Here is a 45,390-nt window from a genome sequence, read left to right on the forward strand (position 1 = left end):
CAGGGGTCCCGTCCGCGCCACCGTCCGCGGGGCCTTCAGCACCACCATCAGCGCCGCCGTCAGCACCGCCGTCCGCGCCGCCGTCATGGACGCCGGGGGTTCCGGCCGCGCCACCGTCCGCGGGGCCTTCCTCCTGGCTTGGATCCTGCTCTGGATTGGACATGCTTCCTCCCGAGAATCGAATGGCGTACCCAGGCCCCGATAATCGGTACCTGTTTCCAAACCGGGCGATCTTCGTCGACACCGCCCGTGATCACCATATCGAGATGAGTCAGCTCTGGGAACAGTTCCCGCGCACTCAGCTACGCACCATCCGATGTTCCGGCAGCGAGTACCACGAGGGGTCGCACAACTGCCGTTTACCGTCCGGCAGGAAGCCGTTGCGGCGGTAGAAAGCCTGCGCCCGGGGATTGTCATCGAGAACCCACAAATAAGCGGGACGGTCGCCAATCAACGCATCCACCAACGCCTGGCCCACACCACGGCCATGGATACTTTCCAAGGTGTAGAGCATGAAAAGCTCCGTACCGCAGGGGCTGTCCTCGTCCCTCCCCGGTCCGGCCGCACCAATTCCCACGAGGTCGCCGTCCGGACCATGCGCCAGCATGCGCGAATGGCCGGCTGCTATAGAGGCCCGGTACCTATCGATGCGATCCGGCAGCGCAGCTTCCTGCTTTTCGAAGAACTCCGCAGGCAGCAGCCGCCCGTAGCTCTCTCGCCAGGACTGGACATGCATGACGGCCATGGCCTCGGCGTCGTTCACCGTTGCCGGACGAAGCGTGAAGTCCATCCGCTACTGCACCCGTGCCATCGCGAAACCGTCCCATCCCTTGCTGCCCACCGTCTGGATGGCAGTGGCATCGAGGCGTGGGTCCTGCCCCATCATTTCCAGCATTGCCACAATGCCGGGTGCGTTGACCTCGTCCCGCGAGGGTTCCAGGATGGCGCCGTCCCAGATGACGTTGTCCACCACGATCACCGTTCCCGGATGGCCAAGCCTGATGGCCCAATCGAGGTAATTCGAATCGTTCTCCTTGTCCGCGTCGATGAAGACGAAATCGAACGATTCCTGAGCTGCCAGCGTAGGAAGGACGTCCAAGGCAGCACCCACCCGGATATCCACCTTGTGGCCGACACCCGCCGCGTCCACGTTGGCGCGCGCAACGTCCGCGTGTTTCTGGAGGAATTCGCACGTGACCAAGCGTCCGTCGTCGGGCAGTCCTTGAGCCATCCAGATGCTGCTGAACCCTGCCAGGGTGCCAATCTCCAGGACGCGCCTGGCACCGGACATCTGCACGAGCATCCGCAGGAGCTTGCCTGCGTTGGGCGCCACTTCGATGGGAGGCATTCCTGCCTCAAGGGCGGAACTCAAGGCGCGCTTGTGGGCAGGATCAGGACGCACGACGACGTCAGTCAGGTAATGCTCGACGTCGACCCAACCGGGCTCGGTCACGTGTTCAACCATGGGCCCCAGTCTTGCACTGGAGGGACACCGAGGGAAGGAACTACTCCGTGCCGGAAATGGCGTCTTCCAGGCGCTCCACCTTGCCGGTCAACTCGCCGCTGTAACCGGGCCGGATGTCAGCCTTGATCACCAAGGAGACCCGGCTGCCGTAACGGCCAACGGCCTCGGTGGCACGTTTGACGACGTCGAAAACCTCATCCCATTCGCCTTCGATGGTGGTGAACATGGAGTCCGTGTGGTTGGGCAGTCCGGACTCGCGGACGATCTTGACGGCGGCGGCAACGGCGTCGTGCACAGAGGCATCGGGGGTGGGTCCACCGTGGGTGGCGGATGCGGGCTGGCCGGAAGGGGCGACTGAGAATGCAAGCAACATGAAATCCAGTGTTTCATGTGCTGGTTTGTCATATAACAACGTACTCCCGCGTAACAACGGGCCAGCACGCCTGCGTTGCTACTCTGACAAGCATGGAACAGCCCTCTGAACGCAAGCCCCTCAGGGCAGACGCCGCACGCAACGTGGACAAGATCATTACCGCCGCCCGGCAGTGCTTCCGTGAACACGGTCCCGACGTACCATTGCAGACCATTGCCGCCACCGCTGGAGTTGGCCCCGCAACGCTGTTCCGCAACTTCTCGGACAAGGAGCAACTGGTCCTCGCGGCTCTCTCCCGCCAACTGCGTAAACACGTGGACCCGGTGGCAGCAGCCGCCCTGGACGGCATGGACGCCGCCGAAGGCCTGATCAACGTCATCGATGCCGTGATGCAGGTAGCCAGCGAAGACGCGAACCTCCTAGACGCCGTCGCCGGCCGACGCGGACTCCTCATGGGCATCACCGGTGGCCTCATCGGTTCCATGGCTACGCTCCTGGAACGCGGACAGGGCCAGGGCTCGCTGCGCCGCGACATCACCATTGAGGACATGGTCCGGTTGGTGGCCATGCTGATCGGCGCCGTGGACACCATGGAACCAGGATCCGAGGCATGGAAGCGTCCCGTGGCCCTGATCGAAGACGCTATCCGGACCGAGCGCCCGTCACGGCCGCTGCCGGATCAGTCCGGCATCCCGGGCGTGACGTTCACCGAGGCTGTCTAAGCACGCGCTCCCAGTGGGTCGGCGACCGATGGTGAGTCCTGCCCATCGCGGTGCAGCCGCAGCCCACGTAGTGTCGACCGTATGAATATTCCCTTGAGCTCATACTCTTCCAGCGGCGCCGAGTCCGCTGCTACGGCCGGCCTGGTCCTGCTCTTCATGCTGATCTATTTCGCCGTGATCTTTGCGATTGTTGGTGTGCTGTACATGGGAATCTTCACCAAGGCAGGCCGTCCCGCCTGGGGCGCCTTCGTACCGGTCTACAACGGCATCAAACTCCTGGAGATCGCAGGCCGCCCCTGGTACTGGTTCCTGCTGTTCTTCATTCCGTTTGCGGGGATCTACTTCAGCATCGTCTCGCTGAACGACCTCGCCAAATCATTTGGCAAGGATGCGGGCTACACGGTTGGCTTGGTCCTGCTGCCTGTCGTCTTCGTGCCGATGCTGTCCTACGGCTCCGCGCAGTACCTCGGACCCGCTGCGGGGCGGCAATTCGTGGCCTACCCGCCGTCGTACCCGCAAGGTTACGCCCAGCCGCCGGTCCAGCAGCCCAACGGTCAGCAGTACCGCTAGCCCCAACCCAGCAGCCGCAGCAATGCTGCGGCTGCTGCGCCCGAAATCACTACCACCAGGAACGGCGCCCGAAGCCACAGCGCGACGGCGGCTGCCACCAGCGCGCCGATGCGGGCGTCGAGAACCAAGCCCTGCCCCGACGCAACCGCGTTTACCACCGTCAAGGACGCCAGCAACCCGATGGTCATGGTGCCGGCGACGTGCATGATCCGGGGACTCTCCAACAGCTTGGCGGGGACAAAATAGCCCACAAGCTTGGTGGCGTAGGCCAATGCGCACGCGATGAGGATCCACAGCCAGAGATTCATTTCCTGCCTCCGTCGTGATGCTTGTGCTTCTCGGCATAGGGGTCCAGGTCCGGCTCCAGCCCTTCGTCCATGCGTGCGTGGCTGAACCAACCGATGACACCTGCCACCACTGCCGCCACCAGGATAGGGACTCCTGACGGGACGAACGGTACGGCCAGGATGGTGGCCAACGCGCAGGCCGCTGCAATGGCCCAGGGTTCGCGTCCCTTCAGGCGGGGCCACAATAAGGCCAGGAACGCTGCAACGGCGGCTCCGTCCAAACCCCACTGTTTTGGATCTCCCATGGCGTCACCAGCCAGTGCGCCGATCGCCGTGAAAATATTCCACAAAATGAATATGCCAATGCCGGCCGTCCAGAACCCGCGGCGCTGTTCGTCGGGGTCGGACTGGCCGGACGCCGTCGCCGTCGACTCGTCGATAGTGACATGGGCCGAGACGTAACGCTTCCAGCCGCCGGGACGCAACATGGCATTGATCTGCATGCCGTAAATGCCGTTGCGCAAACCCAGCAGTGCACTGGCTGTCATGGCCGCCACGCCGGATCCGCCGCCCGCGACGACGCCGATGAAGGCGAACTGCGATCCACCGCTGAACAGCAACAGGCTCAGGACCATGGTCTGCCAGAAATCGAATCCCGACGCCACGGAGAGCGCACCGAAAGACACCCCGTAGAGGCCGGTGGCAATGCTCAGGGACAGGGCAACTTTGAACGCCGGTGAGTCCCGCAGCTTCATGGGAACAGCACTGCTGCTCATTTCCGCAGGCTCCACGACCAGAGGATCAGGGGGATCTGCAGCGGCAGGCGAAGAGTGTGGATGCGTCGCTCGGTTGCGGTGCCTTTGGGCCCATAGGCCCGGCGAATCGCATCAATATGCCCCGCAAGGAATGCAGCGAACATCGCCGTGGTCGCGTCCGCGGCTACCTTGCGCGTGGCAGGAATCAGAAGCCCGACGGCGGCAGTCACCTCAAGCAGGCCCGACGATGCGACCCATTCCTCACGGGACATAACTGCCAGGGGACCGTTTGGGCGACTCCCCGGCTCATCCTTGCGGCACAGGTAGTCCGGCACAACGGGGTAGTAGAACTTGGGCGTACGGAAGTGCTTCGCGGCGCTGGCCAAGAGCAACGCGCTCAAAGCTACTGCGGAGGTGGTGCGGGTTGCTTGGGCTGACCAGCGAAATGACATGAGACAACTCAATCACAAGCGGGGTGGCCCCCAAAGTTCGTCCAATCCGAGTGAAGCTAGTTGGACACCATCAGCTGGGCAAGGACCTGCGCCGGCTTGTTGGTGGTGATCTCGTGGATCCCCAGGCCTTGGCACAGGGCAACATCCTTCTCCGAGTCCACGGTCCACACCCGGAAAATCCGGCCGGCCTCCAACCAACGCTGGACGTTCCTGGCGTGTTCACGGACGTAGTCGATGCCAGGACCGGCGATGCCTACCTGGCCCTCGTCCAGGACCCTCTCGGCATCCTGCTGTGTCGCCCTCATGACGTTGGCTACTGCCCCACCCGTCAGGAAGCCCAAACCAAGTTCCTGGCGGATCTCCTGGACCGTGAAATCGTCCACCAGCTGGCAGAGATGTTGCCCGGGAACGGACTGAAGCAGGCGCTGGACGGAGTCTGAGTCGAAGCTCATGAAAGAGATCTGGATGTTCTCCAGCCGTGATTCCTCCGGCGTCCAGCCCTCCGCTTCGAGCAACGCCAACACCCTGTCCTCAAGTTTTAGGCCGTAGGGGCTGGGGTGCTTGAGCTCAATGGCCAGGCCGATCCCGCGTCCGGCTCCACGCAGGATGTCCAGCAGTTCCGGCAGCGTCAGGAACTGGTCTGCCACTCCCCCGTAGGCTTCCGGGATGCGTGCTCCCTTCCATGAGGAGAAGTCCAAAGCCCGGAGCTCCTCCAAGGTGTGCTCCGCGACTGGTCCGGTGCCGGTGGACGTCCTGTCAAGGTTGGCATCGTGCAGCAGGACCACATGTTGGTCCCGGGTCAGGTGGACGTCGCACTCCACGCCGTCGGCACCGTCCGCGAGTGCCTTCAAGTAGGCCGCACGGGTGTGCTCGGCGAAGGCTGCGCTGGCGCCACGGTGGGCATAGACCTTGGGCCGGCTTGGGGCGAAGTCGTCGCTAGTCATGCAGACACGGTAGCCCACCTCGCTGTCCTAACGGGGGCTACGCTGGGCTAATGCAGGTGAACTCTGAACAAATCCCAACCGAAGACGTCACCAAGCCCACTAAGCCGGCAACAGCGGCAGGTTCCGCCCCAGCACGCGGCCGTTCCGCCGTCGTCGAACTTTCCCCTGGCGACTTGGAGAAGGCGGCCGCGCTGCAACGCATGAAGCGGTTGGCACTGGCACTCCTGATCACCATGGCCGTGATCTTCACGGTCGCTTTCGCGTTCCAGAAGCAGTACCCCTGGCTTGAATATGTTCGGGCTGCGGCCGAAGGCGGCATGGTGGGCGCGCTGGCCGACTGGTTTGCCGTCACCGCCCTGTTCAAGTACCCCATGGGCCTGAAGATCCCGCATACCGCCATCATCCCGCGGCGCAAGGACCAGATCGGCGAATCCCTCAGCGACTTCGTGGAAAGCAACTTCCTGTCCCAGGAGGTGGTGCAGGAGAAGTTGGCCAGCATCGACATCGCCCGCAAGGCCGGCACCTGGCTGTCAGCTCCGGGCGGCGCTGAACGCGTTGCCAAGGAGGGCGGCGCGGTGATCCGCGGTGCGTTCACGGTCCTTAATGACGACGACGTACAGGCCGTCATCGAGGGCATGGTCCGCAAGCACCTGCTCACCCCGCCGTGGGGACCGCCGGTTGGTCGCATGGCTGAACGGATCTTCGCCGATGGTCACCACCACAAACTCGTGGACCTGCTGGTTGACCGTGCTGCGGACTGGGTGGACGCCAACCATGCCACGGTGAACCGGCTTGTCTCGGACCGGTCGCCTCTGTGGGTGCCCACCTTCGTGGATGGCCTGGTGGGAGACCGGGTCTACGTGGAGCTCTCAAAGTTCGTGCGTGCGGTGCAAGCCGATCAGAACCACCAAGTTCGGCAGTCGATCGACGCCTACCTCACGGACCTGGCTCAGGACCTACAGCATGATCCGGCGATGATCGAGCGTGCCGAGGCCATCAAGTCGCAGATCCTGGGCGACCCCGAGGTCCGCGAACTCGCCTCCCGCACCTGGGGAACGGTGAAAACTGCCCTGCTCAACGCCGTCGACGATCCCGACAGCGACTTGAGTCTCCGCTTCAAGAGCGCCGTCCGAGATTTCGGGGCGCGACTGGTCAACGACGCGGAACTCGCCGGCAAGGTCAACGCCTGGATAGGCGATGCTGCCGGATACCTGGTGAATACGTATCGATCGGACATCGCCGGCGTTATCTCGGACACCGTGGCACGTTGGGACGCCGAGGAGACGTCGCAGAAGATCGAGCTGCAGGTGGGCAAGGACCTCCAGTACATCCGGATCAACGGAACCGTGGTGGGTGCGCTGGCCGGTCTGGCCATCTTCACGGTGGCGCACCTGCTGTTTGGGTAGGGCGGGGCTGCACGTCAATGGCGGATGCGGCGTCCTGCCCGGGCAGCGAAGTCGTCCAGAGCCGTGATGATGTCGCCCGCAATCCACACGCTGACACCGCGTACCTTTCCGGCAGGCGTGAGGATGCCGACACCCGCCAGTCGTTGCACCACACGGTACGCCGTTGCCGTTGAGACCCCCGTGTACTCAGCCGCCATCTCCGCTGTGATGGCCGGTTCCCGAGGCAGGAGCTCCACGAGTCTCAGCACCGACTCCCGGGCTGCCCCAACCTTGGACCGATAGTCCAACTGGGCGGCCGTGATGTCCTCCACGAGGATTCGGCCGTAGTCCACAGCCAGCATCGCGGACTCAGCGAACAACTCCACAATGGGCAGGATGTCACCTCCACGATAGGCGCCCAAGGCATCGAAATACCGGCGCGTGTCCGTCAGGAGTCCTGAGGAAACGGGGATGGTGACGTTCGCCGTGACTCCCTTGGCTCGGAGCATCGCACTGACAATCGCCCGGCCTGTCCGTCCGTTGCCGTCGGCAAAGGGATGGATGGTCTCGAACTGTGCGTGCGCCACTGCTGCCTGTGCCAGGGCCGGAATGTCATCCCGTTGCATGAACTCCACCAGATCTGCCATGGCGCCCGTGACGCGATCGTGATGGGGTGGCACAAACTCTGCGGAGTGCGGCGAGTTCCCGCGGATCCAGACCTGGGAGTTCCGGTATTCGCCGGCAATGACTTGGTCCGAAGTGGACAGAAGTGTGTGGTGCAGCGTTCCAACGTTGTCCACGCTCAGGTCCTCGGACAGATTGATGGCAGCCTGCATCGCCTCTACGTTGGACGCAATGAGGGAGGCGTTGGTGCTGCTGCGGTCACCCAGTTGGGCCAACACGATTTTCCGGGCCCCGGCAGTGAGGTTCTCGATCTGCGAGCTCGATGCCGATTCACTGCGCAGCAGCAAGGCAGCAAAGGGAGTTGAGTCCTGCCCTAATTCGGCGTCAAATCGGACCATTTCCACGGTGGCTGTCTCAACCAACGATTGCGCCCGGGAATCGATCACGGGGTCAAGGGTGGCGATGCGGGCCGGTATGGCAGCCTCGTAAGGCCCTCGGGCCAGCAGCCGTTGCCGCCTGGACACGCCTGCGCCAGGCTCTGCTGACCAGGGGCGCTCCTCATAGCCAATCGGCGGCCACCCGGTTTGCGTACTCATGGCGCTCCTCGCGAGAAAGGTAATACCCCTATCTTCTTACAAACGAACGTTCATGAGAAGATGCGGAGGAATCATTCTCATAGAGAGCATTTGGTGAGAAAATCGCCTCACGCTCTTCTCAGCCCAGCAGATGCACCATCTGCCCCGGCCTCGCTTGGCCAATCAGGTCCACGTCTTCGTCGCGCACCACCGCGATGACCGGCGACACCGCAGTTTCCGGATGTCCGGCCAAGGCGATGACGGGAAGGCCCGACGGCGGCAACAAGACCGACCCCGTTGCCAAAGGTTGTGGCTGGGGTGCTGGAGTCGACGTCACCTCGAGGGGCCTGCCCACCAACCGTGCGCCAACACGGTCCGACTCGGGCGAGAGAATCCATGGTTCCGTGGTCAACCGAAGCCAAGTGCCGGCGTCGTCATTCCGAGCCTGTGGACCTCGGGTTACGCGGGCTACCACGGGCCGTACCGGGTCGACGGCGCGCCGTGCTGGTGCATGCTCGGACGGATCCCCGTGACTTTGTGGCTTTCCGAAGGTGAGGTTGGAACCGGAGCGCAAGGGCTCGTCCGGAGCAAGAATCCCACCGTGGACTGCCACGTAGTACCGAACTCCGAACAACGCCGGACCAAACTCCAGCACCGCCCCAGGAGCCACCCGGACGGCCTTGTTCATCGCCAACTCCGAGCCGTTAATGGTGACGAGGCCTTCGGCGCCGGTGACGGCAACAGCCGTTCCCTTCACGAAGCGCAGCTTCAAGCCACCCACCAAAACCTCCAGGCCAGCCGCGGACTCCGGGTTGCCCAGCAAGGCATTGGCCAAGTGCATGGACGCGCGATCCAGGACTTGGTCAGGACTCAGCACAAGGCTCAAGGACCCCGAATCCACCACAACAGCACCCATCAGGAACTCCTCTACAAGGAACTACGCGAACGCCTCGATCTGCACGCCGGCCCGCTCAAGACCTTGGCGAACAGCAGCAGCCATCTCCACGGCCCCGGGCGTATCGCCATGGATGCACAAGGAATCGGCCTGAACCGGAACCACTGATCCATCCACGGCCACTACTTCCTTCAGCGTTGCCAAGCGCACGGCCTGGGCCACAACCGCGGCGGGGTCGTGCAGGACGGCGCCCTCCTGGGTGCGGGGAACCAGCGTGCCGTCCGGCCGGTAGGCCCGGTCCACGAACGCTTCGCGGAACACCGGGTGTCCGGATTCCTCGGCCAATGTCAGCCATGACGAACCCGGGAGACCAAGCACGGGCAGCCCGGGATCGTAAGCGTGGACGGCAGCCACCACGGCCTCGGCTTGCTCGGCGTCGTGGACGATCCTGTTGTAGAGCGCACCGTGCGGCTTCACGTAATCCACGGAAGCTCCCACGGCGTGGGCCATGCCGTCGAGTGCGCCCAATTGATACAGCACGTCCCCGAAAAGTTCGTCGAACGTCATGTCCAACGAGCGCCGGCCAAAGCCGGCCAGGTCCCGGTACCCCACGTGGGCACCGACCCGGACGTCCAGTTCGAATGCCGCGCGGCAGCTGTCCAGCATGGTGAGCGGATCTCCGGCGTGGAAGCCGCAGGCCACGTTGGCACTGCTCACGATGCGGAACATCGAGGCGTCGTCGCCCATGGTCCACGAGCCGAAGGACTCTCCCAGGTCAGCGTTCAGGTCCACTGTTACCGCCTTCCAGCGTCGTGTTTTCGGGTGCCACCTCGGCAGTGACAACGTTCTTTGGGGCGCTCGGGAGCAGTTCGCCCGGCAGGGTATCAGGCAGCGGACCGAAGGCTTCCTTGGCGGTGGACACCACGGCGCGGCCCATCATCAGGTTGCCGGCACCACCCACCACGGCGCCCACGCCAAAGGGCAGCGCGCGGCCCAGGAATGCGGTTCCTTGCCGTTTCACGAGGTTCTTGAGGAATGCGCGCTGGATGGAGTCCCGAATAACGCCGAAACCACTTCCGGGGATCTTTTTGGTGAGGGTGCGGCCCCATGCGTTGGTGACGCCCTTGCCTCGCCCGAGCGATTGCCCACTCAGGGCACCCAACATGGACGTGCCTTCTTCGCCCAGCATGATGGCCATGACCATGGTTTGGGCACGCACAGGATCGGTGAGCCGGATGCCGTGGAGTTCCGCCAAGGACGACGCATACAACGCGGTGGTCTCCAGGAAGCCGACGGTCGCAAGGGCGGAAAGTCCCAGCGACGCCGCGGTTCCAATACCCGGCACGACGGCGGTTGCACCTACGGCCGCGCCCCCACCGGAGATGGCCAGCAGATAGTGGCGCTCCAGTTTGGCGGCAAGCTGCGCCGGGGTGTCATGGGGGTGCTTGCGTTGCAGCCTGCGAAGGTTGGCCAGGACCAAAGGGCGCTGGACTTCCACGGCCTTCAGCAGCACATTGTGCACGCCGGGCTTGGTGTTGCCTTGGTCATCGAACACAGCATTGTGGGCTGTTTCCTGGGCGATCTTCACCGCCGGGTTGGGGCGCTTGGGCATCTTCACCTCTCCTTGGCAGTTAGTCGTTGAAACGGGGAACTGCTGGGTTCAGCCTATGTCACGCCCCCGTAGTGCGAGGCCCGTTGTTCTCCGTATGTGGACAGGATTCCGCGCAGAGCGGACCTCACAACAGACCCCACCCGGCGTAGACTGGGGTCATTCACGGAAGCAGTCCAGCAAGGACAGGAAGTATCCGTAATGAAGGCGACAGACAAGACCGAACATGCCATCCGGCACCACACCGATGCTCCGGCGGAGGGTGAGACGGAAGGCTGGGTTTCGCACGATACCGGCATTCACAGCCAGGACCCGGCGGAAGGTCCGGACATCGACGACGACGACGCACCGCCGTCGGGCGCCTCATAACTTAGGTTCCTCCCGCCCTTCGTTTCCGCCACACGGGCGGCCTCGGCGGCCCCCACGGCCCAAGCGCGCACAGGCTCGCCCTCCACAGCACCCGCAGCCAGGCTTAGGCTAGTGAAATGGCCGCTTTGAGGGCGCTGCGTCCCTTTGCGCACCGGGAATTCCGGGTGTTGATTTCCGCACTGTCCATCTCGATCTTCGGGTCCGGAATGTGGGCTGTGGCGATGGTCTATGAGGTGATCCACCTTGGCGGCGGTCCGCTCGAATTATCGCTGGTGGCCACTGCGGCCAGCATCGGTTTGGTGGGATTCGTGCTGGCCGGCGGCATCGCGGCCGACAGGCTCCCGCAGCGACTCCTGATCATCGCAGTGGAGGGTGCCAACCTTGCGGTCATCGCCTCCGTCACCGCGCTGGCCATGTTCAATGTGCTGGAACTGTGGCACTTGGCGATCGGTGCTTTCGTGCTGGGCGTCGGCCAAGCTTTCTTCTTTCCGGCGTACTCCGCGATCCTGCCCAGGATCCTCCCTGCCGACGATCTCTTGGCGGCGAACGGCCTGGAAGGAACAGTCCGGCCGGTTTTGCAGCAGGCGGCCGGCCCCGCCCTGGCGGGGATCCTGGTGGCGGCATTGTCCCCGGCATATGCTGTCGCTGGAGTCGCCGTCTGCCATTTGCTGGCCTTCGGGATCGTGAACTTCCTGAGCCGCCAAACGCTGGCCCCGGACTCTGTCGATTCGGACTCTGCCGGCTCGGACTCTGTCGGCTCGGACGCGGAACCAGCCACATCATCCCTGTTCAAGGACCTCCGCGAAGGCTTCAGCTACACCATCCGTACGCCGTGGCTCCTGTGGACCCTGATCTGGGCCTGCCTGTCCGTGCTGTTCCTCATCGGACCCATCGAAGTCCTGCTTCCCTTCGTTGTCCAGGACCAGCTGGGGGGCGACTCGAGGATGTTCGGTTTCCTGCTGGCCATCATGGGCGTAGGCAGTGCCATAGCCGCGCTGGCGACGGCGTCCTTTCGCCTCCCCCGCCGCTACCTGACTGTGATGGTGGTGACATGGGGTTTGGGGAGCCTGCCGGTTGCCGCCATTGGTTTCATGGACAGCTTCTGGATGCTCGGCGTTGCCATGCTCATCTTCGGAGTCACTGAGGGGGTGGGCACAGTCATCTGGGGCACGTTGCTGCAACGACGAGTGCCCAGGCATCTGTTGGGCAGGATTTCCAGCCTGGACTTCTTTGTTTCCCTGGCATTGATGCCGGTGTCCATGGCCCTGGCCGGGCCCCTTGCCGAGGTGGTTCCCATCTGGCTCATCTTCTTCATCGGTGGTTTGGCCTGCCCCATCATGGCCTTCGTGGCTCTCTTCGCTGCTCGCATGATGACTGACGAGATCCAGAACCCGCTGAGTTCTGGCGCCACGGAATCTGCAGACGCAGAGCCGGGCACTGTGTAGCGTACAGGTCATCAGCCATCAGCAGGAAGGACACACCCATGGCCGCGGGAACCAAGGACGATCCCTGGCAGCTCACCACTCCCCCAGGAACGTCGGACTACACCATGTACAAGGACCAGGCCGCGGATCTGCCCACCCTTGTGTGCCAGGTGGGCTCCACCAAATTGCTCTACCAACTCCGTGCCATTGAGGATCTGCACGCCTGGCTCTTGGAGCAGGGCGACTGGGTCCCGCTCGGCGCCGCGGATGAAGGCAAGGACGCTGCCGACGGCACCGTGGAAGCGTGGGGCCGCAGCGAGGACAACCCGGTGGGCGGTTGGTACGGGCTCCGCAAGGGCTACCGTGGCCGGTTCGGCATGTATATGCCGCCGCTGCTGGAGGCCCTGGGCTTGGCCGAGCTCACGCACGAAAAGCGGAACAACAGCATGCGGGGAATTCCGCAGTAGCCCGGCGTCAGGCGGACGCCGGCCCTGTGGTGCGGCGAGCGACAAGGTGCGGTGTCCGCACCAGGTGCGCGGCCGACGTCGAGCCTTCCAACCGGTCGACGGCGCGGTCCACTGCGGCGCGCGCAAGAAGCGGTGCGTCCTGGCTGATGGACGACAACTGGACATAACTGAGGCGGGCGAACTGGCTGTCGTCGTAGCCCAGGACGGACACGTCCTCCGGCACGCGAAGGCCCGCGGCCCGGAAGCTCTCCCAGACGCCCAGCGCGCAGCGGTCGTTGAAAGCCACGACGGCGGTGGGCAGCTCGGCTTGCAGCTCGTGCCCGGCGCGCAAACCGTCTTCTTCCGTGGGACCACCGGAGATCACCCGCGCGTCCAAGCCGTGGCGGACCATCTCCTCACGGAAAGCTGCCCTGCGTTGCGGGCCGGAGACGGTTTCTCCGCCGTCCACGTGGGCGATCCGCCGGTGGCCCAGCGATGTGAGGTGCTCGATCGCGATGCGGATACCGGCGTGATCGTCGCTGCTCACGGAGTCCAGGGTGTCTCCCACGTCGTCGCGGAGGAGGCTTACAACGGGCAACCGTGCGGCGTAGGCCGCCAACTCCTGCTCTCCGAGGGTTGGGGAGATCATGATCAGGGCCTCGCAGCCGAGGTCCAGCAGCGACTCAACGGCCCGCTCTTCCGGCCGGCCCTTGGCCACTGCGCTGAGCGCGATATCGTAGCCGCGCAATGTGGCCCCGGCGTAGGCGGCGTCGACTATTTCGGCGTGAAAAGCATGGGCTGTGGAGAAGCTGACGCCCAGAAGCCGAGTTCGGCTGCTTCGGAGGAGTCGGGCCCGGCTGTCCGGTCTGTAGCCCAGCGTCCGGGCGGCTTCCCGCACCTTGAGCCTCGTGGCATCGGATGCGCCCGGAGCATCCCGCATGACGATGGAAACGAGGGCACGGGAGACACCAGCGGCTTCCGCCACGTCCATCAGCGTGGGCCGTTTCCCGGTCATGGCTCTCCTCTGCTCGGGAGCCAGTCTATAGAACGATCTACCTGTCCGAGGGGTCCGGGATCTCATGCGGCCGGTACTTGGGCAGCCGGGTCGCCGGGAGGATAGCGACGGCGCTCACGCCCGCCAGGATCAGGAGGCCGGTCTTCAGCGCCCTCAACCGGGCGTCAGTGTTAATGGCGACGGCGGTCTCCACCTGGGCTTCTGTGGCGTCAGTGTCGTTGAGGACTGCGCGGAGGTTGTCATTGCTCACGAAGTTGACGTTGTCCAGGTTCACCTGCTGCCTGAGCGACTCCGGGAGGTCCACGTTGTTCATCACAGCCTGGCCCACGTTGAGGCTGAGGATGGTCACCAGCAACGCGCCGGCAAGTGCCGTGCCCACGGCCGAGGCGAGGTTCTGGGTGGTTCCGCGGATCGATCCAACATCGCCGGCCAACTCCTTGGGGGCGGCGGTGACCAGGACGTTGAAAACCAAAGTAACCAAGGCGCCCTGCCCAACACCGAACACGAAGAGACCCAGGATGGTTGGCAGGGTCTCCCAGTTGTTGTTCACCACCAGGGCGAGCCACGCCAGGGCGGCCGTCGTGAGGATGAACGAGAAAACTGCGATGGTCCGCGGGCTGTAGCGCTTGTAGAACCGGACCACCAAGGTGGCCGTGATGAACACCGTCAGGTTGAACGGCATCATGGCCAATGACGTGTCGAATGGGGTGCGGCCTTGGACGATCTGAATGTACAGCGGAACAGTGAAGTTCAGCGCGGCCTCCAGGGACACCACAATGAACATGGCGTAGACGGCGGCCCGTTCACGGGAGGAGCCCAACACCGCCAGGCTCACCAACGGCACCTTGCCGTCCTTGGTCCTTTTCCGTGTCCACATGAAGAACGCCTGGCCCAGGACCACGCCGATCAGGATCAGCAGCGGCGCGGGCGATACTCCGAGCACATCGAACGGCGCACCTTCGGTGGCAGCGAGCGGGCCCCAGGCGTTGAGGTTGTTGAAACCGATCGTGAGCGAGACGATGCCGCCACCGATGAGGGCGGCAGCAACGACGTCGATCTTTACCTCCGGGTTCCCGCGATCAGAGCGGAGCTTGAAGCTGAAGCCAAACACCGCCACGGCCAGCGCCAAGACGATTCCGAAGACCGGCCGCCAACCCACCAAAGTCCCCAGGGTTCCACCGATGAGGAAGGCGCTCACTCCGGACAGCGCCCGGGCCGAACCGAGCGACCCGATGGCAGTGGCCTGCTGGCTGCCGTGATAGTTCTCCGCGATCAACGCCACCAACGAGGGGACGATGATGGCAGCAGAGGCACCCGCAAATGCTTGGGCCGCAATGGCCCAGCCCACCGTCGGCGCGAAAATCATCATCAACGCCGATGCTGCGAAGAGTGCCACGACTACCCGGAAGATGACCACCCAGCCGATGCGTTGCCCGAGCTTGGCACCGACCATGACCAGCGCGGCCACCACCAAGCCGTAGGTGACGATGACCGTGCTGACGGTAGTGGGCGGAACACCGAAATCCTGGACCATTCCACCCAGGGAGACCGGCAGGGCTGCGACGTTGAAGGACATGAGCACCTGGGCGAGAAACAATCCAACCATCGGGATCCAGGAGGCCCGCTGCTCCACGGCTGAAATGGGCGCTGTACTAGTGGACATTCGTGGACCTTTCGCTGGGTGCGTAGGCTTGGGAAGCGAAGATGTTCAGGCCCAGGACCCGGGATAGATAGGCGGTGGCCTGCTGCCCGCGGACGCTGTTTCCTGCAGGGTCGAGGCGTGGCGAGAATGCTCCGATCCCGGCCTTGCCGGGCGAGACGGTGAGGAGTCCGCCTGAGACGCCGGATTTCCCGGGCAACCCGATCTCGAACAACCATTCTCCGGACCGTTCATACAGTCCATTGGCGGCCAGGATCGCCAGGGTGTCCCGGCAGACCTCGGCTGAAACAACGCTCTGACCGGTGACGGGGTTGACACCGCCGTCGGCCAGGGTGGCGCCCATGATGGCAAGGTCACGCGCACTGACACGCAACGAACATTGCTTGGTGTAGACGTCCACTGCCTCCAGCGGGTCCCGGTTGATCCTGCCGTAACTTTCCAGGAGGCGGGCTATGGCGCGGTTGCGGGTGTTGGTGGCTGCCTCGGACCGATAGACCTCTTGGTCCAGTTCCAATTCACGGCCGGCAAAGGCGGACAAGCCTTTGCGGATGGCATTCCATTGCTCATCCGGCGTAGCACCGGGCATGAGCGCCGTGGTGGCCAAGGCGCCCGCGTTCACCATGGGATTCATGGGGTGGCCGTCGTTGAGCTCTATGGCAATTACAGAGTTGAATGCCAACCCGGTGTTGTTCACGCCCACAAGGTCAGCCACGGCGGCATGTCCGAATTCTTCGCAGACCAGCGCGTAGACGAAAGCTTTGGAGATGGACTGGATGGAAAACTCCACGTCCGCGTCCCCGGCAAGGTGTACTCCGCCGTCCACCTCCACCACGCAGACTCCGAACAGCTCCGGGTCGGCTTGGGCCAGGACCGGAATGTAGTCGGCCACGGCACCGTCCTGGCATGCGCGGTTCCTCGTGTGGGAGGCGACCACCAGCGAGTCCACCTGTTCCCAGCCCGGCAGTGACCCTGTTGAAACGGACTGTTCCACGCCCTCGACGTTCGAATCCAACACTAAACCCCCAATAATGCCGTTTCCGCGCGGTTATTTGCCGGAATTGAGTGTGCCGATCTGGCTTCCATCCTGACCAAACACCGCCAACTTGCCGTCCTCCTGGATCTTGGCGGTGGCTGCGTTGGAAAGCCATGTGTCCACGCCTTCACACGCCATGCGTGAGGACGCGAAACCACCAAAGGTTATGGTTTTGGCATCCTCCTTCCACGAGCCGATCAGCCTGTTGCAACCGTCAGTTCCAGTGGCGTTGCCGTCAGCCTTGAGATCGAGGGAGGGCTGCTTGGTGTCGCTGGTGTCACCCCACACGCCGACGAAAGGACTGCTTGACCCCGCACAGCCCGCCAAGAGGGCAACGGCCACGAAAGCAGCAGCAACAACGCGGAAAGTACGTGGCTGAGTCGGCACCATGCGGTCAGTCTAGGTTCGCCTCGGCGCAAATCACCAGAGTTTTGGACCGGTTGTTCACCGAATCGTGCGGCCGGTCGCGACTCAGACGACCGACCGCACTAGCCCGGTCTACGCAGCGACGGCGCCCCGGGTGGGCCCCAGAACCCACCACACCCGCCGCTGCTAACTCCGTCGATGGACCGCAGCGCAGCCGAAAAGGGCAACGGCGCAGGAAGCAGTTCAACGACATGGGCACTGGATATGTACTCTGACCCGCGGAAACGTGACGCAGTGTTGTGAAGAATTTTTTGATGCAGCCATCCTTCATATGGCAACGAAGGATATGGCAACGAAGGCTCAGGGCCTGAACCCAAGCAATAAACAACGACACCTTCTGCTTCTTCCGCGCACTCATAGGTCGAGCCGAAATCAACTGTTGAGCCACAGGAGCACCATGTGACGTCCCTTGCCAGTTTTGCCACCCCAGCGCTTCTTTCGCTGACGGAGGCCCCCGATATCCATCTCCTATTGATGGCCGGCCTGGTCCTGTTCGCAGGCCTTGTTGCGGCGGGAACCATCTTCCTACTCCTTTTGCTCGGGCCGATTCTCACGGTGGCACTGGGCTGCAGAGCCCCCGGTTCCCGTCGACGCCGCCGCGATTAGAACGATCTAGACGTGGACCACCCGATCATGCGAGCATTGTGCTACTAGAACGATCTAGAAGCGTGAATCGAGGAGCCCCATGACATACCTTCACCACCCGGTCACCGAGGACCGGCCTGTCCGCATCGCGGTGATCGGCGCGGGCTGGATCGGCAAATTCCATGCCGAATCCATCGCGCTCCGTATCCCCACTGCACGAGTGGAAGCCATCGCCGATCCTGTACTGCCAGCCCTCGAAGCACTCGCTGACAAGCTCGGAGTCACCAAGATCAGCACGGACATTGCGGATGTCCTGGCTGACCCAGACGTCGATGCCGTGCTCATCGCAACTCCCCTGCGGTTCCACTCCGAGCTGATCACCTCGGCGGCGAAGGCCGGCAAGGACATCTTCTGCGAGAAGCCCGGCGGACGAACCGTGGAGGAACTGGACGCTGCCATCGCCGCAGCGGAAGAGGCCGGCGTCGTGCTTCGCTTCGGTTTCAACCGCCGCTACTCCGCCGACTTCGCCGCCGCACGGAAGCTGATCAATGACGGCGCCATCGGCGTACCGCAACTGCTCCGCTCCCTCACCCGCGACCCCGGAACGGAAGACGGCATCAACAACCCCGAGCGCATCGCCCCGGGCACCATTTTCCTGGAAACACTGATCCACGATTTCGATACCCTCAACTGGCTCAACCCGGGCGCGGTCCCCGTCAAGGTCCATGCCGTGGCGGACGCGCTGGTGGCCCCGGAGGCCAAAGCGGGCGGACTCCTGGATACGGCGGTTGTCACTGTCACCTACAGCAACGGTGCCATCGCGGTGGCCGAAGCCAACTTCAACGCCCTCTACGGCTACGACGTCCGCGGCGAGGTCTTCGGCTCAGCAGGCATGGTCACCGCCGGCGGCCCGCAGGCTACCAACGCCACGAGCTACACCGCGGCCGGTATCGGCTCGGACACCACCCGACTGAACATCGACCTCTTCCGCGACGCCTATACGGCTGAACTCGCCCACTTTGCGGACGACGTTGCCGCTCGCCGCGGTACGCAAAGGGAACGCACGACGACGAGCAACTCACCTTCCGCTGTGGCAGCGCCGGGTGGGGTAGACGCGCGCAACGCGTTGGCAGTGGCCCTGGCTGCGTTCAAATCCTCGGAAAGTGGCCTGCCGGTTGAGGTGTCCGAGGTAGCTGACTTGCAGGCGGCAGGAGCATGAGCTTCCGCCTGGCCGTTTGCGCCGAAATGGTCTATGGGGAGCTGCCCTTGATCGACCGCGTGCGTCGGATCCACGAGCAAGGCTTCGAGGTTGAACTCTGGGACACCCGGGGCCGGGACATCTCGGCACTCGCAGCAACCGGCGCCACCTTCTCCTCCATGAGCGGGTACTTCGGCGGCAGCGTGATCGATCCCGCCACTGCCCACGAGGTGCTGGCCTCGGCGGAGAAGCTGATCCCCACGGCGCTGGAGCTGGGGGTCGAGCGGATGGTGGTCCATCCTGCGGAACTCGGCGAGGGCGGGCGGGCTGTGCAGCCCACCCATCGCTCCACGGGTGAGATGTGGCTGACCGGCCTGCGGACCCTGGAGGGCCTGGCCGGCTTGGGCGAAAAACACGGCATTACGTTCGCGCTGGAAAACCTGAACACCATCCTCGACCACCCCGGTATTCCCCTGGCTCGCGCCAAGGACACCCTCGCCCTGGTCCAGGCCGTCAACCATCCCCATGTGAAGATGATGCTGGACCTCTATCACGCACAAATCGGCGAAGGGAACCTGATCGAGCTTGTCCGGGCAGCCCAACCGTTCACGGGCGAGATCCAAGTGGCCGACGTCCCCGGACGCTTCGAGCCGGGCACCGGTGAGATCAACTATCCGGGCATCGCCAGGGCACTCCGGGACGCCGGGTACACCGGCGTAATCGGCCTGGAAGCGGGCGCGGTGGGCGGCCAGAGCATCGAAGCGGGAGACAACGCCTTGGCGGCCTTCCGCGCCGCGTTCTCTCCCAACTGAGTCGCAGTAGTGCGCGTTCTGACCATTCATAACGCGCACTACTGCCACGTACTTGGGTCAGTACTTGATGGGCTCCATGCGCCCGGAGCGAAGGGAGAGCACCGCGGCTTCCGCGATGGCTTGGGCTTTCAGGCCATCCTCCAGCGAAGGAGCAGGGGGCGTACCGCCCTCCAAAGAACCGCCATCCACGCAGGCAACGAAAGACGCGAGTGCTGCCGCGTACGTTGGCTGCACTCGTTCGAACCAGCCCGGGTGCAGACCGTCATCCACCACGGATTCCCCGCTGTAGCGCGAGACAGCACCATTGCGATGCCGCCGGGCTTCCACCATCCCCTCGGATCCCATGACCTCGATACGTTCGTCATACCCATACCCGGTGCGGCGCACGGAATCGATCTGGACCAAAGCACCTCCAGGCAGCCGCAGGGTGACCGCGGAGGTGTCAACGTCGTCGTACTTCACGATGTTGGGCTCCGCCAGGGCCGAGCCTGCGGCGAAGACCTCCACCGGATCCAATCCTGAAAGCCAGCGCGCGAGGTCGAAGAAGTGCACGGCCTGGTCACGCATCTGGCCGCCGGACGTCGCAACGTAGGACAGCGGCGGCATGGACGGACCCCGCGAGGTGAGCTGGATCAGCTCCACCTTGCCGATCCCGCCGGAATCCACCACGCGCTTGAGTTCGGCATAGTCGCGATCGAAGCGCCGGTTGAAGTCCACCATCACGGGAACCCCACTCTCCTGTGCAAACGCGGCAACCTCGCGGGCACGGTCCAAGTCCAGGTCGATCGGTTTCTCGCAGAGGACAGCGATCCCGGCCGCGGCCGCCCGACGCAGGTGCGCGGCATGGGTATCCGTTGACGAGGCGATAAAGAGGGCGTCAATCGCCGAGGCATCAAACACCTCTTCCAGGGTGCTGGCCACAGCTGCGCCATGAGCGGCGGCGATCGTCTGCGCGCGCTGTGAGTCGACGTCGTAAACGAGGCGGAATTCGATGCCTGGGTTGGCCGCGAGGTTGGTGGCGTGGACGGAACCGATGAAGCCGGCTCCAATGAGGGCGAAACGGAGCATGGTCAGACTGCTGCTTTCTCGACGCGGGACGGGGCAAAGGAGGCCGGGACTTTCCAGGCGGAGTCGTCATAGTGCGACGCAGCGACGGCTTCGACGAATTGGACGCCGATCAGGCCGTCGATTCCCGTAGGGAAGGACAACTCCCGCTCCGGCATCGCGGTGCCGTCGCGGCGTGCGCGGAGTACTTCGGCGAGGTCGGAGTAGAAGTTGGCGAAGGCCTCGAGGAAGCCCTCCGGATGACCGAGGCCGACGCGCGTCAGGCGGGAGGCGTCGTGGTGCAGTGTGCTGAGCCCTTGCGAAAGAACGGTAGTGGCACCGGCCAGGTCCTGGACTTTGAGGTGGTGCGGATCCTCGTGCCGCCATTCAAGGCTGCCCTTTTCGCCGTAGACGCGGATGCGGAGCCCGTGGTTGTGGCCGGTGGCGGCCATACTGGCCCAGACGCGGGCGGGCACCGAGCCGGTGAGTTCCAGTTCCACCGTGGCGTGGTCGAAGACGCGCCTCCCAGGCACCAGGGTCTGCAGACGGCCGGAAAGGCGCTCGGCTTCCAGGCCCGTGATGGCGCGGAGCAGGTGCAAGGCATGCGTTCCCAGGTCACCCACCACACTGGGGAACCCGGCGATATCTGGATTCGTGCGCCACTTCGCCTGCTTGTGGCCCAGCTCTTCCAGGGGCGTCGCCGCCCAGCCGGAGGCATGCTCGACGTCGACAAACCGGACGGCGCCCAGCTCACCATTGCGGACCATTCGGGCAGCTTGGCGAACCATCGCGTAGGACGGATAGCAGTGCGGCACCGCCAGGACAACATCATTGGCAGTGGCGATGCGCACCAGTTCAGCTGCGGTTTCCGAATCCTGCGTCAGCGGCTTCTCGCACACCACGGAGATCCCGGCTTCCAGGAAGGTACGCGCGATCTCGAAGTGGCTGTCATTGGGCGTTGCCACCGTCACCACGTCCACGCCATCTTCACGAGCGGCCTCGGCGGAGGCCATCTCACGGTAATCCGTGTAGCTGCGTTCTTGCGGCACGCCGAGTCCGGCCGCGATGTCGCGGGACGCAAGCGCGTCGCGGCCGAAGACTCCGGCCTGGAGTTCGTACTGGTCATCCAGCCGCATGGCGTAGCGGTGCGACTTGCCAACATCGGCGCCAGCCCCGCCGCCCACCATCCCGGCGATCAGCCGCCGGCTATTCGGTGCACTCATGAAGATCCTCTTTGACTCTCTTTGGAATTTACTTGGACCGGTCCATAATGGCTAGGAGAGGGGCAGCGCGTCAACCCCTCTAAGCTTGGATGGAATCGCCCGGACCGAAAGGAGACGCCGCCATGACCGACGCGCCCGCGTCCGGCCCCAAACCGACCATCCGTGATGTCGCCAGCGCCGCCGGCGTCTCAAAATCCTTGGTCTCCCTCGTCTTACAGGGCTCCGCCAACGTCAGCGATAGCCGTCGTCGTGCCGTCCTGGAGGCAATGGAGCACTTGGGCTACCGGCCCAACCGCCTGGCGCAGCGGCTTTCCGGCACCCGCAGCGGAACCATCGGCGTGGTACTCAATGACATCCGGAATCCGTGGTTCGTGGAGCTGCTCGAAGGGCTGACGGCGTCCCTCCACGCAGCAGGCGTCTCCCCGGTCCTCGCTGACGCGTACACAGACCAGCGCGTGGGCCGCAGTTCCGTGGAAACCCTGCTGGAGCAGAGGATCGATGGCTTGGTAGTGGTCGGCACCACCAACGAGTCCGCAGCCATCGAAAACGCCGCCCGAAGCCTCCCCGTGGTCCTGGCCGGAACCCGCGAACCTGCCCTTCCCGGCGTCGACATCGTAGTCAATGACGACGACGCCGGTGCGCGCCAGGCGACAGAACATTTGCTGCAGTTGGGGCACCGCCGGGTGGCCCACCTGCAGGGCCCGGGTGAGGTGGGGAAATTGCGGCGGTTGTCCTTTGAACGGACAATGCGCGACGCCGGGCTGGAACCCACGGTGGTAGCCGGCGGAGTGAGCGAGGAAAGCGCCTACAGCGCGGCCAGCCGGCTCCTTGCCGCCCCGGCCAGGCCCACGGCCATCTTCGCGTACAACGACATCGCCTGCATCGGCGCGCTGTCGGCGGCCGATGACCTCGGCCTCTCAGTGCCCCAAGACCTGTCCTTGGTGGGCTACGACAACACCTATCTGGCCAAGATCCGACACCTGTCCCTGACCTCCGTGGACAACGGAAACCTGGCCGTCGGCGTCGAGGCGGGCAAATTCATTCTGGAACGGCTCACCACTCCCAGCCTGCCTGCGCGGCTCCACCAGGTTCCGTCGCAGCTTCAGGTCCGGGGGTCAACGGGGCACGTCCCCTCTCCCTAGCCCTGCTTCCCGCCGCGTCCCCTGACCAGCAGCACGCCGACGTTCGCGGCAACGATCAGTCCGATCCCCGCCCACTGCCCCACGGCCAGTTCCTCATGCAGGGCCACGGCACCGATGATGGCGGCGAATACCGGGTTGATGCTCATGAGCACGCCGAACAGGTTCGCCGGGACCCGTCGCAGCGCAATCAAGTCCGCCACGTACGGCAACACCGAGGCGAGGATGCCCGCACCCACCGCGCACAGGACCGCGAAGCCATCCACTGGCTGGCTGATGAAGACCACGACGGCGACCGGCAGGAACAGCGCCGCCGACACCCCTGCTGCGGCTGCGGTCCCTTGGATCCCCTGGATGCGTCGTCCCACCGTTCGGTTCAGGAGAATGTAGGCGGCCCAACTGCAAGCGGCGATCAACCCCAAGCCAATGCCCACGAAGTCCATGGATGCTTCCGGCTGCGTAATCGCGACGACGCCGACAGCCGCGGCCACGGCACAGAGGGCACTGCTCTTCCGGCGGGAGCTGATCAGCGCCACAGCCAGAGGGCCGAGGAACTCCAGGGGCACGGCGAGCCCGAGTCCGATCCTTTGGATCGACGCGTAGAGGCCCAGGTTCATGGTGCCGAATGAGACCGCCAACAGCAGCACCGGCCACCACTGCGCCCAGCTGAGATCCCTGAGCCTGGGCCGGACCATGGGCAGCAGGACCACGGCGGCAACCAACTGACGGACCGCCACTACGCCAACCGGTCCCAGCACAGGGAAGGCCAGGGATCCTGTGGCTGCACCGAGCTGGTTGGAGAGGGCACTCGCCACGAGGGTGGCGGCCCCGCCTGCCTTACCCTGCGGTTGCGTGGAACCGCTCACTGGAATGGACTCGATCATGCTGAAATTCTGCGCGCGTCCAACTCTTACGCTAAATGCATGGACGCTGCTATTTATACGCTCTGCGCATGAATAAGATGACCGCATGGACGTTGAACTGAGGCAGCTGCGATGCTTGGCCGCCGTGGTGGACGAGGGCACCTTTACCGACGCCGCCATCGAGCTCCGAATGTCCCAGGCGGCAGTGTCCCGAAACATCGCCGCACTGGAGCGAACACTGGGAGTTCGACTGGTGGAGCGCACCACTCGCAGCGTTGCGCTGACTCCTTCCGGCGAGCGCGCCCTGACCAAGGCCCGCAGGATCCTGGCACTCCTGACCGATCTGGAACGGGACGCCAAGGCCGGCACCGGCAAGGTCAGGATCGGCTACGCGTGGTCCGCATTGGGTGAGCACACCACCGAGTTCCAGCGTCAGTGGGCAGCAGCCTTCCCCAGCGTGGAACTGCAGCTGATCCGCTCCAACTCCCCTACCGCGGGCCTCACCGACGGGACCACCGACTTCGCCATCCTTCGCCGCCTCCCGCAAGCTGCCGCCGTCGAACATGTCCGCGTAGGCGAGGAAAAGCGGTACTGCGCCATGGCTTCGGACGATCTTTTGGCATCGAGGAGGTCGGTGACGCTCGCCCAGATCGCGGCGAAGCCGGTGGCCATGGACCTCCGGACGGGCAGCACCACGCTGGAGCTTTGGCCCGAGGATGGCCGGCCGCCGCAGGTTGTCCCCATCCAGGACGTGGACGATTGGCTGACGGTGATCGGCAGCGGTGCAGCGCGGGGCATTACGGCCGGGTCCACGGCTCACCAGTATCGACGGCGGGGCGTCACCTACCGCCCGGTCCGGGACGCGCCCCCGGTGCCGGTATTTGCCGCGTGGGCGAAGAAGGATCCGCCACAGGAACGTGAGCGGATTGTGGAGCTGCTGATGGGGTTGTACCGCTAGCGGCTGCCCACTACCTTGGGCACATGGAATCGGCGCTGGCCTCGTGGGGCGAGTTCAACGTGGCGATCGCCGGGGCGGGTGCGGCGCTGGGAGGGCTCCTGATCGTGGCCCTCTCCGTCAACATCAAGCAGATCGCGGAGTCGCGCGGCCTTGCGGCGCGCGCGGGGGCCGCCATTTCGGCGCTCATCCTGGGTGTGGTCCTGGCCTGCGCAGCGCTCATCCCGAGCCAGGAGCTGTGGGCCTTTGGTATCGAAGTCCTGGTGGGGACGCTGGCAGGCGGGGTGATCGCCTTCCTTGCCGCCCGCGCCATTGTTCAGGATGACACCCCGGGCCATCCCCACCGCTGGGACGCCCAACACATCGTGTCATTCGTGATCCCGCTGGTGATCTACGCCATGGGTGGCGTGCTGCTGGTCCTGTCCGTGCCGGTCGGACTGGTGGTGGTAGCACTGGGGACCATCGTCGCGTTGATCGGTGCAGTGGTGTTCTCCTGGGTGGCCCTCGTGGAGATCCTGCGCTGACCTTCGCCGGAACGGATCCCGGCGCACAAAAGCCGCCCACCGCCGTCGTGCGTTCAGATGAAGCACGACGACGGCAGGCGGCATATGCGCGGAACGGCGCCTTAGAGGTTTTCCACCAGCGAGACGTCGCGTACGGCGCCCTTGTCCGCGGACAGAGCCATGGCGGCGTAGGCGCGCAGGGCCGGGGACACCTGGCGGTCGCGGTTCTTGGGCTTGTACCCACCGTTGACCTCGAGCTTTTCGCGGCGTTCGGCGAGGATCTCATCGGAAACATTCAACTGGAGGGAGCGCTGGGTGATATCGATGCTGATGATGTCACCGTTTTCCACCAAGGCGATGGCTCCGCCGGAGGCAGCCTCCGGGGAAATGTGCCCGATCGACAGGCCGGAGGTACCGCCGGAGAAGCGGCCGTCCGTGATGAGGGCGCACTTCTTGCCCAAGCCGCGGCCCTTGAGGAAGCTCGTTGGGTACAGCATTTCCTGCATGCCCGGGCCACCCCTGGGGCCTTCGTAGCGGATGACCACCACGTCGCCTTCCTTGATGGTCTTGTTCAGGATCATTTCCACGGCTTCGTCCTGCGACTCGCACACTACGGCGGGCCCCTCGAAGGTCCAGATGGACTCGTCGACTCCGGCGGTCTTCACCACAGCGCCGTCCACTGCCACGTTGCCGCGCAGCACAGCGAGGCCACCGTCCTTGGAAAACGCGTGCTCCACGGAACGGATGCAGCCGCCCTCTGCGTCGGTGTCCAGGGAGGTCCACTGGTTCGACTGCGAGAACGCGGTGGAGGAACGGACGCCGCCGGGGGCCGCGTGCCACAGCGCCTGCGCTTCCTCGGTTGCTTTGCCACCGCGGATGTCCCAGTCGTCCAGCCAGCCGTCCAGGTCCGTGGAGTGCACGGAGTGGACGTTCTTGTGCAGGAGGCCGCCGCGGTTCAACTCACCCAGCAGGGCGGGGATGCCACCGGCGCGGTGTACATCCTCCATGTAGTAGGTCTTGTTTCCGGCGACGTTCGGGGCCACCTTGGCCAGGCAGGGCACCTGGCGGGACTTGGTGTCCATCTCGGCCAGTCCGTACTCCACGCCGGCTTCCTGGGCTGCAGCCAGCAGGTGGAGGATGGTGTTGGTGGAGCCACCCATGGAGATGTCCAGGGCCATGGCGTTGTCAAAGGCCTCAGCGGTGGCAATGGAGCGCGGCAGCACGGAGTCGTCGTCGCCGTCGTAATAGCGCTTCACCAGCTCGACGACGGTGGCGCCGGCCTTTTCATACAGCGCCTTGCGGGCGGTGTGGGTGGCGAGCACGGAGCCGTTGCCCGGCAGGGCCAGGCCGATGGCTTCGGCGAGGCAGTTCATGGAGTTGGCGGTGAACATGCCCGAGCAGGAACCGCAGGTGGGGCAGGCGTTCTCTTCGATGAGGTTGATGTCCTCGTCGGAGATGGATTCGTCCACGGCGTCGGCAATGGCGTTCACCAGGTCCAGGGAGCGCACGGACCCGTCGGTCAGGGTCACGCGGCCGGCCTCCATGGGGCCGCCGGACACGAAGACAACCGGAATGTTCAGGCGCAGCGCGGCCATGAGCATGCCGGGAGTGATCTTGTCGCAGTTGGAGATGCAGACCAAGGCGTCGGCGCAGTGTGCGTTGACCATGTACTCGACGGAGTCGGCGATCAGGTCGCGGGACGGCAGGGAGTAGAGCATGCCGGAGTGGCCCATGGCGATGCCGTCGTCCACGGCGATGGTGTTGAATTCGCGGGGAACAGCACCGGCGGCGAGGATCGCGTCGGAGACGATCCGGCCCACGGGGGCAAGGTGGGTGTGGCCGGGGACGAATTCCGTGAAGGAGTTGGCGACGGCGATGATCGGCTTGCCGATGTCCGTGTTGGCGACGCCGGAGGCGCGCAGCAGTGCGCGGGCGCCGGCCATGTTGCGGCCATGGGTGACTGTTCGTGAGCGTAGTGCAGGCATGATTACCATCCTGCTGTGTCTGTGCATGGCGTGGAAGACGGCGCTGCTACTAGTAGTGAAAGTACCAGAGTAATAGTGTTGTCAGAGTGAAAGATGAAAGACGCAAGGAGTTGGGTCTCTACCTCAGGACCCGCCGCACCCAAGCCCTGCGATCGGACTACGGGCTGCCGCCTGTAGGCCGTAGCCGCGAGCGCGGCCTCCGCCGGGAAGAGATCGCTTTCCTCTCCGGAGTCAGCGTTACCTGGTACACCTGGCTCGAGCAGGGCAGGGATATCAGCCCCTCACGGCAGGTCCTGGAATCCATTGCCCGCGCTCTGCATCTCTCCGACACCGGGCTGAGCTATGTGCTGTCCCTGGGCGGTTACTCGTCCGCCCCGCCCAAGGGCCCCGTGGCCGCCGATGCTCCCGCCCACGTCCAGCGCCTGCTCGAGGCACTCGACCCCAACCCCTCCTACGCATTGTCCCCCGACTGGGGCATTGCCGGTTGGAATCGCGCCTATGAGGCGCTGTACCCCAACATCGGCACCTTCGACGCCTCGGACCGGAACCTCCTCTGGCTCGTGTTCACCGATCCCTACATCCGCGATCTGCTCCCCGACTGGGACGTCACCAGCAAACGGTTCCTTGCCGAATTCAGGGCGGAGACGGGGCAGCGACTGGGAGATCCGGACGTCGAATACCAAGTGGAGCGGCTCAAGGAAGCCAGCCCGGAATTCCAGGAAAGCTGGGAGCGCTACGACATCCTGGGCTTCGAGTCCCGCGAGCGCCAGTTCCACCACCCCGCCGTTGGCGTGCTGCACCTCGAGCACCATCAGGTGTCGCCGTCGGACCGGCCGGACCTTCACATCGTGGTCTACACTCCGGCGCCCGGCAGTGATGCGGGTGCACAGATGCAGCGGTTGCTGGGGATCTGACGTCAACGGGTCCCGGTCTTAGCTGGGCTCCTTCGTGTTGACGACGAAGTTCGCAGGCACCGATGCGATGCCATTTGCCTGGACCACCACGTAGTGCTGCCCTGGGTAGTACGTGCGGGTTGTGATGGGGCGGAAGGAATGTGACTTGGTGACAGTGACCGTCTCACCGGGTGCGATCCGGCGGGATGTGAGCTTGAAAGTCTTGGCGTTTACCGTTCCGTTGGCGCGCTGGAAACCGATGGAATAGTCAATCGCTGCCGTTGCGGGCTCGGAGCCCTCATTCGATACCTCCGCTGTGAATTCCACGGTTCCGTCCCATGGGATGGCCGCGTGGAGGATCCGGGGCTCCATGACCACGAGCCGGCCACCCGAGTAGCCAAGGAGCGCGAGTGCCTCTGGGTTGCCTTGTTTGACCAGGGTCCTGAGGCCGTGACGGACAACCTTGGCCGTGGAGGCATCCGGCTTCCCTGACCAACGGCGCGCCGTGGCCACCACCAGCAGTGGATCAATCCGGCTTAGATCGTTGAGATGGTTTGCCGCGGACCGGCGAACGTAGTCGGAATCGTCCTGGAACGTGGCATCGAGGATCCCCTGAGTCGCCGCTGGATTGGCCACCAGCCAAGGAACTCTCTTTGCCCATGGCAGGTAGGCCCGGGAGCCCTCCGTTGCGAGTCGGCGGACGTTGTGGTCGTGGTGGGTCGTCCACGTTTGCATGGTCGCGATGGCTCGTTCCGGCCGGGCAGCTATGAGGTCACGGATGGCGAACTCTCCAGTGAGCCGGACAGTCAGGCGGGAAAGCACGGCGAGTGCGGCGTCGAAGTCGTCGGGTGCCCCGGATTGGAGGGCCCTGCGGGTCACCACTTCGGAAGCCGGCCAGACCATCCACCCTGTAAACCGAGGGTCGTCGAGGGCATCGAGAAAGATCCGCTCAACCGAGGAGTAGCCTGCCGGAAGGTCTTGGAGCAGCGCGTCCCTGACGACATCTACGCGCTGCCGGAGGCGTTGCCCGTCAAGGGACTGGCGTGAGAGCTCCATTGTTGGCAGGTCCACGCCGGGCCCGGTGCCCATGAGGATGGACCGCAGTTCGCTCACCACACTGGAATTGATCAGCTCATCCATCGCGCCCATATTTTCTCCTTCGCCGGTGCTGTCATCGTAGGCGATGGGACGGACACCCAAGATGCGCACAAGAGCGTCAGGCATGGCGCAGTGCGATGAGTAAGCGCACTATGGGGGGATGAACGCCTCCAGCGCCGATGGTTGGGCGCAGGGAGGTTCCGGTAGCTTCGGGCCTGGCCTGCACCCCTGGAGCCGCTATGTGGCGATGGGCGACTCGTTCACCGAGGGCGTGGGTGATCCCGAGCCGCGCAGCCCCGGCGGCCTGCGTGGCTGGGCGGACCGGGTGGCAGAAGAACTGAGCGTCGGACACCCGGATTTCGCCTATGCGAATCTCGCCATCAGCGGCCGGTTGCTCCGGCAGATCCTCGATGAACAAGTGGCTCCGGCACTGGCCCTGCAGCCCGATCTGATCACCCTCAACGCCGGTGGCAATGATCTGCTCTTCCACAGGACCGATCCGGACAAACTTGCCTTGGAGTTGGACGCCGGAGTGGGAACCTTGGCCACCACAGGGGCAACCATCCTGCTGTTTACCGGTCCGGACTGGGGCGCCACGCCGGTGCTCGGCCGCACCCGGGGCAAGGTGGCGATCTATAACGAGAACATCCGTGTGGTGGCCGCCCGGCATGACGCCATAGTGGCGGATCTGTGGGCATTGCGTGAGCTCACGCACCCGCAGATGTGGGACGCGGACAGGCTTCACTTCTCCCCGTTGGGCCAGCACGCCATCGCCATCATGGTCCTCAACGCCCTGAACGTCCCGCACTCCCTCGAACCAAAGACCCCCAAGATGTGGCCGGCGCGGAGTTGGCGAGGGGCAAGAACGGACGACATCATCTGGGCCCGTGAGCACTTGGTCCCGTGGGTACTCAGGCGGCTCACCCAGAGGGCTGATGGGGACCGGCAACCCAAGCGACCGGAACCAGGACCGGTCTTTGGGGCCGGCATGCCTCCGGGGACCTACGTTGGCCACGATCCCCGCACCATCGTTGAACCGGACGGCTCTCCATAAATTGGCCTGATTGGGTGCCCGCGCATATGCAGTCCGTCACCCTTTGCCGCGCCTGTGGTGGTGTCGACAGGATCGACGCTAAAATTTCACTTGCCGCAAGTACAAGCTCTTGGGCATCAACCGCGCTCCTTTTCTTGAAGCGCCATACCTTGAGTGGGGGAACCGACCAGTCATGACGACAGGCAGCACCCCCGGCCCCGGTACTTCTCCAGCGACCAACGAATCATTCTCCCCCGATACCAAGGCCGCAAAGCCTGCAGCCACCGCGGGAAAGCCCGTGGCATATCCTGCAATCTGGCAAGGATTCCTGGGTTCCCTGTTCATGTTTGCCGGATCCATTGGCATTGGATGGATCGCCAACGGATCCCCCATGATCCGCCACCCCATAGTCATTGCCCTGCGCACCGAGGGTTGGGGCGTGACGATCTCAGCTGTCCTCCTGACCGTGGGAGCCATGCTGCTGGTCCGCTCGTGGCTGCGGTTGGGTCAAAGGATGGGCAGCTGGGAAGGGAATTCCCTCAAACCTATTGTTGCCGCGATTGGAGCCTGGTCCCTCCCGCTCCTTTTCGCCGTGCCTGTCTATTCACGGGACGTTTACGCGTACATAGGCCAGGGCCGGTTGATGATGGAGGGGCAGAATCCCTACGACGTCGGCATCTCAACACTGAGCAACTGGTTTTCCCTCGGCGCAGATCCAGCATGGGCGGAAGCCCGAACCCCGTACGGGCCCTATTTCCTGTGGATGGCGCACGCCGTGGTTGGCATTACGGGCGCACAGCCGGACGTATCCGTGCTGTTGTTCCGGCTCCTGGCAGCAGGCGGAGTGCTGTTGTGCGTCCTGTACGTGCCCAAGCTGGCCGAACTCCACGGAATCAACGGCGCCCGCGCGCTGTGGATTGCCGTAGCCAACCCGCTCTTCCTCATCAGCTTTGTTGCCAGCGCCCACAACGATGCCCTGATGGTGGGCCTGGCTGTGGCAGGCACGTACTTCGCCGCCACCAAACGGCCTATCCTGGGCATCCTTTTGGTCACTGCTTCCATTGGGATCAAACCGGCCACAGTGCTTTTGCTGCCATTCATTGGACTCATGTGGGCGGGCGCTGGAGCGTCGTGGCCGCGCAAGTTCGGCATCTGGGCTGCCACCGCGGGCATCAGTTTCGCTGTATTGGCAGTCAGTGGACTCCCTTACGGGCTGGGCATGGGCTGGGCATGGGCCATCACCGATCCAACGCCCGGGTTCACAGGCTACTCACCGTCGGGCTTCCTGGGCCAACAGATAGAGTTCCTCGGCAACGCCTTGGGGCTGCCGGGCAACGCAATGGCAGACATCCTGCGCGCAGCCATGAAGTGGGGCGCCGTGGGGCTGGTCCTGCTGTTGATGTTCCGGGGAGACCATTCCCACGTGGTGCGGCGCATGGCGCTGGCCTTCGCAGCCATGGTGCTGCTCTCCCCGATCATTCAGCCGTGGTACATCCTGTGGTTCGTACCGTTCCTTGCCGTGACGGGGATCAGGGACGACTGGCAGATGCGGTGCCTCTACGTTGGCGTGACCTTCTTTGTGGTGTTCGGCGCGCAGGACCAGCTGTCGGTATGGTCGTTCGTTGAGGTCTCCGTAGACTTGTCATCCCTGGCGTTCGCCATTGCCCTGCTGTTCGCGTTCTACCTGGTGTTCCTGGACATCCATACACGCAGGCTGCTGGTGCAAGGGAAGATATCGCGCTGGGTGGGGCAGACCGACCGGCGGTTGCTCCACCGGCCCCCAAACCTCCGCTAGACGGGAACCTCCGCTAGACGGTGAACCTCCGCTCAGCCCCGAACCTCAGCTACAGGGCCTTCTGCTCCACCGGTTTGCGTCGTCCCAGCTCCACGGTCCGTTGCACCGACCACCACAGCAGCACCACCAGCAGGACATTCCGGGTGGTGAGCACAGCGGCCATGACCGGGTGCGCGTGGATGAGCGGGGTGTAGAACAGCGGATAGATCACGAACGTGGTCATGGCAATGGCCATCAGCAAGGTGGCAGGCACCTTCCAGCGGTTCCAGTCGTGGGTCAGGCCGGCGACGATCACCGGGGCCAACCAGATGATGAACTGCGGCGAACCCACCTTGTTGAACACGATGAACGCCGTGGTCATCATCAGTGCACCTTCAAGGAAAAGTTCCTCGCGCTCCGCACCGCGGTTGAGCGCACGGATCAGCAGGATCGCACCGGTGATCGCAGCCACAATCAGCAGTGGCTGCATCAGGAACGCTGCGACGTCGGCGCCGGGCCCGTAGACCTCCGTGGAGTTGATGGCTACGTTGTCGGCCATCTTGGAACCGGCGATGTTGAAAACGCTGAGCCATACCCAAGGAGTGGAGAACGTTGCCTCCAGTTGCATGCCGCGTTCGCCCTGGTTGATCAGGAAGTCCAGGATGTGGCTGAAGCCACCGGTGAGGTACGTTCCGAAAGCCACGACGGCGGTGACGCCCGCCCCGGCGGCGACCATCTGGAGTCGGTTACGGCTTGCGATGATCATCGGCGCCAGGACCGCTGCGGGCCATACCTTGATCCACGTCGCTACGCTCAGCAGGACGGAGGCGATCACTGGCCGTTGGGCGGCACACAGCAACGCGATCAACACAATGGGCGCTGTGATGCCCTCAACACGGGCAAAGCTGAGGTAGCCCATGAACACGGTGAAGAACAGCCACCACCATGCCGGCGCAATCCCGCTGACCCGCCGGGGCCCCCGCGTCAGGTACCAGAGCCCCAGCGCGTTGAGGGCCGTGATAATCAGCGTCCACACCAACAGGTACAGGTCCGGTCCGGCAATGCCGGCCAGGAAGATGGGGATCTGTGCCAGGACCGGGTACACCCAGGGGCTGATCTTTCCCGTGAGGCTTTCCGGGTGGTAACCCTCCATGGCCCACTGGCGGTACTGCTCAGTGTCGCTGAAGGTATCGCCGTGGAGGAAGAACGAGGCCATCCAGCACAGGAAGAAGATGTGCACGGCGGCAAAACCCCACCACACGCTGGCGGGCCGGGCGAACCACTCTACGACTGCAGGTGGCAGGACGCGGCTGCGGATACGGACCAGTCGGTCGAAAAACGTCGCGGAAATCTTACGGCTCCTTGACCACTGGCTGGGCCACAGGGGACGGCTTCCTGCCCAGCGAGTACAAACGGCGGGCGGACCAGAAGAGGAGCACCACCAGCAGCGCATTCCGGATGGTCAGTACTAGCGCCATCCAAGGATTGTTGTGGCTCAACGCATCGTAGAACAGCGGGTAGATGAAGAACGTGGCGCCGGCGATCGCAATCAACATGGTGGCCGGGACGCGCCACGCTTTCCAGTTGTGCGCCAGGCCCACCGCAACAGCCGGGGCAAGCCACACCATGAACTGCGGTGATCCCACTTTGTTGAACACGATGAAAGCGGTCACCAAGGTGAGGGCACCGGACAGCAGGAGTTCCGTGCGGTCCACGCCTCCGCTGAGCTTTCCCTGATGGAGCGCCCAGAACGTCAAACCGGCCACGGCGGCCGCAGCCAGCAGCAGCAGGGGCTGCATCAGCACGGACATGAACGCCGTGCCGGGCCCGTCAACCTGCATGGAGTTGATGTCGGTGTTCATGTACATGCGGGAATCACCGATCCCCAGGACCGACAACCACAGCCAAGGCGTGGTGAACGTGGCTTCAAGCTGCATGCCGCGATCGCCCTGCTGTGTCAGGAAGTTCAGCAACTTGGGGACGGCACCTACGGTAGCCGCGAGCGCCACCACAACCGCCGTCGTCGCAATTCCTGCGGCCACTACGAGCAAACGGTTCTTGACCACGGCGAACAAGGCCAACATGACAGCAGCGGGCCACACCTTCATCCACGTGCCAATGCTCAGCAGGACGGACGCCACGAATGGCCGGGCCACACCATAGACCAGTGCCACGAGGACGATGGGAGCCGTCAAACCATCAACGCGGGCGAAGCCAAGCCAGCCCATCAGGAGGACGAAGCTCAACCACCACCATCCGGCAGGGATGGCTTCACTGCGCCGGCCGCGGTCAGTGAGTTTGAGCATGGCCCAGCCGTTGAGGACGGTGGTCAGCAGTACCCAGAGGAAGAAGAAAGGCCCGGGGCCGGCCACTGCGGCCAACCCCATGGGAATCAGGGACAGGATGGGATAGACCCAGGGGCTCGGGCCACCTGAGAGGTTGGCGTCGTTGAAACCAGCCAACGCCCATTCCCTGTAGATAAAGGTGTCGCTGAACGCTTCACTCCTGAAGGACAGCAGCGCTGCGAACACCAAGAATCCCAGGTGCACAACGATGAAGCCCCACAACAGACCCTTCGGGGAATTGATGCGTGCCGCCAACCTCGCTGGGATTGTTCTACCGCGAATTTCCGCGAGCATGCTGAAAAAACTATCCATCAACGTGGAACTTCCTTGCTAGGTGGGTCCCTGCTCAGCAGTCCCCAGATTTCTTGGGACCGAAAAACCCCCGCATGCTACTTTACGCGAGTCATCCAAAAGCAGTGGCAGCTAGCCTGCGGGCTGAGCCTCCGATTGCGCCCGGATGCTCCACGCCGACCAATCCAGCGGATGGACGGAGGGCCGTCCCAGGAGGTATCCCTGCGCCGCCGTGACCTCCAACGCCGTGACTTCCTGGAGTTCCTCCGTGGTTTCGATGCCTTCGGCAATGACATCGGCGCCAATCTCCCGGGCAAGCTCAACGATGGCCCTGGCCCGGATCTTCTGCCCTTCGTTGCCTTCGATGCCCTCAATGAGATGGCGGTCCAGCTTGATGATGTCCGGCCGCAGTTGCTCAATCCGGTCCAAGGAGACCAGGGCTGCTCCGGATGCACTGATGGCCAACCGCAGCCCCAGGGCCCGCAAGGGTCCCAGTCCGTCGCGTCCGGTTTGGCCTTCCACGCCGGCCAGGCTGCCGGTCAGTTCAACAATGATCCTGTCCGGGGCGAGGGCCGCCGCAGCCAGCAAGTTCCGTACCCGCCGGTCGCTGGATGTTTCCGGGGTGAGGTTCAAAGCAACCGACATGTCCTCGGGAACATCGTGCGCAGCCGTCAGTGCACAGTGCAGCGCAGCGATCTCCAGCTCGGTCCCCAGGCCGGCTGCTGCAGCCTCGCTGAACCAAACATCGGCGCCAGCACCATCTTCACCGACGAAGCGTGTCAGCGCCTCCACGCCAACCACGTCGCCCGACGGCAGCGCGTGGACTGGCTGGAAAGCAGTCAGCAGGAGCTTGTCCGCGAGGATCGCCTGGATGCTCTCCCGCACTTCATGGCTGACGGGGATGGAAACGGTTCGGGCTGCGTCCGAGGATTCCAGATGCAGGCTGGCTGGCTCAAGCCCTACAGCGACTTTGGGTGTTGGCGCCGGATTCTTGCGTGTTTCAAGGAGGTGCTCCAACAAGGCGCCCTCAGGATCGTCGGGACGGGCCTCAACCAACTCGCGGAGCTTGTTCCTGACGTCCTCGCTGCCGGGGTCGGAATCGGCCAGGATGGACTCGATGATGTCCGTGACCTGCTCGCGCATGGTCATATCCTCAGCGATCGGCAGCGCTTCGCCGTCACCAGCGCGCGCGTGGTCCGCACCGTCGCGCGGTGAAAGGGAGCCCTCTTCTTGAGCCATCGACTATTCCTTTATGTGTATCCCCCGCTGGCTGCGCCAGACAACGACCACCCACGAACATGTGGGCCTTGTCACGAATCTTACAGAGTAAAAGTTGCGCGCCGGTCATCATGGAGCCTTCCCGGCTCCGAAACCGTGTCGCTGGGCGCTTCGCACTGACATGCTGGAGGGGTGACATCCCTTTCGACGGAAATGCCCCGTACCGCGCTCAGTTGGAAACTGTTGCCAGCAGTGTTGCTGTCGCTGTCCGGCATTCCGCTCTTTGCCCTTGGCAACGAGACGCTGGGCTACGGCCTCTTGGCCCTCAGCGTGGTGACCGCCGCCTTCATTGACCACCGCCTGATGCGGCACCTCATCCTGATCGCGGCCGGCATGACCATCTTCAGCTTGGTTCCGCTGAATGCCGACCTGAGCACCGGGCATATGGCCCTCATGGGTGGGGCCTTGGCCCTGGCCGTCTTGGTTCCCTGGCTGGTATCGCGGTTTGCCTACAGGGAAGACATCATCAAGTTCCCGGTGAACACCAGCCGCAAATGGCCCCTCGCCGCAAAGCTCTACCTGATAGGCGTCGTGGCGCTGGGTTACTTCATCCTGCCGTTCTATCTCATCAGCACAGGGGTGTACCAAAACTGGCCGGACGCCTCCGATCCTGAGATCTTCTGGCGGCTCTTCCTGGGCGTCAACGCTGTGGGGATCTGGGATGAACTGTTCTTCATCTGCACCACGTTCACGCTGTTGCGGCAACACTTCCCGGATTGGCTGGCCAATCTCCTGCAGGCGGTGGTTTTTTCGTCATTCCTGTGGGAGATCGGATACCAATCGTGGGGTCCCCTGCTGACCTATCCCTTCGCACTGCTGCAGGGCTACACCTTCAAACTGACCAAGTCGTTCACGTATGTGGTGTCCGTGCACCTGCTTTTCGACTTCGTGCTGTTCCTTGCCCTGGTGCATGCGCACAACCGTGACTGGCTGCCGATCTTCCTGTACTAGCACTTCCCTTACCAGCCGGCTGGGCCTTACAAGCCCGCCCAGGCTTCCTCGGAAACTTCAATTTCCTGTGCCATGTCGTCGAGGAACCGCATCACAGTTTCGCGTTCCGCAGGCGTCAACCGCGCTGCCGCCAGGAAGCGCTTGGCCTGTTGACGCCCGACGGTACGGACGGCAGCCTCATGCGTTTCGGTGGTGATGGCTATCGCGAGCGCCCGACGGTCGGAGGGGTGGGCGTGCCGCGTGATGTGTCCCGCGCGTTCCAGCCGGTCGAGCAGCTTGGTGGTTGACGCCGTCGAAATGTGAAGGTGGGCGGCTATGGCGCCTGGGGTGGCGATGACGTCATGGTTGGCGCAGACGATCAGGTAATGCAGCGCTCGCATGTCCGATTGGTTGAGCTTCATGTATCGGAGGGAGGCGTCGGAGAGGCGTTGTTCGGCTTCGCGCAGCCTCCCCAGCGCTGCCATCACGTCGCTGATCTGCTGGATGTCGGCGTCCGAGAGCCCTGACCGGTCCACGAGTTCCTGATGCGGATCATTGGAGTCCAGGTGATAGATGCCCGAGGAGACCGAGGCGTCGATTTCTTCAGAACTGGACATGCTGAGTATGTTACACCCAACTTCCTACATGGTAGCCTTTCTTCTAGCTTATCTAGCAAAGTTTGAGGGAAGGCGAAAAGTGAACGCGACAGAGATGGTCGTCCTTCTTGACGACGCCGGGAACCCTATCGGTGAAGCTTCCAAAGCGGGGGTGCACACCCTGGATACCCCACTGCATCTGGCTTTCTCCTGCTATTTGCTCAACGACTCCGGAGAAGTCCTCCTGACCCGCCGGTCACCGGAGAAGAAGACGTGGCCAAGCGTGTGGACCAACAGTTTCTGCGGTCATCCCGGGCCGGGCGAAGAGTTCGAAGACGCCATCATGCGACGGGCGCAGTTCGAACTTGGCGTGGATGCCAACAGGATCGAACTGGTCCTCCCCCACTTCCGGTACCGGGCCATTGATCCCACCGGAATTGTTGAGAATGAGATTTGCCCTGTCTATGTCGCCCGGATCAGCGGAGCACTGCAGCCCAATCCCTCCGAGGTTGCGGACTGGGCCTGGATTTCACCGGCGGTGCTCGCAGATGCCTTGGAGCACTCTCCCGCCGCCTTCAGCCCATGGCTCGGACTGCAGTTCCCGCAGCTCCTTGAGGCGCAGGCACTCCCGCTCGTCGCGGGAGCCGGGGCATGACCGTCACCTCAGGCTCACTGCGAAGCCGGACAGACCTCTGCACCGCCATCGAAACCGAGCTCACCGGACTGATGGGAAAGAGGGCCAGCGTCGCCACGACCTACGGACCCGATTTCACCCGCCTTTGGGCCATTGCCGGCGAGAACGTCCTGGGGGGCAAATTCGTGCGGCCCCTGCTCCTCATGGAAACGTACGACGCCCTGTACCAAGGAAGTTCCGGACAACGCGAGACCGCCATCAGCATCGCCGCCTCCATTGAGCTCCTGCACTATGCCTTCCTGCTCCACGATGACGTGATCGACGGCGACCTCGTCCGCCGCGGGCATCCCAACCTGATCGGTTCCCTGCTTGCCGAGGCCGGCGAAATCCCCCGCCCCGACGGAGCCCTCCACTGGGCGCAGACCGGTGGCATCCTCATGGGCGACATGCTGCTCGCCGCGACGCACCAATCGTTCGCCCGAGTGGACCTGCCCCACGAACTTCGCCTGCGGCTCCTCGACCTGCTGGAACACACCATCAACGAAACCGTTGCGGGCGAACAGCTGGACGTCGGCCTCGGCGATGGAATCGTGGCTCCTGAACTTGAGACCATCCTGATGATGTGCGGCTACAAGACCGCTACCTACACCTTTGAGCTCCCGTTGCGCGCAGCCGCTGCCCTCGCTGGCGCGGATTTCGCCGTCGAGAACGCGCTCGCCACCGCCGGCCGGCATCTGGGGCTCGCCTTTCAGCTGCAGGACGACCTTCTGTCCACCTTCGGGGACCCGCAACGCCACGGCAAGGATCCCTATTCGGACCTGCGCGAGGGCAAGCAGACCGCCATCATTGCCCACGCCCGGTCCACCGCCTCATGGCCGGACATCGAGCCCTTCTTCGGCAGGCCGGAACTCAACGGTGCGGAGGCCGACCACGTGCGCCGGCAACTCACTGATTGCGGGGCTGAGAAGTTTGTCCAGTCCCTGATAGCAGAGCAGCTGCAGGCTTTCAATGACGTACTGGCCAGCGCGGAATCGCAGGTCCCACCCAACGCCCGCAACGTCCTGGTGGACCTCGCCGGGCAGCTGGAAGGACGGCAGTCATGAGCGTAGCCGCTGACACTTCCTTCATCCATTTCACCCGTACCGCCGAGCGCGCTGCGAACCAGGTCATCGCTGCGTACTCCACCTCATTCGGCCTCGCCTGCAAGCTGCTCGGGGCCAGGCACCGCCAGCACGTCCGGAATATCTACGCTTTGGTGCGCGTGGCCGATGAACTCGTTGACGGCGTGACGGCCGAAGCGGGCCTGAGCTATCAGGAACAAAGCGAAGCCCTGGACCACTTCATTGATGAGACGCACCGGGCAGTGAAGCTGGGCTACAGCAGCGACCTCATCATCCACGCCTTCGCCCAAACAGCCCGGGTTGCCGGAATCGAGCAAGACCTCATCGATCCCTTCTTCGCTTCCATGCGTACGGATCTCGGTGAGCGGAGCGCAGCGCCGGCGGCGCCCCTGCGCTTCGATTCCGAGGCGCACCAGGGCTATGTGCACGGGTCCGCCGAAGTGGTGGGGTTGATGTGCCTGCGGGTCTTCATGCGGGATGAAAACATCGACGACGGCGACTCCGCGGCTTTGGAGTACGGCGCCAGCAGGCTGGGCGCTGCTTTCCAGAACATCAACTTCCTCCGGGACCTGGCCGACGATACGATCCGGCTCGGACGCAGCTACCTCGGCACCACGGACCACCTTGAGGACCGGGAACGCATGGAGTGGGTCAGGACCATCCGGGCCCAGTTGGCCGATGCCAATGCCGTCATCCCGTTGCTGCCTCGTGACGCGCGCGCTGCGGTTCGGAGTGCACTGGCCCTTTTCGCCGCACTGACCGACAGGATCGAACAGACCACGGTGGACGAGCTGTACCGCTCCCGCGTCCGCGTTCCGGACAGGGTCAAAGCAGGCTTGGCCGCCCGCGCCGTTGCCTCAACCTGGATGGAGCTGCACCGATGACCCGGACAGTAGTGATCGGCGGCGGCATCGCTGGGCTAGCCACCGCCGCCCTCCTCGCCCACGAAGGACACGAAGTCCAACTCCTTGAGCAGCGTGACCGCGTTGGCGGGCGCGCCGGCAGCCTCGAGCGTGACGGATTCCGCTTCGATACCGGCCCCTCTTGGTACCTCATGCCCGGCGTCTTCGACCATTTCTTCGAGCTCCTCGGCACCAGCACCGCGGAACAGTTGGATCTGCGAACCCTAAGTCCCGCTTACCGCATCTTCAGCGAGCCAAACCACGACGGCGTGCGGCCGGATCCGCTGACCGTTCCGTTGGGCAGCGAACAGGTTTTGGACACCTTCGAACGGGTGGAGCCCGGCAGCGCAAAGGAGCTCTCCGCCTACCTTGCTTCTGCCCGGCACACCACCGACATGGCTGAACGCTTTTTCCTCTATAACCCCTTCACCAAATTGAAGGGGCTGCTGCATCCGGAGGTGGTACGGAGCTTGCCCAAGCTTCTGCAACTCCTTGCCACCCCACTGGACAGGTACGTTTCCCAGCGGTTCCAGCACCCGGTCCTCCGGCAGGTACTGGGGTACCCGGCGGTCTTCCTTGGTACCAACCCTTCAGATGCGCCGGCGATGTACCACCTGATGAGTGCGCTGGATTTGGGCGATGGCGTGCAGTATCCGATGGGTGGGTTCTGGGCTCTCGTCGAGCGGCTCGAGGCATTGGCCCTTGACGCCGGCGTGCGGATCCAGACGGGTGCGGAGGCCCTTAGGATCACCACCCGCGAAGCAACGCACATCAAAAAACTTGGACGCTTTGACGGCCTGAACCTTCCCGCCGGCATCTCCGGCAAGGACAGCCGGGAGGTCACGGGCGTGAAGTGGCGCGACGCCACCGGTGCCGAGCACTACAGCGTGGCCGACCTCGTGGTCTCCGGCGCCGACCTCCACCACACCGAAACCCAGCTGCTGGGCGTCAGGGACCGGAGCTACAACAACAAGTATTGGCGGAGCCGCACCAGCGGCCCGGGCGCAGTCCTGGTGATGCTGGGGGTCAAGGGCGAACTCCCCGAGCTGCCCCACCATTCTCTGTTCTTCACCCGGGATTGGGAGGCAAACTTCGCCTCGATTTTCGGTGAAGAGCCGAGCATTCCGGATCCGGCATCCATCTACGTCTGCAAGCCGAGTGCAACGGATGCCGACGTCGCTCCGCAGGGACATGAGAACCTCTTCGTCCTGGTCCCGATCCCTGCCGACCCTGCCCTGGGAGCGGGCGGTCCTGAAGGCAGCGGCGATCTCCTCATCGAGCAGGCCGCCGACGCCGCCATCGACCAAATTGCCCAGTGGGCCAACATCCCCCACCTCCGGGAGCGCATCGTGGTCCGGCACACCATCGGCCCGGCCGACTTCGCCCGCGACTACAACTCCTGGCGTGGAGGCATGTTGGGCCCCGCCCACACGCTGCGGCAAAGTGCCATGTTCCGGGCCCAGAATGCCTCCAAGCGTGTTCGCGGCCTCTACTACGCCGGTGCCACCACGGCGCCCGGCGTCGGTGTCCCCATGTGCCTCATCAGTGCTGAATTGGTTCTGAAGCGGATCCGCGGCGACCACAGCCCCGGCCCTGTCGCCGCAAGGCCAGTAGCCAGCAGGATGGGCTGATGGGTGTTCTGTACCTGCTCTCACTGCTGCTCGGTATCACGTGCATGCTGCTTCTGGACCACCGCTTCCGTTTGTTCTTCTGGCGCGACGCCAAAGCAGCGGCGATCGTGACCGCCGTCGGGGTTTTGTTCCTCCTCGCCTGGGACCTGGCCGGTATCGGGCTGGGAATTTTCCTGCGCGGCGAAGGCACCATTGCCACCGGGCTGCTGTTAGCTCCCGAGTTGCCCATCGAGGAGCCGGTGTTCCTGATTTTCCTGGTGCTGTGCACGATGGTCCTGTACACGGGCGCCCGACGGCTCCTTGAACGGCTCCCCGCGCGGCAGGCCGAGCGGGAGCGGGAGAACGTATGACGTACTTATGGCTTGCGCTCGCTTTCATTGCGGCGGCAGTCGTTGCCGGCCTGGCCTTCGCCCGCCTCGGTGCGCGGCACGGCGAGACGGCCAAACACTGGAAAGCCGTTGGTATCGCGTTCGCCGCCTTGGCTGTGCTCACTGCGGTGTTCGACTCGGTGATGATCGGCATGGAGCTTTTCCACTACGACCCCTCGCACATCCTCGGGCTCAAGGTAGGACTCGCACCCCTTGAGGACTTTGCGTACCCGCTCGCCGGCGTGGTTGCGCTTCCCGGTTTGTGGATGTGGCTGACTCGCCGACGGGGGGCTGGAGCAAAGTCCAACCTCAAAGGCCTCGTTCCACAGGCAGTGCTCGCGTCCCGACCAGTCAGTTGGATCAATACCGCCTACCCGTTTGCAGCGGCGATGCTCCTGACCACCCGCGAGATCGACTGGGTCCTGATCGTGGGCACGTTCTATTTCCTGATTCCCTACAACCTGGCCATGTACGGCATCAACGACGTCTTCGATTATGAGTCGGACCTCAAGAACCCGCGCAAGGGTGGCATCGAAGGCGCGCTCCTTCAGCCGCACCTGCACCGGCCAATGCTGTGGCTCGCGGTCATCACCAACGTGCCGTTCTTGCTGGTGCTCGCCTTCGCGGGCGGACCCACCACATGGCTTGCCGTGGGTGTGAGCGCATTCGCTGTGGCGGCCTATTCCGTTGCGGGGCTCCGCTTCAAGGAACGCCCGGTCTTGGACTCGCTGACGTCCAGTACGCACTTCGTGAGCCCCGCCGTCGTCGGTTTGGCGTTGGCAGGTGCCGACGTTACGCCAGGGCTTCTCATCCTGCTGGCCGCGTTCTTCCTGTGGGGAATGGCCGCCCACGCCTTCGGCGCCGTCCAGGACATCGAACCCGACCGGCAGGCCGGCATCGGCTCCATAGCAACAGTCATCGGAGCCCGCCGCACGGTGCGGCTCGCCGTCGTGCTCTGGCTTGTTGCCGGGCTCGCCATGTTGGCGACGCCATGGCCCGGGCCGTTGGCGGCCATCATTGCCGTCCCCTACATCGCCAACTGCGCACCCTATTGGAACGTAACGGATACGACGGCGGCACGCACCAATGTGGCCTGGCGCCGGTTTATCTGGCTCAACTACGGTTCAGGATTCCTGGTGACGCTCATCTTCATCCTGCAGTGGAGCCTCACGTCATGATTGGGACGGTTCCTCTGGCTCTTCATCGATGGTGTCCAGTGCTTCACGCATGTGCTGCAGGAAATTCACCACGATCTGCGACTCGTCCGGGCTCAGCGCACAGGCCGCGTCCAGCATCCGGCGGTGCATTCCACCCAGGGTGTGCCGCACTTCCTGATCGGATCCCGGCGTCGCCTTCAGGATCAACGCGCGACGATCGGTGGGATGGGGTTCGCGGCGAATATGGCCGGACTCCACCAGGCGGTCGATCAGCGTGGTCATGGACGCCGACGTTATCCCGAGCTTGTCGCCCAGATCCTTCGGCTTCATCACTTTCCCGGCGGCCTCGGCTTCGAACAGGTAGCGCAGTGCCAGCAGGTCCTTCTCACCCATTCCCATGGAAGAGCGGGTGCGGCGACGCATCGCCTGCTCGGAGGCGCGGTAATCCCGGAGGGCGTTCAGCACGTCAATGGCAATGGCCTTCTGACCTGGGTCCTTGCCGTACCAGTAGCCCTTTGCGTGGCCTTCCGAGTCCATCCAATGTTCCTTCGATAAGCGTAAAGCTTGATTCACTAGCATTTTGATACTAGGTCACCTACCTCGCGAATGCATGACACCGCACATCCCACAAGGAAAGAGGCTCTGCACATGGGAACAGGAAGCTCGGATTTCGCCCGACAGATCACCGTCACGTTGAGCCTGGTGGTGTGCATCGTTGGTTCGATGATCGGCGTCGGAGTGTTTGGCGGAACCCCCATCGCCCAGGCCGCCGGCGGCGCCTTGGCTGCGGATTCCACCCTCCTGGCGCCCGCCACGCCGGCCTTCTCCATTTGGTCCGTGGTGTACGCCGGGCTTGTGGCTTACACGGTGTGGCAGTGGGTGCCGTCCCAGCGGGCCAATTCGCGCCAACGCTCGCTCGGGTGGATCGTGGCTGTGTCCATGATCCTGAATGCGGCCTGGATTCTGTCCGTCCAAGCCGGTTGGCTCTTCGTCAGCGTTCTGGTGATCCTGGCGCTGCTGGTGACCCTGGTGTTGGCGTTCCTGCGCTACAGCCAGACCCGAGCTGCTTCCTGGGTTGAGGCTGTGGTGGTGGATGGAACCTTGGGGTTGTACCTCGGCTGGACCAGTGTGGCCGTGTGCGCCAACATCGCGGCTGCTTTGAAGGCTTCTGGTTTCTCCGGTTTCGGCTTCCAACCGGAAATCTGGTCGGTTGCCGTGCTGGTGGTGGTCGCGATAGTGGGGATCGCCTTGGCTATCAGGGGCAGGGGGAGGCTGGCATTGGCCGCAGCCATCGCATGGGGACTGGTGTGGATCACGGTGGGCCGCAGCGCTGCCGCCCCTGAATCATTCCCGACGGCGATAGCAGCCGCCGTCGCTGCTGCTTTGGTCCTCGGCGCTGCGATCACCGTGCGGGCTCGGACAGTGATGGCTGGGGTTGGGGCTGGGGCCGGGGCTGCAGCTCGGCGGTGACGCGGCGTCGGCGGTGACACGGCGGTGTTTGTTCCCCCGCGGTGTTTGTTTTCCGCAGTGTCCGTTTTCCGCGCGGCGCAGGGGCGGGGACCTAGCTCCCGGTTGAGTCCCCGCCTTTGTTTGCCACACGCACCGCAGGGCGGCGGGCGGGGCGGAAACGGTCCGACTCGTCGACGGCTACGAGGCCCCGACGGACGCACCTGACTAGCTGCTTTTTCCTGACGTCTCGGGTTTTCCACGTAGGGCAGGTTGTCCACATAGGTCGGTTGGGGTCTGATGGTGTTTCGTGCTGGCTGGAAGAGTTGGGGCATGGAGCTGATTCGGGACGGGCAAGCGGGCGCAGACGCAACGGGCGTAGACGCAACGGGCGCGGCGCTTGCTCATGTTGCGGGTTGTTGGTCCAGTGCTTCGCTGCCGCGGGTGTCTGATCTCATCACTCTCCTGCGCTCCGTTCCCCTGGGTGTGGGCAGTGGTGAGTTGGTGGATCAGGTCCGGGGGTTGGAGGAGTTGAAGTCTGCCATCACTGGGTTGCA

49 protein-coding genes (1 of these 49 running past the window's edge) are annotated in these 45,390 nt (G+C 64.0%); 24 read left to right on the forward strand and 25 right to left on the reverse strand.

The window, feature by feature from the left end; all coding sequences use genetic code 11:
* Positions 1-205, forward strand: the 3' portion of a protein-coding gene (locus FQP90_RS23450; RefSeq protein WP_208760024.1) for a hypothetical protein. The gene continues 110 nt to the left of window position 1, outside the view; 205 of the gene's 315 nt are visible here — the last part of the coding sequence; its start codon lies off the left edge, out of view; it ends in the stop codon at positions 203-205.
* A 93-nt stretch (positions 206-298) separates the two neighbouring features.
* On the opposite strand, the gene FQP90_RS15585 is transcribed toward FQP90_RS23450, so the two are convergent.
* The 3 genes from FQP90_RS15585 to FQP90_RS15595 are packed head-to-tail and all read right to left on the reverse strand — an operon-like array spanning position 299 to position 1,838.
* Positions 299-790, reverse strand: a complete 492-nt coding sequence (locus FQP90_RS15585; RefSeq protein ID WP_144651983.1) for a GNAT family N-acetyltransferase — start codon at positions 788-790, stop codon at positions 299-301.
* Between the two features lie 3 nt (positions 791-793).
* Entirely contained in the window at positions 794-1,465 is a 672-nt protein-coding gene (locus FQP90_RS15590) for an O-methyltransferase (RefSeq protein WP_144651984.1), read from the reverse strand.
* A 40-nt stretch (positions 1,466-1,505) separates the two neighbouring features.
* Positions 1,506-1,838 carry a thiamine-binding protein gene (locus tag FQP90_RS15595; RefSeq protein ID WP_144651985.1) on the reverse strand — a complete coding sequence of 111 codons (333 nt, stop codon included), beginning with the start codon at positions 1,836-1,838 and terminating at the stop codon, positions 1,506-1,508.
* Between the two features lie 92 nt (positions 1,839-1,930).
* Here FQP90_RS15595 and FQP90_RS15600 point away from each other — a divergent pair, with 92 nt between their 5' ends.
* Entirely contained in the window at positions 1,931-2,560 is a 630-nt protein-coding gene (locus FQP90_RS15600; RefSeq protein ID WP_144651986.1) for a TetR/AcrR family transcriptional regulator, read from the forward strand.
* An 81-nt stretch (positions 2,561-2,641) separates the two neighbouring features.
* Positions 2,642-3,130, forward strand: coding sequence for a DUF5684 domain-containing protein (locus FQP90_RS15605; protein WP_208760025.1), 489 nt, complete (start codon positions 2,642-2,644; stop codon positions 3,128-3,130).
* Here the strand turns inward: FQP90_RS15605 and FQP90_RS15610 are convergent.
* From FQP90_RS15610 to FQP90_RS15625, 4 genes are read right to left on the reverse strand one after another with little or no spacing between them, the layout of a single operon-like run.
* Positions 3,127-3,438, reverse strand: coding sequence for an AzlD domain-containing protein (locus tag FQP90_RS15610; RefSeq protein WP_144651987.1), 312 nt, complete (start codon positions 3,436-3,438; stop codon positions 3,127-3,129). The two genes, FQP90_RS15605 and FQP90_RS15610, sit on opposite strands and share 4 nt — an antisense overlap.
* Positions 3,435-4,193, reverse strand: coding sequence for an AzlC family ABC transporter permease (locus FQP90_RS15615; RefSeq protein WP_144651988.1), 759 nt, complete (start codon positions 4,191-4,193; stop codon positions 3,435-3,437). The genes FQP90_RS15610 and FQP90_RS15615 overlap by 4 nt, the downstream gene beginning before the upstream one ends.
* Entirely contained in the window at positions 4,190-4,624 is a 435-nt protein-coding gene (locus FQP90_RS15620; protein WP_144651989.1) for a DoxX family protein, read from the reverse strand. The genes FQP90_RS15615 and FQP90_RS15620 overlap by 4 nt, the downstream gene beginning before the upstream one ends.
* Before the next feature lie 56 nt (positions 4,625-4,680).
* Positions 4,681-5,568 carry a glycerophosphodiester phosphodiesterase gene (locus tag FQP90_RS15625; RefSeq protein ID WP_144651990.1) on the reverse strand — a complete coding sequence of 296 codons (888 nt, stop codon included), beginning with the start codon at positions 5,566-5,568 and terminating at the stop codon, positions 4,681-4,683.
* Positions 5,569-5,618: 50 nt separating this feature from the next.
* On the opposite strand from FQP90_RS15625, the gene FQP90_RS15630 reads away from it, so the two are divergent.
* Positions 5,619-6,974, forward strand: a complete 1,356-nt coding sequence (locus FQP90_RS15630) for a DUF445 domain-containing protein (protein WP_144651991.1) — start codon at positions 5,619-5,621, stop codon at positions 6,972-6,974.
* A 14-nt stretch (positions 6,975-6,988) separates the two neighbouring features.
* Here the strand turns inward: FQP90_RS15630 and FQP90_RS15635 are convergent, their stop codons facing one another.
* The 4 genes from FQP90_RS15635 to FQP90_RS15650 all read right to left on the reverse strand — a co-directional run bounded on the left by FQP90_RS15635 (position 6,989) and on the right by FQP90_RS15650 (position 10,659).
* A complete protein-coding gene (locus FQP90_RS15635; protein WP_144651992.1) occupies positions 6,989-8,173 on the reverse strand; it encodes a Fic family protein in 1,185 nt (394 codons plus the stop codon).
* A gap of 118 nt (positions 8,174-8,291) precedes the next feature.
* The gene (locus FQP90_RS15640; RefSeq protein ID WP_144651993.1) at positions 8,292-9,068 is read right to left on the reverse strand and encodes a biotin-dependent carboxyltransferase family protein; all 777 of its coding nucleotides are present in this window, start codon (positions 9,066-9,068) and stop codon (positions 8,292-8,294) included.
* Positions 9,069-9,089: 21 nt separating this feature from the next.
* On the reverse strand, positions 9,090-9,839 hold the full coding sequence (locus tag FQP90_RS15645; RefSeq protein WP_144651994.1) for a LamB/YcsF family protein: 750 nt from the start codon (positions 9,837-9,839) through the stop codon (positions 9,090-9,092).
* A complete protein-coding gene (locus FQP90_RS15650; protein WP_144651995.1) occupies positions 9,823-10,659 on the reverse strand; it encodes a hypothetical protein in 837 nt (278 codons plus the stop codon). The genes FQP90_RS15645 and FQP90_RS15650 overlap by 17 nt, the downstream gene beginning before the upstream one ends.
* 198 nt (positions 10,660-10,857) lie before the next feature.
* On the opposite strand from FQP90_RS15650, the gene FQP90_RS23350 reads away from it, so the two are divergent.
* From FQP90_RS23350 to FQP90_RS15660, 3 genes are all read left to right on the forward strand, one after another.
* Positions 10,858-11,025: a hypothetical protein gene (locus FQP90_RS23350; RefSeq protein ID WP_167510503.1), complete on the forward strand. Its 168-nt coding sequence runs from the start codon at positions 10,858-10,860 to the stop codon at positions 11,023-11,025.
* A 116-nt stretch (positions 11,026-11,141) separates the two neighbouring features.
* Positions 11,142-12,470 carry an MFS transporter gene (locus FQP90_RS15655; RefSeq protein WP_144651996.1) on the forward strand — a complete coding sequence of 443 codons (1,329 nt, stop codon included), beginning with the start codon at positions 11,142-11,144 and terminating at the stop codon, positions 12,468-12,470.
* A gap of 38 nt (positions 12,471-12,508) precedes the next feature.
* Complete coding sequence (locus FQP90_RS15660) at positions 12,509-12,916, forward strand: DUF6855 family protein (RefSeq protein ID WP_144651997.1); 408 nt, start codon at positions 12,509-12,511, stop codon at positions 12,914-12,916.
* A gap of 7 nt (positions 12,917-12,923) precedes the next feature.
* On the opposite strand, the gene FQP90_RS15665 is transcribed toward FQP90_RS15660, so the two are convergent.
* Genes FQP90_RS15665 through FQP90_RS15680 form a run of 4 tightly spaced genes read right to left on the reverse strand, consistent with a single transcriptional unit; the run spans position 12,924 to position 16,993 of the window.
* A complete protein-coding gene (locus tag FQP90_RS15665; protein ID WP_144651998.1) occupies positions 12,924-13,910 on the reverse strand; it encodes a LacI family DNA-binding transcriptional regulator in 987 nt (328 codons plus the stop codon).
* Positions 13,911-13,947: 37 nt separating this feature from the next.
* Positions 13,948-15,573, reverse strand: a complete 1,626-nt coding sequence (locus FQP90_RS15670; RefSeq protein ID WP_244296801.1) for an MFS transporter — start codon at positions 15,571-15,573, stop codon at positions 13,948-13,950.
* A complete protein-coding gene (glsA, locus tag FQP90_RS15675) occupies positions 15,563-16,585 on the reverse strand; it encodes a glutaminase A (RefSeq protein ID WP_144651999.1) in 1,023 nt (340 codons plus the stop codon). Before glsA ends, FQP90_RS15670 begins: the two co-directional genes overlap by 11 nt.
* Positions 16,586-16,615: 30 nt before the next feature.
* Entirely contained in the window at positions 16,616-16,993 is a 378-nt protein-coding gene (locus tag FQP90_RS15680) for an META domain-containing protein (protein WP_144652000.1), read from the reverse strand.
* Between the two features lie 435 nt (positions 16,994-17,428).
* Here FQP90_RS15680 and FQP90_RS15685 point away from each other — a divergent pair, with 435 nt between their 5' ends.
* The 3 genes from FQP90_RS15685 to FQP90_RS15695 all read left to right on the forward strand — a co-directional run bounded on the left by FQP90_RS15685 (position 17,429) and on the right by FQP90_RS15695 (position 19,624).
* Positions 17,429-17,635, forward strand: a complete 207-nt coding sequence (locus FQP90_RS15685) for a hypothetical protein (protein ID WP_144652001.1) — start codon at positions 17,429-17,431, stop codon at positions 17,633-17,635.
* 79 nt (positions 17,636-17,714) lie between these two features.
* The gene (locus FQP90_RS15690; RefSeq protein ID WP_144652002.1) at positions 17,715-18,833 is read left to right on the forward strand and encodes a Gfo/Idh/MocA family oxidoreductase; all 1,119 of its coding nucleotides are present in this window, start codon (positions 17,715-17,717) and stop codon (positions 18,831-18,833) included.
* Positions 18,830-19,624, forward strand: coding sequence for a TIM barrel protein (locus FQP90_RS15695; RefSeq protein WP_144652003.1), 795 nt, complete (start codon positions 18,830-18,832; stop codon positions 19,622-19,624). Before FQP90_RS15690 ends, FQP90_RS15695 begins: the two co-directional genes overlap by 4 nt.
* Before the next feature lie 57 nt (positions 19,625-19,681).
* On the opposite strand, the gene FQP90_RS15700 is transcribed toward FQP90_RS15695, so the two are convergent.
* Positions 19,682-20,692 carry a Gfo/Idh/MocA family oxidoreductase gene (locus FQP90_RS15700; protein ID WP_144652004.1) on the reverse strand — a complete coding sequence of 337 codons (1,011 nt, stop codon included), beginning with the start codon at positions 20,690-20,692 and terminating at the stop codon, positions 19,682-19,684.
* Positions 20,693-20,694: 2 nt separating this feature from the next.
* The gene (locus FQP90_RS15705; RefSeq protein WP_144652005.1) at positions 20,695-21,891 is read right to left on the reverse strand and encodes a Gfo/Idh/MocA family protein; all 1,197 of its coding nucleotides are present in this window, start codon (positions 21,889-21,891) and stop codon (positions 20,695-20,697) included.
* 122 nt (positions 21,892-22,013) lie between these two features.
* Here FQP90_RS15705 and FQP90_RS15710 point away from each other — a divergent pair, with 122 nt between their 5' ends.
* Positions 22,014-23,033 (forward strand): LacI family DNA-binding transcriptional regulator, encoded by a 1,020-nt coding sequence (locus FQP90_RS15710; protein WP_144652006.1) that lies wholly within the window; start codon positions 22,014-22,016, stop codon positions 23,031-23,033.
* Here FQP90_RS15710 and FQP90_RS15715 read toward each other — a convergent pair.
* The gene (locus FQP90_RS15715) at positions 23,030-23,914 is read right to left on the reverse strand and encodes an EamA family transporter (RefSeq protein ID WP_144652007.1); all 885 of its coding nucleotides are present in this window, start codon (positions 23,912-23,914) and stop codon (positions 23,030-23,032) included. The genes FQP90_RS15710 and FQP90_RS15715 overlap by 4 nt on opposite strands.
* Before the next feature lie 85 nt (positions 23,915-23,999).
* Between FQP90_RS15715 and FQP90_RS15720 the strand changes: the two genes are divergently transcribed.
* Positions 24,000-24,851 carry a LysR family transcriptional regulator gene (locus FQP90_RS15720; RefSeq protein ID WP_144652008.1) on the forward strand — a complete coding sequence of 284 codons (852 nt, stop codon included), beginning with the start codon at positions 24,000-24,002 and terminating at the stop codon, positions 24,849-24,851.
* A gap of 23 nt (positions 24,852-24,874) precedes the next feature.
* On the forward strand, positions 24,875-25,372 hold the full coding sequence (locus FQP90_RS15725) for a hypothetical protein (protein ID WP_144652009.1): 498 nt from the start codon (positions 24,875-24,877) through the stop codon (positions 25,370-25,372).
* Positions 25,373-25,473: 101 nt separating this feature from the next.
* Here FQP90_RS15725 and ilvD read toward each other — a convergent pair whose 3' ends face one another.
* The gene (gene ilvD, locus FQP90_RS15730; RefSeq protein WP_144652010.1) at positions 25,474-27,336 is read right to left on the reverse strand and encodes a dihydroxy-acid dehydratase; all 1,863 of its coding nucleotides are present in this window, start codon (positions 27,334-27,336) and stop codon (positions 25,474-25,476) included.
* Between the two features lie 86 nt (positions 27,337-27,422).
* Between ilvD and FQP90_RS15735 the strand changes: the two genes are divergently transcribed.
* Positions 27,423-28,250, forward strand: coding sequence for a helix-turn-helix transcriptional regulator (locus FQP90_RS15735; RefSeq protein ID WP_144652011.1), 828 nt, complete (start codon positions 27,423-27,425; stop codon positions 28,248-28,250).
* A gap of 18 nt (positions 28,251-28,268) precedes the next feature.
* On the opposite strand, the gene FQP90_RS15740 is transcribed toward FQP90_RS15735, so the two are convergent.
* Positions 28,269-29,453 carry a hypothetical protein gene (locus FQP90_RS15740; protein WP_144652012.1) on the reverse strand — a complete coding sequence of 395 codons (1,185 nt, stop codon included), beginning with the start codon at positions 29,451-29,453 and terminating at the stop codon, positions 28,269-28,271.
* Positions 29,454-29,487: 34 nt separating this feature from the next.
* Between FQP90_RS15740 and FQP90_RS15745 the strand changes: the two genes are divergently transcribed.
* The gene (locus FQP90_RS15745) at positions 29,488-30,381 is read left to right on the forward strand and encodes an SGNH/GDSL hydrolase family protein (protein WP_144652013.1); all 894 of its coding nucleotides are present in this window, start codon (positions 29,488-29,490) and stop codon (positions 30,379-30,381) included.
* 172 nt (positions 30,382-30,553) lie between these two features.
* Complete coding sequence (gene mptB / locus FQP90_RS15750; RefSeq protein ID WP_144652014.1) at positions 30,554-32,155, forward strand: polyprenol phosphomannose-dependent alpha 1,6 mannosyltransferase MptB; 1,602 nt, start codon at positions 30,554-30,556, stop codon at positions 32,153-32,155.
* Positions 32,156-32,204: 49 nt separating this feature from the next.
* Here mptB and FQP90_RS15755 read toward each other — a convergent pair whose 3' ends face one another.
* From FQP90_RS15755 to FQP90_RS15765, 3 genes are all read right to left on the reverse strand, one after another.
* The gene (locus FQP90_RS15755) at positions 32,205-33,587 is read right to left on the reverse strand and encodes a glycosyltransferase 87 family protein (protein WP_439898658.1); all 1,383 of its coding nucleotides are present in this window, start codon (positions 33,585-33,587) and stop codon (positions 32,205-32,207) included.
* Positions 33,487-34,791, reverse strand: coding sequence for a glycosyltransferase family 87 protein (locus tag FQP90_RS15760; protein WP_144652015.1), 1,305 nt, complete (start codon positions 34,789-34,791; stop codon positions 33,487-33,489). Before FQP90_RS15760 ends, FQP90_RS15755 begins: the two co-directional genes overlap by 101 nt.
* Before the next feature lie 111 nt (positions 34,792-34,902).
* Positions 34,903-36,009 (reverse strand): EAL domain-containing protein, encoded by a 1,107-nt coding sequence (locus FQP90_RS15765; protein WP_144652016.1) that lies wholly within the window; start codon positions 36,007-36,009, stop codon positions 34,903-34,905.
* Positions 36,010-36,180: 171 nt separating this feature from the next.
* Between FQP90_RS15765 and FQP90_RS15770 the strand changes: the two genes are divergently transcribed.
* The gene (locus FQP90_RS15770) at positions 36,181-36,999 is read left to right on the forward strand and encodes a CPBP family glutamic-type intramembrane protease (protein WP_144652017.1); all 819 of its coding nucleotides are present in this window, start codon (positions 36,181-36,183) and stop codon (positions 36,997-36,999) included.
* A 26-nt stretch (positions 37,000-37,025) separates the two neighbouring features.
* Here the strand turns inward: FQP90_RS15770 and FQP90_RS15775 are convergent, their stop codons facing one another.
* A complete protein-coding gene (locus tag FQP90_RS15775; RefSeq protein WP_144652018.1) occupies positions 37,026-37,595 on the reverse strand; it encodes a MarR family winged helix-turn-helix transcriptional regulator in 570 nt (189 codons plus the stop codon).
* Positions 37,596-37,674: 79 nt separating this feature from the next.
* Here FQP90_RS15775 and idi point away from each other — a divergent pair, with 79 nt between their 5' ends.
* Genes idi through FQP90_RS15805 form a run of 6 tightly spaced genes read left to right on the forward strand, consistent with a single transcriptional unit; the run spans position 37,675 to position 43,408 of the window.
* Positions 37,675-38,229, forward strand: a complete 555-nt coding sequence (gene idi / locus FQP90_RS15780; RefSeq protein WP_144652019.1) for an isopentenyl-diphosphate Delta-isomerase — start codon at positions 37,675-37,677, stop codon at positions 38,227-38,229.
* Positions 38,226-39,311, forward strand: coding sequence for a polyprenyl synthetase family protein (locus tag FQP90_RS15785; protein WP_144652020.1), 1,086 nt, complete (start codon positions 38,226-38,228; stop codon positions 39,309-39,311). The genes idi and FQP90_RS15785 overlap by 4 nt, the downstream gene beginning before the upstream one ends.
* A complete protein-coding gene (locus FQP90_RS15790) occupies positions 39,308-40,213 on the forward strand; it encodes a phytoene/squalene synthase family protein (protein WP_144652021.1) in 906 nt (301 codons plus the stop codon). Before FQP90_RS15785 ends, FQP90_RS15790 begins: the two co-directional genes overlap by 4 nt.
* The gene (crtI, locus tag FQP90_RS15795; RefSeq protein WP_144652022.1) at positions 40,210-41,862 is read left to right on the forward strand and encodes a phytoene desaturase family protein; all 1,653 of its coding nucleotides are present in this window, start codon (positions 40,210-40,212) and stop codon (positions 41,860-41,862) included. The genes FQP90_RS15790 and crtI overlap by 4 nt, the downstream gene beginning before the upstream one ends.
* On the forward strand, positions 41,862-42,212 hold the full coding sequence (locus tag FQP90_RS15800) for a lycopene cyclase domain-containing protein (RefSeq protein WP_144652023.1): 351 nt from the start codon (positions 41,862-41,864) through the stop codon (positions 42,210-42,212). The genes crtI and FQP90_RS15800 overlap by 1 nt, the downstream gene beginning before the upstream one ends.
* A complete protein-coding gene (locus tag FQP90_RS15805; RefSeq protein ID WP_144652024.1) occupies positions 42,209-43,408 on the forward strand; it encodes a prenyltransferase in 1,200 nt (399 codons plus the stop codon). Before FQP90_RS15800 ends, FQP90_RS15805 begins: the two co-directional genes overlap by 4 nt.
* Here FQP90_RS15805 and FQP90_RS15810 read toward each other — a convergent pair.
* Positions 43,403-43,924, reverse strand: coding sequence for a MarR family winged helix-turn-helix transcriptional regulator (locus tag FQP90_RS15810; RefSeq protein ID WP_208760026.1), 522 nt, complete (start codon positions 43,922-43,924; stop codon positions 43,403-43,405). The two genes, FQP90_RS15805 and FQP90_RS15810, sit on opposite strands and share 6 nt — an antisense overlap.
* Before the next feature lie 111 nt (positions 43,925-44,035).
* On the opposite strand from FQP90_RS15810, the gene FQP90_RS15815 reads away from it, so the two are divergent.
* The gene (locus FQP90_RS15815; protein WP_144652026.1) at positions 44,036-44,857 is read left to right on the forward strand and encodes a tryptophan-rich sensory protein; all 822 of its coding nucleotides are present in this window, start codon (positions 44,036-44,038) and stop codon (positions 44,855-44,857) included.
* Positions 44,858-45,390 lie beyond the last annotated feature (533 nt).

Origin of the sequence: Paenarthrobacter nitroguajacolicus (assembly GCF_007786235.1) — a bacterium.
In the GTDB taxonomy this organism is placed as follows: Bacteria; Actinomycetota; Actinomycetes; order Actinomycetales; family Micrococcaceae; genus Arthrobacter; species Arthrobacter nitroguajacolicus_A.

Bases quoted from the DNA above. Each gene is read 5' to 3' on its own strand.
- FQP90_RS15590 (WP_144651984.1), bottom strand. From the start codon at position 1,465: ATGGTTGAACACGTGACCGAGCCCGGTTGGGTCGACGTCGAGCATTAC.
- FQP90_RS15630 (WP_144651991.1), top strand. From the start codon at position 5,619: ATGCAGGTGAACTCTGAACAAATCCCAACCGAAGACGTCACCAAGCCC.
- FQP90_RS15760 (WP_144652015.1), bottom strand. From the start codon at position 34,791: ATGGATAGTTTTTTCAGCATGCTCGCGGAAATTCGCGGTAGAACAATC.
- FQP90_RS15670 (WP_244296801.1), bottom strand. From the start codon at position 15,573: ATGTCCACTAGTACAGCGCCCATTTCAGCCGTGGAGCAGCGGGCCTCC.
- FQP90_RS15615 (WP_144651988.1), bottom strand. From the start codon at position 4,193: ATGAGCAGCAGTGCTGTTCCCATGAAGCTGCGGGACTCACCGGCGTTC.
- FQP90_RS15740 (WP_144652012.1), bottom strand. From the start codon at position 29,453: ATGCCTGACGCTCTTGTGCGCATCTTGGGTGTCCGTCCCATCGCCTAC.
- FQP90_RS15755 (WP_439898658.1), bottom strand. From the start codon at position 33,587: ATGCGCTGCTGGTGGTGCTCCTCTTCTGGTCCGCCCGCCGTTTGTACT.
- FQP90_RS15785 (WP_144652020.1), top strand. From the start codon at position 38,226: ATGACCGTCACCTCAGGCTCACTGCGAAGCCGGACAGACCTCTGCACC.
- FQP90_RS15715 (WP_144652007.1), bottom strand. From the start codon at position 23,914: ATGATCGAGTCCATTCCAGTGAGCGGTTCCACGCAACCGCAGGGTAAG.
- FQP90_RS15700 (WP_144652004.1), bottom strand. From the start codon at position 20,692: ATGCTCCGTTTCGCCCTCATTGGAGCCGGCTTCATCGGTTCCGTCCAC.
- FQP90_RS15690 (WP_144652002.1), top strand. From the start codon at position 17,715: ATGACATACCTTCACCACCCGGTCACCGAGGACCGGCCTGTCCGCATC.
- FQP90_RS15815 (WP_144652026.1), top strand. From the start codon at position 44,036: ATGGGAACAGGAAGCTCGGATTTCGCCCGACAGATCACCGTCACGTTG.
- FQP90_RS15725 (WP_144652009.1), top strand. From the start codon at position 24,875: ATGGAATCGGCGCTGGCCTCGTGGGGCGAGTTCAACGTGGCGATCGCC.
- FQP90_RS15720 (WP_144652008.1), top strand. From the start codon at position 24,000: ATGGACGTTGAACTGAGGCAGCTGCGATGCTTGGCCGCCGTGGTGGAC.
- FQP90_RS15765 (WP_144652016.1), bottom strand. From the start codon at position 36,009: ATGGCTCAAGAAGAGGGCTCCCTTTCACCGCGCGACGGTGCGGACCAC.
- FQP90_RS15790 (WP_144652021.1), top strand. From the start codon at position 39,308: ATGAGCGTAGCCGCTGACACTTCCTTCATCCATTTCACCCGTACCGCC.
- FQP90_RS15665 (WP_144651998.1), bottom strand. From the start codon at position 13,910: ATGACCGGGAAACGGCCCACGCTGATGGACGTGGCGGAAGCCGCTGGT.
- FQP90_RS15810 (WP_208760026.1), bottom strand. From the start codon at position 43,924: ATGGACTCGGAAGGCCACGCAAAGGGCTACTGGTACGGCAAGGACCCA.
- FQP90_RS15745 (WP_144652013.1), top strand. From the start codon at position 29,488: ATGAACGCCTCCAGCGCCGATGGTTGGGCGCAGGGAGGTTCCGGTAGC.
- FQP90_RS15655 (WP_144651996.1), top strand. From the start codon at position 11,142: ATGGCCGCTTTGAGGGCGCTGCGTCCCTTTGCGCACCGGGAATTCCGG.
- FQP90_RS15610 (WP_144651987.1), bottom strand. From the start codon at position 3,438: ATGAATCTCTGGCTGTGGATCCTCATCGCGTGCGCATTGGCCTACGCC.
- FQP90_RS15625 (WP_144651990.1), bottom strand. From the start codon at position 5,568: ATGACTAGCGACGACTTCGCCCCAAGCCGGCCCAAGGTCTATGCCCAC.
- FQP90_RS15800 (WP_144652023.1), top strand. From the start codon at position 41,862: ATGGGTGTTCTGTACCTGCTCTCACTGCTGCTCGGTATCACGTGCATG.
- FQP90_RS15695 (WP_144652003.1), top strand. From the start codon at position 18,830: ATGAGCTTCCGCCTGGCCGTTTGCGCCGAAATGGTCTATGGGGAGCTG.
- FQP90_RS23350 (WP_167510503.1), top strand. From the start codon at position 10,858: ATGAAGGCGACAGACAAGACCGAACATGCCATCCGGCACCACACCGAT.
- ilvD (WP_144652010.1), bottom strand. From the start codon at position 27,336: ATGCCTGCACTACGCTCACGAACAGTCACCCATGGCCGCAACATGGCC.
- mptB (WP_144652014.1), top strand. From the start codon at position 30,554: ATGACGACAGGCAGCACCCCCGGCCCCGGTACTTCTCCAGCGACCAAC.
- FQP90_RS15650 (WP_144651995.1), bottom strand. From the start codon at position 10,659: ATGCCCAAGCGCCCCAACCCGGCGGTGAAGATCGCCCAGGAAACAGCC.
- crtI (WP_144652022.1), top strand. From the start codon at position 40,210: ATGACCCGGACAGTAGTGATCGGCGGCGGCATCGCTGGGCTAGCCACC.
- FQP90_RS15640 (WP_144651993.1), bottom strand. From the start codon at position 9,068: ATGGGTGCTGTTGTGGTGGATTCGGGGTCCTTGAGCCTTGTGCTGAGT.
- FQP90_RS15705 (WP_144652005.1), bottom strand. From the start codon at position 21,891: ATGAGTGCACCGAATAGCCGGCGGCTGATCGCCGGGATGGTGGGCGGC.
- FQP90_RS15775 (WP_144652018.1), bottom strand. From the start codon at position 37,595: ATGTCCAGTTCTGAAGAAATCGACGCCTCGGTCTCCTCGGGCATCTAT.
- FQP90_RS15620 (WP_144651989.1), bottom strand. From the start codon at position 4,624: ATGTCATTTCGCTGGTCAGCCCAAGCAACCCGCACCACCTCCGCAGTA.
- FQP90_RS15600 (WP_144651986.1), top strand. From the start codon at position 1,931: ATGGAACAGCCCTCTGAACGCAAGCCCCTCAGGGCAGACGCCGCACGC.
- FQP90_RS15635 (WP_144651992.1), bottom strand. From the start codon at position 8,173: ATGAGTACGCAAACCGGGTGGCCGCCGATTGGCTATGAGGAGCGCCCC.
- FQP90_RS15660 (WP_144651997.1), top strand. From the start codon at position 12,509: ATGGCCGCGGGAACCAAGGACGATCCCTGGCAGCTCACCACTCCCCCA.
- FQP90_RS15710 (WP_144652006.1), top strand. From the start codon at position 22,014: ATGACCGACGCGCCCGCGTCCGGCCCCAAACCGACCATCCGTGATGTC.
- FQP90_RS15585 (WP_144651983.1), bottom strand. From the start codon at position 790: ATGGACTTCACGCTTCGTCCGGCAACGGTGAACGACGCCGAGGCCATG.
- FQP90_RS15595 (WP_144651985.1), bottom strand. From the start codon at position 1,838: ATGTTGCTTGCATTCTCAGTCGCCCCTTCCGGCCAGCCCGCATCCGCC.
- FQP90_RS15605 (WP_208760025.1), top strand. From the start codon at position 2,642: ATGAATATTCCCTTGAGCTCATACTCTTCCAGCGGCGCCGAGTCCGCT.
- FQP90_RS15805 (WP_144652024.1), top strand. From the start codon at position 42,209: ATGACGTACTTATGGCTTGCGCTCGCTTTCATTGCGGCGGCAGTCGTT.
- FQP90_RS15680 (WP_144652000.1), bottom strand. From the start codon at position 16,993: ATGGTGCCGACTCAGCCACGTACTTTCCGCGTTGTTGCTGCTGCTTTC.